The sequence below is a fragment of the Sphingomonas phyllosphaerae FA2 genome (assembly GCF_000427645.1).
Classification (GTDB): domain Bacteria; phylum Pseudomonadota; class Alphaproteobacteria; order Sphingomonadales; family Sphingomonadaceae; genus Sphingomonas; species Sphingomonas phyllosphaerae.
In genome coordinates, this window is sequence record NZ_KE386571.1 from 3267418 (window position 1) to 3322229 (window position 54812).

Annotated in this window: 55 protein-coding genes, 4 tRNA genes and 1 pseudogene (2 of these 60 only partly in view); 44 read left to right on the plus strand and 16 right to left on the minus strand. The window is 69.1% G+C overall.

What is annotated here, in order from left to right; genetic code table 11:
* The 3 genes from SPHPH_RS20565 to SPHPH_RS0115930 form a co-directional block, all read left to right on the plus strand.
* Positions 1–1375, plus strand: the 3' portion of a protein-coding gene (locus SPHPH_RS20565; RefSeq protein WP_051273059.1) for a glycosyl hydrolase. Its footprint begins 1235 nt before the window's first position; 1375 of the gene's 2610 nt are visible here — the last part of the coding sequence; the start codon falls outside the window, past its left edge; the stop codon is at positions 1373–1375.
* A gap of 176 nt (positions 1376–1551) precedes the next feature.
* Positions 1552–2268 carry a PEPxxWA-CTERM sorting domain-containing protein gene (locus tag SPHPH_RS0115925; protein ID WP_028967593.1) on the plus strand — a complete coding sequence of 239 codons (717 nt, stop codon included), beginning with the start codon at positions 1552–1554 and terminating at the stop codon, positions 2266–2268.
* Positions 2269–2564: 296 nt separating this feature from the next.
* Positions 2565–3386, plus strand: coding sequence for a Rossmann-fold NAD(P)-binding domain-containing protein (locus SPHPH_RS0115930; protein ID WP_028967594.1), 822 nt, complete (start codon positions 2565–2567; stop codon positions 3384–3386).
* Here the strand turns inward: SPHPH_RS0115930 and SPHPH_RS0115935 are convergent.
* The 4 genes from SPHPH_RS0115935 to cpdR all read right to left on the minus strand — a co-directional run bounded on the left by SPHPH_RS0115935 (position 3296) and on the right by cpdR (position 5941).
* Positions 3296–4237: a DMT family transporter gene (locus tag SPHPH_RS0115935; RefSeq protein ID WP_028967595.1), complete on the minus strand. Its 942-nt coding sequence runs from the start codon at positions 4235–4237 to the stop codon at positions 3296–3298. The two genes, SPHPH_RS0115930 and SPHPH_RS0115935, sit on opposite strands and share 91 nt — an antisense overlap.
* Positions 4234–5238 carry a threonine aldolase family protein gene (locus SPHPH_RS0115940; protein WP_028967596.1) on the minus strand — a complete coding sequence of 335 codons (1005 nt, stop codon included), beginning with the start codon at positions 5236–5238 and terminating at the stop codon, positions 4234–4236. The genes SPHPH_RS0115935 and SPHPH_RS0115940 overlap by 4 nt, the downstream gene beginning before the upstream one ends.
* 176 nt (positions 5239–5414) lie before the next feature.
* Positions 5415–5489 (minus strand) — tRNA-Val (locus tag SPHPH_RS0115945).
* Between the two features lie 74 nt (positions 5490–5563).
* The gene (gene cpdR / locus SPHPH_RS0115950) at positions 5564–5941 is read right to left on the minus strand and encodes a cell cycle two-component system response regulator CpdR (RefSeq protein WP_028967597.1); all 378 of its coding nucleotides are present in this window, start codon (positions 5939–5941) and stop codon (positions 5564–5566) included.
* Between the two features lie 131 nt (positions 5942–6072).
* Between cpdR and SPHPH_RS0115955 the strand changes: the two genes are divergently transcribed.
* Positions 6073–6924, plus strand: a complete 852-nt coding sequence (locus SPHPH_RS0115955; RefSeq protein WP_028967598.1) for an N-formylglutamate amidohydrolase — start codon at positions 6073–6075, stop codon at positions 6922–6924.
* 289 nt (positions 6925–7213) lie between these two features.
* On the opposite strand, the gene SPHPH_RS0115960 is transcribed toward SPHPH_RS0115955, so the two are convergent.
* The 3 genes from SPHPH_RS0115960 to SPHPH_RS0115970 all read right to left on the minus strand — a co-directional run bounded on the left by SPHPH_RS0115960 (position 7214) and on the right by SPHPH_RS0115970 (position 10090).
* Complete coding sequence (locus tag SPHPH_RS0115960) at positions 7214–7762, minus strand: cytochrome b (RefSeq protein ID WP_028967599.1); 549 nt, start codon at positions 7760–7762, stop codon at positions 7214–7216.
* Between the two features lie 14 nt (positions 7763–7776).
* Positions 7777–8544 (minus strand): SapC family protein, encoded by a 768-nt coding sequence (locus tag SPHPH_RS0115965; protein ID WP_028967600.1) that lies wholly within the window; start codon positions 8542–8544, stop codon positions 7777–7779.
* An 82-nt stretch (positions 8545–8626) separates the two neighbouring features.
* A complete protein-coding gene (locus SPHPH_RS0115970) occupies positions 8627–10090 on the minus strand; it encodes an FAD-binding oxidoreductase (RefSeq protein WP_028967601.1) in 1464 nt (487 codons plus the stop codon).
* Positions 10091–10171: 81 nt separating this feature from the next.
* On the opposite strand from SPHPH_RS0115970, the gene SPHPH_RS0115975 reads away from it, so the two are divergent.
* The 23 genes and pseudogenes from SPHPH_RS0115975 (at position 10172) to SPHPH_RS0116085 (ending at position 27835) form a co-directional block, all read left to right on the plus strand.
* Positions 10172–10645 carry a hypothetical protein gene (locus tag SPHPH_RS0115975; RefSeq protein ID WP_028967602.1) on the plus strand — a complete coding sequence of 158 codons (474 nt, stop codon included), beginning with the start codon at positions 10172–10174 and terminating at the stop codon, positions 10643–10645.
* 112 nt (positions 10646–10757) lie between these two features.
* Positions 10758–12164 carry a DEAD/DEAH box helicase gene (locus SPHPH_RS0115980; protein ID WP_028967603.1) on the plus strand — a complete coding sequence of 469 codons (1407 nt, stop codon included), beginning with the start codon at positions 10758–10760 and terminating at the stop codon, positions 12162–12164.
* A 58-nt stretch (positions 12165–12222) separates the two neighbouring features.
* A tRNA-Gly gene (locus SPHPH_RS0115985) sits at positions 12223–12296 on the plus strand.
* 114 nt (positions 12297–12410) lie between these two features.
* On the plus strand, positions 12411–12824 hold the full coding sequence (locus SPHPH_RS0115990) for a hypothetical protein (RefSeq protein ID WP_028967604.1): 414 nt from the start codon (positions 12411–12413) through the stop codon (positions 12822–12824).
* 135 nt (positions 12825–12959) lie between these two features.
* Positions 12960–13433 (plus strand): hypothetical protein, encoded by a 474-nt coding sequence (locus SPHPH_RS0115995; protein WP_028967605.1) that lies wholly within the window; start codon positions 12960–12962, stop codon positions 13431–13433.
* A gap of 29 nt (positions 13434–13462) precedes the next feature.
* A complete protein-coding gene (locus tag SPHPH_RS0116000; protein ID WP_028967606.1) occupies positions 13463–14746 on the plus strand; it encodes a DNA-packaging protein in 1284 nt (427 codons plus the stop codon).
* Positions 14747–14971: 225 nt separating this feature from the next.
* Positions 14972–16051 carry a phage portal protein gene (locus SPHPH_RS0116005; protein ID WP_028967607.1) on the plus strand — a complete coding sequence of 360 codons (1080 nt, stop codon included), beginning with the start codon at positions 14972–14974 and terminating at the stop codon, positions 16049–16051.
* Complete coding sequence (locus SPHPH_RS0116010; protein ID WP_028967608.1) at positions 16048–16377, plus strand: DUF6127 family protein; 330 nt, start codon at positions 16048–16050, stop codon at positions 16375–16377. The genes SPHPH_RS0116005 and SPHPH_RS0116010 overlap by 4 nt, the downstream gene beginning before the upstream one ends.
* A complete protein-coding gene (locus SPHPH_RS0116015) occupies positions 16374–16742 on the plus strand; it encodes an HK97 family phage prohead protease (RefSeq protein ID WP_028967609.1) in 369 nt (122 codons plus the stop codon). The genes SPHPH_RS0116010 and SPHPH_RS0116015 overlap by 4 nt, the downstream gene beginning before the upstream one ends.
* Before the next feature lie 42 nt (positions 16743–16784).
* Positions 16785–17789 (plus strand): phage major capsid protein, encoded by a 1005-nt coding sequence (locus tag SPHPH_RS0116020; protein WP_238303140.1) that lies wholly within the window; start codon positions 16785–16787, stop codon positions 17787–17789.
* 191 nt (positions 17790–17980) lie between these two features.
* Positions 17981–18493 (plus strand): head-tail connector protein, encoded by a 513-nt coding sequence (locus tag SPHPH_RS0116025; protein WP_051273060.1) that lies wholly within the window; start codon positions 17981–17983, stop codon positions 18491–18493.
* Positions 18490–18654 carry a hypothetical protein gene (locus SPHPH_RS21250; protein WP_156026056.1) on the plus strand — a complete coding sequence of 55 codons (165 nt, stop codon included), beginning with the start codon at positions 18490–18492 and terminating at the stop codon, positions 18652–18654. Before SPHPH_RS0116025 ends, SPHPH_RS21250 begins: the two co-directional genes overlap by 4 nt.
* The gene (gp17, locus tag SPHPH_RS19980; protein WP_156026058.1) at positions 18642–19064 is read left to right on the plus strand and encodes a tail completion protein gp17; all 423 of its coding nucleotides are present in this window, start codon (positions 18642–18644) and stop codon (positions 19062–19064) included. The genes SPHPH_RS21250 and gp17 overlap by 13 nt, the downstream gene beginning before the upstream one ends.
* The gene (locus tag SPHPH_RS0116040) at positions 19031–19438 is read left to right on the plus strand and encodes a phage tail tube protein (protein WP_028967612.1); all 408 of its coding nucleotides are present in this window, start codon (positions 19031–19033) and stop codon (positions 19436–19438) included. Before gp17 ends, SPHPH_RS0116040 begins: the two co-directional genes overlap by 34 nt.
* A pseudogene (locus SPHPH_RS19985) lies at positions 19435–19736 on the plus strand (GTA-gp10 family protein). Before SPHPH_RS0116040 ends, SPHPH_RS19985 begins: the two are co-directional and overlap by 4 nt.
* Positions 19733–19927: a phage tail assembly chaperone gene (locus tag SPHPH_RS0116050; RefSeq protein WP_028967613.1), complete on the plus strand. Its 195-nt coding sequence runs from the start codon at positions 19733–19735 to the stop codon at positions 19925–19927. The pseudogene SPHPH_RS19985 and the gene SPHPH_RS0116050 overlap by 4 nt, the downstream one beginning before the upstream one ends.
* Entirely contained in the window at positions 19920–20474 is a 555-nt protein-coding gene (locus SPHPH_RS0116055; protein WP_028967614.1) for a hypothetical protein, read from the plus strand. The genes SPHPH_RS0116050 and SPHPH_RS0116055 overlap by 8 nt, the downstream gene beginning before the upstream one ends.
* Positions 20474–22714, plus strand: a complete 2241-nt coding sequence (locus tag SPHPH_RS0116060; protein WP_028967615.1) for a DUF2460 domain-containing protein — start codon at positions 20474–20476, stop codon at positions 22712–22714. Before SPHPH_RS0116055 ends, SPHPH_RS0116060 begins: the two co-directional genes overlap by 1 nt.
* Positions 22711–23514, plus strand: a complete 804-nt coding sequence (locus tag SPHPH_RS0116065; RefSeq protein WP_028967616.1) for a DUF2163 domain-containing protein — start codon at positions 22711–22713, stop codon at positions 23512–23514. The genes SPHPH_RS0116060 and SPHPH_RS0116065 overlap by 4 nt, the downstream gene beginning before the upstream one ends.
* A complete protein-coding gene (locus SPHPH_RS0116070; RefSeq protein ID WP_037488722.1) occupies positions 23511–23924 on the plus strand; it encodes an NlpC/P60 family protein in 414 nt (137 codons plus the stop codon). Before SPHPH_RS0116065 ends, SPHPH_RS0116070 begins: the two co-directional genes overlap by 4 nt.
* A gap of 1 nt (position 23925) precedes the next feature.
* A complete protein-coding gene (locus SPHPH_RS0116075) occupies positions 23926–26073 on the plus strand; it encodes a phage tail protein (RefSeq protein WP_028967618.1) in 2148 nt (715 codons plus the stop codon).
* Positions 26074–26075: 2 nt separating this feature from the next.
* A complete protein-coding gene (locus SPHPH_RS0116080; protein WP_028967619.1) occupies positions 26076–26579 on the plus strand; it encodes a DUF2793 domain-containing protein in 504 nt (167 codons plus the stop codon).
* A gap of 131 nt (positions 26580–26710) precedes the next feature.
* The gene (locus SPHPH_RS0116085; protein ID WP_028967620.1) at positions 26711–27835 is read left to right on the plus strand and encodes an OmpA family protein; all 1125 of its coding nucleotides are present in this window, start codon (positions 26711–26713) and stop codon (positions 27833–27835) included.
* 250 nt (positions 27836–28085) lie between these two features.
* Here the strand turns inward: SPHPH_RS0116085 and ygfZ are convergent, their stop codons facing one another.
* On the minus strand, positions 28086–28826 hold the full coding sequence (gene ygfZ, locus SPHPH_RS0116090; RefSeq protein WP_028967621.1) for a CAF17-like 4Fe-4S cluster assembly/insertion protein YgfZ: 741 nt from the start codon (positions 28824–28826) through the stop codon (positions 28086–28088).
* Between the two features lie 54 nt (positions 28827–28880).
* On the opposite strand from ygfZ, the gene SPHPH_RS0116095 reads away from it, so the two are divergent.
* Positions 28881–30215, plus strand: a complete 1335-nt coding sequence (locus tag SPHPH_RS0116095; protein WP_028967622.1) for a dihydroorotase — start codon at positions 28881–28883, stop codon at positions 30213–30215.
* Between the two features lie 21 nt (positions 30216–30236).
* On the opposite strand, the gene SPHPH_RS0116100 is transcribed toward SPHPH_RS0116095, so the two are convergent.
* Positions 30237–31001, minus strand: a complete 765-nt coding sequence (locus SPHPH_RS0116100) for a DUF1134 domain-containing protein (protein WP_037489792.1) — start codon at positions 30999–31001, stop codon at positions 30237–30239.
* Between the two features lie 158 nt (positions 31002–31159).
* On the opposite strand from SPHPH_RS0116100, the gene SPHPH_RS0116105 reads away from it, so the two are divergent.
* Both SPHPH_RS0116105 and SPHPH_RS19990 read left to right on the plus strand, forming a co-directional pair.
* A tRNA-Ser gene (locus tag SPHPH_RS0116105) sits at positions 31160–31249 on the plus strand.
* A gap of 154 nt (positions 31250–31403) precedes the next feature.
* Entirely contained in the window at positions 31404–32390 is a 987-nt protein-coding gene (locus SPHPH_RS19990) for a glycosyltransferase family 2 protein (protein ID WP_037488726.1), read from the plus strand.
* A gap of 16 nt (positions 32391–32406) precedes the next feature.
* On the opposite strand, the gene SPHPH_RS20570 is transcribed toward SPHPH_RS19990, so the two are convergent.
* Positions 32407–34068, minus strand: a complete 1662-nt coding sequence (locus tag SPHPH_RS20570; protein ID WP_156026060.1) for a glucosamine inositolphosphorylceramide transferase family protein — start codon at positions 34066–34068, stop codon at positions 32407–32409.
* A gap of 204 nt (positions 34069–34272) precedes the next feature.
* Here SPHPH_RS20570 and SPHPH_RS0116120 point away from each other — a divergent pair, with 204 nt between their 5' ends.
* Genes SPHPH_RS0116120 through SPHPH_RS20000 form a run of 3 tightly spaced genes read left to right on the plus strand, consistent with a single transcriptional unit; the run spans position 34273 to position 37426 of the window.
* Complete coding sequence (locus tag SPHPH_RS0116120; RefSeq protein ID WP_028967624.1) at positions 34273–35010, plus strand: 3-keto-disaccharide hydrolase; 738 nt, start codon at positions 34273–34275, stop codon at positions 35008–35010.
* Positions 35007–36713 carry a GMC family oxidoreductase gene (locus tag SPHPH_RS0116125; RefSeq protein ID WP_202900672.1) on the plus strand — a complete coding sequence of 569 codons (1707 nt, stop codon included), beginning with the start codon at positions 35007–35009 and terminating at the stop codon, positions 36711–36713. The genes SPHPH_RS0116120 and SPHPH_RS0116125 overlap by 4 nt, the downstream gene beginning before the upstream one ends.
* Positions 36710–37426: a gluconate 2-dehydrogenase subunit 3 family protein gene (locus SPHPH_RS20000; RefSeq protein ID WP_051273065.1), complete on the plus strand. Its 717-nt coding sequence runs from the start codon at positions 36710–36712 to the stop codon at positions 37424–37426. The genes SPHPH_RS0116125 and SPHPH_RS20000 overlap by 4 nt, the downstream gene beginning before the upstream one ends.
* Positions 37427–37505: 79 nt before the next feature.
* Here the strand turns inward: SPHPH_RS20000 and SPHPH_RS0116135 are convergent, their stop codons facing one another.
* The 4 genes from SPHPH_RS0116135 to SPHPH_RS0116150 form a co-directional block, all read right to left on the minus strand.
* Positions 37506–38405 (minus strand): dioxygenase family protein, encoded by a 900-nt coding sequence (locus SPHPH_RS0116135; RefSeq protein WP_028967626.1) that lies wholly within the window; start codon positions 38403–38405, stop codon positions 37506–37508.
* Between the two features lie 137 nt (positions 38406–38542).
* Positions 38543–39880, minus strand: coding sequence for an ATP-binding protein (locus tag SPHPH_RS0116140; RefSeq protein ID WP_051273066.1), 1338 nt, complete (start codon positions 39878–39880; stop codon positions 38543–38545).
* Positions 39864–40634, minus strand: a complete 771-nt coding sequence (locus SPHPH_RS0116145; protein WP_028967628.1) for a response regulator — start codon at positions 40632–40634, stop codon at positions 39864–39866. The genes SPHPH_RS0116140 and SPHPH_RS0116145 overlap by 17 nt, the downstream gene beginning before the upstream one ends.
* 121 nt (positions 40635–40755) lie before the next feature.
* Positions 40756–43605, minus strand: coding sequence for a TonB-dependent receptor (locus SPHPH_RS0116150; RefSeq protein ID WP_028967629.1), 2850 nt, complete (start codon positions 43603–43605; stop codon positions 40756–40758).
* A 119-nt stretch (positions 43606–43724) separates the two neighbouring features.
* Here SPHPH_RS0116150 and SPHPH_RS0116155 point away from each other — a divergent pair, with 119 nt between their 5' ends.
* Entirely contained in the window at positions 43725–45284 is a 1560-nt protein-coding gene (locus SPHPH_RS0116155; RefSeq protein WP_028967630.1) for a tryptophan halogenase family protein, read from the plus strand.
* Complete coding sequence (locus tag SPHPH_RS0116160) at positions 45281–45988, plus strand: SapC family protein (RefSeq protein WP_081668658.1); 708 nt, start codon at positions 45281–45283, stop codon at positions 45986–45988. The genes SPHPH_RS0116155 and SPHPH_RS0116160 overlap by 4 nt, the downstream gene beginning before the upstream one ends.
* Before the next feature lie 19 nt (positions 45989–46007).
* Here SPHPH_RS0116160 and SPHPH_RS0116165 read toward each other — a convergent pair.
* Positions 46008–46082, minus strand: a tRNA-Thr gene (locus SPHPH_RS0116165).
* Positions 46083–46169: 87 nt separating this feature from the next.
* On the opposite strand from SPHPH_RS0116165, the gene SPHPH_RS21705 reads away from it, so the two are divergent.
* Entirely contained in the window at positions 46170–46304 is a 135-nt protein-coding gene (locus SPHPH_RS21705) for a hypothetical protein (RefSeq protein ID WP_272944247.1), read from the plus strand.
* A gap of 10 nt (positions 46305–46314) precedes the next feature.
* Here the strand turns inward: SPHPH_RS21705 and SPHPH_RS0116175 are convergent, their stop codons facing one another.
* Positions 46315–48114 (minus strand): aminopeptidase P family protein, encoded by a 1800-nt coding sequence (locus SPHPH_RS0116175; protein WP_028967632.1) that lies wholly within the window; start codon positions 48112–48114, stop codon positions 46315–46317.
* Positions 48115–48591: 477 nt separating this feature from the next.
* Between SPHPH_RS0116175 and SPHPH_RS0116180 the strand changes: the two genes are divergently transcribed.
* The 8 genes from SPHPH_RS0116180 to SPHPH_RS0116215 all read left to right on the plus strand — a co-directional run.
* Positions 48592–49161, plus strand: coding sequence for an HNH endonuclease (locus SPHPH_RS0116180; RefSeq protein WP_028967633.1), 570 nt, complete (start codon positions 48592–48594; stop codon positions 49159–49161).
* Positions 49162–49177: 16 nt separating this feature from the next.
* Entirely contained in the window at positions 49178–49606 is a 429-nt protein-coding gene (locus SPHPH_RS0116185) for an EF-hand domain-containing protein (protein ID WP_028967634.1), read from the plus strand.
* 72 nt (positions 49607–49678) lie between these two features.
* Positions 49679–52351: a phosphoenolpyruvate carboxylase gene (ppc, locus tag SPHPH_RS0116190; RefSeq protein ID WP_028967635.1), complete on the plus strand. Its 2673-nt coding sequence runs from the start codon at positions 49679–49681 to the stop codon at positions 52349–52351.
* Positions 52352–52354: 3 nt separating this feature from the next.
* Positions 52355–52984 carry a LysE family translocator gene (locus tag SPHPH_RS0116195; RefSeq protein WP_028967636.1) on the plus strand — a complete coding sequence of 210 codons (630 nt, stop codon included), beginning with the start codon at positions 52355–52357 and terminating at the stop codon, positions 52982–52984.
* Positions 52985–53049: 65 nt separating this feature from the next.
* Positions 53050–54012: a glycoside hydrolase family 43 protein gene (locus SPHPH_RS0116200; protein ID WP_037488729.1), complete on the plus strand. Its 963-nt coding sequence runs from the start codon at positions 53050–53052 to the stop codon at positions 54010–54012.
* A gap of 117 nt (positions 54013–54129) precedes the next feature.
* Complete coding sequence (locus SPHPH_RS21465) at positions 54130–54300, plus strand: hypothetical protein (RefSeq protein WP_202900673.1); 171 nt, start codon at positions 54130–54132, stop codon at positions 54298–54300.
* On the plus strand, positions 54297–54557 hold the full coding sequence (locus SPHPH_RS0116210; RefSeq protein ID WP_028967638.1) for a hypothetical protein: 261 nt from the start codon (positions 54297–54299) through the stop codon (positions 54555–54557). The genes SPHPH_RS21465 and SPHPH_RS0116210 overlap by 4 nt, the downstream gene beginning before the upstream one ends.
* 58 nt (positions 54558–54615) lie before the next feature.
* A protein-coding gene (locus tag SPHPH_RS0116215) for a hypothetical protein (RefSeq protein WP_037488731.1) crosses the window boundary here: on the plus strand, positions 54616–54812 show its start. The gene runs 355 nt beyond the window's last position; the window shows 197 of its 552 coding nt (coding positions 1–197); the start codon lies at positions 54616–54618; the stop codon falls past the right edge of the window.

Genomic DNA, 54812 nt, shown 5'->3' on the forward strand with positions numbered 1-54812 from the left:
CGACAACGCGCTGTACGGCACCTCGGCGGGCGACGTGCTGAGCGGGCTGGACGGCAACGACACGCTCAACGGCTATGCCGGTGACGATGCGCTGTTCGGCGGCAACGGCAACGACAAGCTGTTCGGCAACGAGGGCAACGATTATCTCGACGGCGGCGCGGGCGCGGACACGATGGACGGCGGCACCGGCAACGACACCTATGTCGTCGACGATGCCGGGGACGTGGTGCGCGAGAGCATCGCCGGAACCAGCGGCGGGACCGACACCGTCTACAGCTCGATCGACTATACGCTGACCGCCAATGTCGAGCATCTGTACCTGACCGGCAACGCGCGGGTCGGCAACGGCAATGCGCTGAACAACGGGCTGAACGGCACCGCGGGCAACGACATCCTGCATGGCATGGGCGGCGACGATTATCTCTGGGGCAATGCCGGAGACGACCAGTTGTTCGGCGATCAGGGCAACGACTGGCTGTACGGCGGGGCGGGCAACGACCGGCTCGACGGCGGCGCGGGCGCCGACACGATGGACGGCGGCGCGGGCGACGACACCTATATCGTCGATAATGCCGGCGACGTGGTGATCGAGAGCGCGGGCGCGGGCAGCGGCTATGACACCGTCTATGCGCTGGTGAACTACACGCTGAGCGCCAATGTCGAGGCGCTGTACCTGACCAACAATGCGCGGATCGGCACCGGCAACGCGCTGGACAACGCGCTGTACGGCACCAATTTCGCCGACACGCTGTTCGGGCTGGCCGGGAACGACGTGCTGAGGGGCTATGCCGGCGACGACACGTTGCTGGGCGGCGCGGGCGACGACACGCTCTATGGCCATGAGGGCAACGACTATCTCGACGGCGGCACCGGCGCGGACACGATGGAGGGCGGGGTCGGCGACGACACCTATGTCGTCGACAATATCGGCGACCGCGTGATCGAATATTACACCAACGGGCAGGGCGGCGTGGACACCGTGCTGTCGTCGATCGACTATACGCTGGGCGCCAATGTCGAGAATCTGACGCTGACCGGCAATGCGCTGAGCGCCACCGGCAATGCGCTGGACAATGTCATCCGCGGCAACGCCAAGGACAATGTCATTACCGGCGGCGCGGGCAATGACACGCTGTATGGCGGCGGCGGCGCGGATCATTTCGTATTCGCGAAAGGGTCGGGGAAGGACGTGATTGCCGATTTCGGCAAGGGCGATCACATCGATCTCGGCGCCTACGACCTGTCGGCGGCACCGACCGTCAGCAACGTCCAGGGCGGTACGTTGATCGACCTGGGCGGCGGCGACACGATCCTGGTGTCAGGAGTGACTGCTAACCATCTGGTGTTCAATGACGGAAGCTTCGGCTTCATCTGAGCGACGAATCATTCGTGCGGGCGCAACAACCGTCGTCCGCACGGGTGGTTCCCATCGTGATACACATTGTCGAAAAGCGTCCCGATGTCGGGCAACGTTAACAATAAGCGTTTCTTGTCTATGATATAGCGCCTCTCCATTCTGTTCGCACAGGTAGCGTAACAGGGATGTAATGTATGAAGAGGGTCTGGGTGGGCGCCGTCGCGGCGCTGACGATGGCGGTGCCGGCCGCGGCGGCGCCGACGACGGTGACGGTCACCGGCTCGGTGATGAGCGGCATCGATGCGGGCGGCCAGTTCGGGGTTGCGGGTGCCAGCCTGGCGGGACGGCCGTTCAGTGCGATCTTCACGATCGACCAGGCGGCGGGCAGCTCGCTGAACGAGACGGCGACGTCGTCGTACCTGGCGGGCATGGGCGCGGCATCGCCGATCAGCGCGGTGCTGACGATCGGTTCGGCGAGCTATCGCTTCGCGGGTTCCCAGAACGGTCTGGTGCGCGTCACCGATGCGGCCGGTAACGGCGGCACGGATTCGGCAATGTTCTTCGTCGACGATACGGATCTGTCGCAGCAGCCCAACGACAATACACTGCTGAGCCTCGGCTTCGACACGCTGCGCAACGTGCTGTCCAGCCCCGGCTTTACTGCGGTGGCGGTGAGCGATTTGAACCTGTCCGACAATGCCAAGGGCGTGGTCAAGATCGCCAACCGCGACGCGACGACGGGGGCCTTCGGCACGCCGACGGTAGCCGATCTATCGATCGAGACGATCCGCGCGACCGTCACCTCGCCGGTGCCGGAGCCCGCGACCTGGGCGATGATGGTTGCCGGGTTCGCGATGGCGGGCGTCGCGCTGCGCCGCCGCCGCGTGGACGCACGGGTGCGCTTCGCCTAGGGTCTGTACTCAACCGCAACAAGGATCGTGATCGCCCGTGGAAGGCCGCCCACGAGGAGTGCAGCGCAGTCGGGTAGCAGAGCTACCCGCAAGCAAGCGACGACGCTGGGCGGCCTTCCACGGGCGACCGCTACGCGGCGGGCGGCTTTTGGCGCCATGCGGCGTCGCGCGTCGGTCACGATGCGAGAGCATCGCTCCCTCCTTGCTCCTAGCCTGGCGCCAAAATCCGCTCCGTCACGACCTTGTTGCGATTGAGTACAGACCCTAAGCCCTCCGGAGCTTAGGAAAGGTCGTCGGTGCGGTTGTTCGTCTTCGGGCTGGGGTATGCGGCGCGCGCGGTCGTGGACGCGGCAGGCGCGCCGTTCCTCGCCACGACGCGCGATGGCCGTGATGCCACGATCCGCTTCGACGACGAAGACGCGGTGCTGGCGGGGTTGGCGGCAAGTACGCATGTGCTGTCGTCGGTGCCGCCCGACGACACTGGCGACCCGGTGCTGCGTCGATACGAGGCGGCAATCGCCGGACGCTGGCTCGGCTATCTCTCCTCCACCGGGGTGTACGGCGATACCGGCGGCGCGTGGGTCGACGAGAGCGCCGCAGCCGATCGCGGGCGTCGCCCGCTGCGCAACGTCGCCGATGCGGCGTGGTGTTCGCTGGGCGCGCGGGTGTTCCGGCTGCCGGGCATTTACGGGCCGGGCCGATCGCCGCTGAACCGCGTTGCGGGCGGCGAGGCGCATCGGACCGGGATCGCCGGGCAGGTGTTCAGCCGCGTGCATGTCGACGATCTGGCGCGGGGGGTGATTGGCGGGTTCGATGCGCCGGCGGGTGCCTATAATCTTTCCGACGACGAGCCGGCGGCGCAGGACGCGGTCGTCGGCTATGCCGCGCAGTTGCTGGGTGTCGCGCCGCCGCCGATCGTGCCGCTGGAGCAGTTGTCACCAGCGGCGCGCGGCTTCCATGCCGAGAACCGACGGGTGGCGAACGGCAAGGCGAAGCGGGTGCTGCACTGGCGGCCGCGCTACCTCGATTATCGCGCCGGTCTGCGCGCCCTGAGCGCCACCACCAGCCCGACCGCGGCCAGCGCGGCACCGGCCGCGGCGAGCGTCGTCCAGCGATAACCCTCGAACACCGTCGACAGCAGCATCGCGATCACCGGCACGATCACCCCGTTATAGGCGGCCTTTGCGGGGCCGATCGTACGGATAATGCGGAAGTACAGCGTGAAGGCGAGCGCCGAGGCGATGATTCCGAGGTAGAGCACGCCCGCGATATAGCCGGGTCGCCAGTCGAACACCGGCGCGCCGGTGGTGAGCCACGCCCAGCCGGCGTCGATCGCGGCACCGATCAGCATCGCGGTCGCGAGCGTCGGGATCATTGGATAGCGCGTCGCGGTCTTCGTCGCCTGCATGACGTTGGCGGTCGAGGCCGACAGGATCGCGCAGAGCGTGAAGGCGATGCCGATCAGCGATTCGGTTGGGCCGCCGGGATCGCTGCGCGCTTCCTTGATGAACAGCAGCGCCACCCCGCTCATCGCTATGCCCGACCCGACCAGCAACTGCCGCCCGAGCCGCTGCCCGAGAAAAACGCGCGCGAACAACGCGTTGGGGACGAGCAGCAGCGCGAAGATCACCGCCACCAGCCCGGAGGTGATATGCTCCTCCGCGCGGTAGACGAAGTTGAAGTTGAGCACGAACTGGAACACGCCGAGCAAGCCGGCGAAGCGCAAGAAGCCGGGTTGCGCGAACAAAGCGCGGGTGCCGGGCGCGCGCTGCCACGCCGCAACCGTCGCCAGCGTCACACCGGCGACGAGGAAGCGATAGCTGACCGACCAGCTGGCGGGCACCGCAATCGCGCCGCCGTGGAGCTGATCGCGGATCACGATCCAGGTCGAGCCCCAAATCAGCACGACTAGCGCGAACGGCACCAGCACCGCGGCGCGCGTGCTGTTGGGGGGATCGGCGGGGCTCATCCGAGCGCGGCGATCGCGTCGGCGAGCGGGCGGATGTCGTCGGCGCGCTGGTTCCAGCTGACCACCAGCCGCGCCTCGCCGACGCCCCAGTCGTAGAAGTCGAACCCGGCGGCGCGCAGGCGGGCGGCCTCCCCGGCGGTGACGCGCAGGAACACTTCGTTCGCCTCGACCGGGTGGAGCAGCCGCGCGCCCGCCGCCTGCGCGAGCAGCGCCGCACCGGCATTGGCGCCGCGCGCGCAATCGAGCCATACGTCGTCGTCGAGCATCGCGAGCAATTGCGCGGCGAGATAGCGGCCCTTCGACAGCAGATGTCCGGCGCGCTTGCGGCGGTAGAGCGTCGCGTCGGCGAGGTCGTGGTCGAAGAACACCAGCGCCTCGGCGTTCATCCCGCCGTTCTTGACGAAGCCGAAGCTGAGCGCATCCGCACCGCCGCGCCACGTCAGATCGGCGGGCGACGCGCCGGTCGACACCACCGCATTGGCGAAGCGCGCGCCGTCGATATGGAAGCCGAGCTTGCGCTCCTTGGCCAGCGCGCCGAGCGCGGCGACCTCGGCGGGTGTGTAGACGCGGCCATATTCGGTGGCGTTGGTGATCGACAGCGCGTGCGGGCGCTGTTGGTGGACATCGTAGCGCTGGCGATCGAGCACCGCCGCTGCGCTGGCGGGGGTTAGCTTCGCGCCATCGCCCTCGGCGAGCAGCAATTTGGCGCCGTGGGTGTAGAATTCGGGCGCGCCGCATTCGTCGTTCTGGATGTGCGCCTCGCGGTGGCAGACGACCGAGCCGTGCGGCGGGCACAGGGCGGCGAGCGCGAGGCAATTGGCGGCGGTGCCGCTGGGCACCCACAGCACGCGCACCGCGGTTTCGAACAGCGCCGAGAAGCGTTCGTCGAGCGCCTTCGACCAGCGATCGCCGTCATACGCGGTGTCGAGCGTGTCGGCCGCGGCGATCGCGCGCAGCACGGCGGGGTGGACCGGGGCGGCATTGTCGGAAAAGAAGCGCATGGTCCGTGCCTTCGGTCAGCGACGCGGGCGGGTCAATATGCTGCGGGGTCTTACCGACGGTGGCTGATTGGCGGGGATTGCCGGCCGGTATGCGTGTCTGTGCTCGGCCCATAAGCGGCGCGACGGGCCAAGCAACAAAAACCCCACCGATCCGGGAAGGATGGTGGGGTTTTAGATGGTGGGCGTGGCAAGGATTGAACTTGCGACCCCTGCGATGTCAACACAGTGCTCTACCACTGAGCTACACGCCCTCCGTAGGGGTGCGCCTCTAACGACTGGGTCGGGGGGGCGCAAGCGGCTTTTTACGCTTTTGTTGCCGCGACGGTCAGATCAGCTCGTTCGCGGTGCCGGTATCGAACAGCCGGTCGACCTCCAGCACCAGATCGCGCAGGTGGAACGGCTTCGACAGGACGCGCGCCTGCGGCATCGCGTTGCCCGCCTTCAGCGTGACCGCCGCAAAGCCGGTGATGAACATCACGCGCATTCCCGGTGCCAGCTCCTGCGCCTTTTGCGCCAGTTCGATCCCGTCCATCTCCGGCATCACGATGTCGGTCAGCAACAGGTCGAACCGCTCGCTTTCCAGCAGCGGCAGCGCGGCGGTGCCGCGATCGACCGATGTGACGTGATAGCCGGAACGCTCGAGCGCACGCCCGAGGTATTCGCGCATTACCGCATCATCTTCGGCCAGCAGAATCCGTATCATCGCAACCACAACTCCCAATCGCGGGATAATATGCCCGACGGACGTTGATTTTTCCACCAGCGGAGATGGTGAACGCCTGACCCACGACGACACGTTGCGGTGGCGCGATGGCTTCCATAGGGTAGGCGGGAATGACGCGCTCCTTCCGCATGTTCGGCGAAATGCTGCCCGAGAGTCCGGTGGTGCTGTCGGTGCCGCATGCCGGGCGCGACTATCCCGCGACGCTGCGGATGGCGTTGCGCGCGCCGCTGGCCAGTCTGGCGGCGCTGGAGGACCGGCATGTCGATGCGATCGCGCTGGCGGCGCGCGCGCGTGAGACGCTGTTGCTCCAGACGCTGCCACGCGCGTGGATCGACCTCAACCGCGCCGAGCATGAGCGCGATCCGTTGCTCGATGAGGGCGCGTGCAGGGGCGCCGGGGCATCTGCCAAGGTGCGCGCTGGAATCGGCCTGGTGCCGCGGCGAACCGCGGCGGCGGGCGAACTGTGGCGATGCCGGCTGAGCGCTGCCGAAGTGGAGGCGCGGATCGCCACCGATCACCGACCGTATCACGAGACGCTGTCGCAGGTGCTGGCGGCGGCGCGCGCGCGCTTCGGGTGCGCGGTGCTGCTCGATGTCCATTCGATGCCGCCGATCGCGGGCGGGCGCGCGCGGGTGGTGATCGGCGACCGGTTCGGGCGCGCCGCGGGCGCACGGTTCGTGGCGCGGGTCGAGGAGGCGCTGGGACGTGAGGGGCTGCACCACATGCTCAACACGCCGTACGCGGGCGGGCATATCCTGGAGCGGCATGCCGCGCCGCAGATCGGCGTGCATGCGATCCAGCTGGAGATCGATCGCGCGCTCTATCTCGACCGGCGGCTCGACCAGCCGGGGGCGGGCGCGGCGACGACGGCGCGGATGCTGCGCGCGGTGATCGATGCGTTGACGGAGCAGGCGCTGAGCGAGGGCGCGGAGGCGCCGCCGATCGCGGACGCCGCCGAGTAGGGGCGGCACATAAAAAAACCACCGGATGCACGCACCCGGTGGCCAAGGTTCAGGGAGGAGACACGCCGAAGCGTGTCATACGGGCTCGCGAAAGGGGGGACACGAGCGCCGTACATGCTTAACTTAGGCAGTCCGCTTTTGGTTGCAAGGGGCGGGCTGTAAAAGGTTGGTGGGGCGCGGTGAATTGACGCGCGGTGCGGCGCTGGACTCAGCGGCGGCTGCATGGAGGCCGCCGTGCCGCCGTAATCGGCAGACATGGGCCCCTGCCTGCGCAGGGGCGACGGTGACTTCAGCGCGCGCCGCGGGGTAACATGCGGAGCAGCACCGAATCGCGCAGGATCAGGTGGTGGCGCAGCGCGGCGGCGATGTGGAGCACGACCAGAGCGAGCATCAGCCAGCCAAGAATCTCATGCACTTCATGGCCCGCACTCGCCCCGGTGGCGTCGATGGGCAGATAGGGCAGATCGGCGATTCCGAACCAGCTGAGCGGGCGGCGTCCTTCCGGACCCGACACCATCACCCAGCCCGACAGCGGCATCAGCAGCAGCAGTGCATAGAGCGTCCAGTGCGTTGCGTGCGCGACCCCCCGCTCCCAGGCCGGCGTGAAGGCGGGCAACGGCGGCGGGCGGTGCAGCAGTCGCCACCCGACCCGCAACACGGTGAGCCCGAGCACGGTGATGCCGATCGCCTTGTGCCCGGGCATCCACGCGCGCAGCGCCGGGATCGCATCGTGCCCGATCCCGACGATCAGGTTGACGATCACGAGCAAGGCGATCGTCCAATGGAGGACGATGGCCACCGCGGAATACCGGTCGTTCACGGGCAATCGGGTGGCCATCGCGGAGCCTTTCGTCAGGCGTTGAGCTGCGGCTGCGGCATCTTGCCCAGCTTGACCTGCCGCGCGAAGATCTCGCGCATCAGCGCCAGCGAGAACAGGTGCGCGTAGAGCAGCGGGAGCATCCCGGACTGCGAGATCTTGCGCATTTGATCGCCGCGCAGTTCCGACAGCTTCTTCTCGTCGATCATCTGGAAGCCACGGTAAACGAACGGCTGCTCGATCCCGTCCTGCTGGATGGTGACCTCACCCTCCATGAGCAGATCGAGTTCCTTGATCTCCTTCATGAACTGGCCGGTGCGCGCCGCGGCCTGCTCGAAGTTCTCGTTGAACTTGAGGATGTTCTGGGTCAGCTCCGACGGCTGGCCATCGGTGAACAGCGCATCGCCCTCATCGAAGGCGCCGATCGTCGGCGACGACGGGTCGAAGCACAGCGACAGCTCGTCGGCGTCCGGGCGCAGGCGCGCCAGCATGTACGGATAGCGGCGGATGTAGGCGGGAACGTAGATCGTCTCGTCGATCAGCCGGCCTTCTTCCGAGATGAAGACGTTGACGCCTTCGTTCAGGCCCATCAGCGCGATTGGGATCGCATCCTCGCCCGACGAGAAGACGATTGGCATATGCCGCTGAATCAGCGGGAATTCCTCGACCGTGACGGGGATCGCATGCTGGTTGACCAGGAACGGCGCGGTGTCGGACGGCTTCACCTTGTAATTGGCGTGAACCTCGCTCGAAAGCGGTTCGAGGCCGTTGTAGAAGAGCGGAAGTTGCGGCGCGCTGGCCATGGGAATCTCCAGAACGGACGGTATCGTGTGCATTCGCGCAAGGGGACGTCACGTCCTGCCGTCCCCCCGGACCGCGCCGGTGCTATTGAATGGGCGCGTCGGGCGCAAGCGTGACGAGCTTTCCGGGGTTGAACAGCTCGTCGGGATCGAAGGCGCGCTTGATTGCGCGCAACGCCGCCAGCCGCGCGGGCGGGCCGAGCCGTTCCAGTTCGCGGCGCTTCATCTGCCCGATGCCATGCTCCGCCGAGATCGATCCGCCGGCCGCGACGACGAGGTCGTGGACGAAGGCGGAGACGACCGGCACCTGCTCGGCATACCAATGACCCGGATCGGTGCCGGGGGCGGCACGGACGTGGAAATGGACGTTGCCGTCGCCGAGGTGGCCGAACCCCGAGGCGCGCGTGCCGGGAAAGCGCGCGTCGCACGCCGCCGCCGCCTCGACCATGAAGCGCGGCATCGCCTCGACCGGGACCGAGATGTCGTGCTGCGCGGCGGGGCCGGTCGCGCGCTCGGCATCGGAGATCGATTCGCGGATCCGCCAGAACGCCTCGGCCTGCGCCTCGCTCGCCGCGAGCGTCGCGTCGGCGGCGAGGCCGTCCGCCAGCGCGGTGGAGAGGACGCGTTCGACCAGCGCCGCGGGGGCGTCGTCGGGGGTGTCGGCGGTGACCTCGAGCAGGACGTGCCACGGCTGGTCGCCGGACAGCGGTGCGCGGGTGCCGGGGATGTGCGTGAGCACCGCGCCGAGCGACTCGGCGGGAAGCAGCTCGAAACTCTCCAGCGCGGGCGTGGCGCGCTGGAAGCGGCGGAGCAGCGTCAGCGCCGCCGCGGGCGAGGCGAGGCCGACCCATGCGACACAGCGCGCCGTAACCGCCGGCACCAGCCGCAGCGTCGCGGCGGTGACGATGCCGAGCGTGCCCTCCGCGCCGATCAGCAGCTGGTCGATGTCGTAGCCGCGATTGTCCTTCTTCAGCGCGGACAGGCCATCGTACAGCGATCCATCGGGCAGTACGGCCTCGACCCCGGCGACCAGCGCGCGCATCGTGCCGAACCGCAGCACCTGCGTGCCGCCGGCATTGGTCGACACCAATCCGCCGATCGTCGCGACGCCCTTCGCGCCCAGCGACAACGGGAAACGGCGGCTCTGCGCCAGTGCGGCGGCGTGGAGGTCCGACAGGATCACTCCGGCCTCGGCGATCGCCAGCCCGGCGTCGGGATCGAGCGCGCGGACACGGTTGAGGCGACGCAGCGACAGGATCGCGGCGCGGCCGTCGCCAGGCGGGGTCGCGCCGCCGACCATCGAGCTGTTGCCGCCCTGCGGCACGAGCGGCACCCCTTCCTCGCGCGCGGCGACGACGATCGCCTGCACCTCGGCCACCGACGCGGGGGCGAGCAGCAGGGACGCATGGCCGTGGAAGCGCCGGCGCCAGTCGGTGAGCAGCGGTGCGATCGTGTCGGGATCGGTGACGATCGTGCGCGCCTCGACTTGTCCGGCGAGGCGGTCGGCGAGGCGGCGAAGCGCGGAGGTGGGGTCGATGGTGAGGGTCATGCGATTTCTCTTGGCTGCCGCGCGATGTGCGTCCAATTCATCACGCGTTCAACCGTCGATGGTCAGTGCTGCTGCCCCAAGATGACCTTGCGTAATCCGTCTGTCCTGCTGCTCGTATCGGCGGCGCCGTTCGTGCTGTCGGCGAGCCCGCCGCAGCTCGACGGCATCGAGTATGCGCAGCTGACGATCCACGAACGCCTGATCATCCGCGTGCCGCGCGTCTCGCCTGCGCCAATGCGCGCACGCGGCGCGCCGCCGGTCCCGCAGGTGCGCTGGGACGAGAAGAAGGGGCCGGAATGCGTGGCGATGAGTGCGCTGACCGGCGCGGCGGTGGAGCGCGAGGGGGAGGTCGATCTGGTGGTGGGCGGCGCGCGGCGCATTCGGGCCAAGCTGGACGACGATTGCCCGACGCTTGATTTCTATCGCGGTTTCTACCTGAAGCCGACCGCCGATGGGCAATTGTGCGCGCGGCGCGACGGCATCCGTTCAAGATCGGGAGCGTATTGCGCGGTGACGCGCTTTCGCGCGCTGGTCCCGCGCAAGGCGAAGAAATAGCCCGTTCGAGGGCCGCGAAGGCGCAAATTCCTTGACTTTGCGCCGTGGATCGGGAAGCGCGGGAACCGATGGGAACCGCCACGCCGCGCCACCCGACAGCCCGGACATCCGCATGAGCTTTGCCGACCTCGGCCTTTCCGACGAACTCCTTCGCGCCGTCGGCGACACCGGCTATACCGAGCCGACGCCGATCCAGGCGAGCGCGATCCCGCCGGTGTTGATGATGCGCGACATCATCGGCATTGCGCAGACCGGCACGGGCAAGACCGCCAGCTTCGTGCTGCCGATGATCGACATCCTGGCGCACGGCCGCAGCCGCGCGCGGATGCCGCGCAGCCTGATCCTGGAGCCGACGCGTGAACTGGCCGCGCAGGTCGCCGAGAATTTCGAGACGTACGGCAAGTACCACAAGCTGAGCATGGCGCTGCTGATCGGCGGCGTGCAGATGGGCGATCAGGTGAAGGCGCTGGAAAAGGGCGTCGACGTGCTGATCGCCACCCCCGGCCGCCTGATGGACCTGTTCGGGCGCGGCAAGATCCTGCTGACCGGCTGTTCGATGCTGGTGATCGACGAGGCCGACCGGATGCTCGACATGGGGTTCATCCCCGATATCGAGGAAATCTGCACCAAGCTGCCCGCACAGCGCCAGACGTTGCTGTTCAGCGCGACGATGCCCGCGCCGATCAAGAAGCTGGCCGACCGCTTCCTCAACAATCCCAAGACGATCGAGGTGGCGCGCCCGGCGTCGACCAACATCAACATTACCCAATGGGTGGTGCCGGTGAAGGGCCCGTCGTTCGAGAAGCGCAAGGCGCTGCGCGCGCTGCTGGGACAGGAGGAGGTGCGCACCGCGATCATCTTCTGCAACCGCAAGACGACGGTGCGCGAGCTGAACAAGAGCCTGCGCGAACACGGTTTTTCCAGTGGCGAGATCCATGGCGACATGGACCAGCCGGCGCGCGTCGCCGAGCTGGAGCGGTTCAAGAAGGGCGACGTCAACATCCTGGTCGCCAGCGACGTCGCGGCGCGCGGGCTGGACGTGAAGGGCGTGAGCCACGTCTTCAACTATGACGCGCCGTGGCATCCCGACGATTACGTCCATCGCATCGGGCGCACCGGGCGCGGCGGCGCGACCGGGGTCGCCTATACGTTCGTCGGGCCGGACGACGTCGAGAATATCGACAATATCGAGAAGCTGACCGGGCAGAAGATCGCGCGGGTCGCCGATGTGCCCGAGGCACCGGCCGAGGAAGCGCCGCGGCGCGAGCGTAGCGGTCGGCGGCGCGAGCGGGTGGCCGACGCGTCGCCCCGGACCGAGCCGCGCGCCGAAGCGCCGCAGGTCGACGCGGTTCGCGACGAAGCGCCGCGGCGCGAGCGGACGCGGCGTGATCGTGACGAGCGCCCGCGTGGCGGACGCGAGCGTGAACGCGAGCGCGCGCCGGTGGTGGCCGAGGCGAGTGACGACGGCGGCTGGAACGGGCCGGTGCCGGACTTCCTGAACGTCGGTCTGCGTTACTGACGAGCACCGTTCGTCGGGTTGACCGGCGGCGGTGGTTCGTGGCAGGGGCACCCCTGTTGCGGGTATAGTACAATGGTAGTACAGCAGCCTTCCAAGCTGAATACACGGGTTCGATTCCCGTTACCCGCTCCAATTTCTCGCTTCTTTGCTACCGCGTCGTTCGAACAGGGCGATGCGGGTCATGCCATCCTTCGATAGCGGTCACGCGACGGCAGGCGTCGTGCGGCATCGCAGGAGGATGACGCAATGAACAAGCAACGGACGGACGAACTGCTGGCGCTCTTGCAGGTAGAGGCGCAGCATCGGCAGCGGATCGACGGCATCTGGACGCAGTTCAAGGACGCTATGCTGGCGACCCATGCCTTCGTCTTCGCCGTGCTCGGCGCATTGATCGCTGGCCCGGAGCTGAGCGCGGATCAACGCAAGATCGTGGTGTTCGTCACCATCCTGGTGGAATTCCTGGTCCTGTTCCTCGCTCGCCTCGACGTCGAGAAATCGGCGGCCGAGGTGCAGGCAGATTATAACGCCGATTATCGTGCGATAACCGGGACCCATCCCCCGCGTCCGCTTTACAGCCGAGCCCTCAAGATGCGGAGGGTGCCGCGGCGTACGGCGGGCGACACGCTGCTTCCGATCGAAGCCGAGGTGGAAAGCGCTTGACAGCGTCACGCTGATTGAGTACAAAAAGAGAACATCGAGATGGTGTGAACGGGCCGGGCGGCTCGGGGTCGTGGGCCCCGGTCGCGCCGGCCCGTTTGCGTTGCGATGCGCGTGACAACGGGCGGGAGGGTGCAGATGGGTGAGGTGGCGGGAGCCGATGGCGCGTCGGTGGCCAGTGCAGCGGTTGCAGGCGCGGCGAAGCCGTCGCAGCGGTGGTCGCGCGAGGATCGGCTGACCTTCTTCGATCATTTCGCGATCAGCGGCGATGTTGCGAAGGCGGCGGCCGCCGCGGGGAAGACGGCGCGATCGGCCTATGCGCTGCGCCGTCGCAGCACGAGCTTCGGCGAGCAATGGCGGCTGGCGCTGGACGACGCCTATGAGCGGATGGAGGCGGCATTGGTGCGGCAGGTGCTGGGCGATACCGACACCAAGCTGGACGTGTCGGCCGCGCTGCTGCTGCTGGGGCGGCGGCCGCCGGCGGTGATCGACGTCGCCACGACGCCGCGCAAGGTCGCCGATCGCAACAGCCCGCGCGCGAAGGCGGAGCGCGAGTTGCTGCAGCGGTTGCAGGCGATGTCGAAGCGACCGCGCACGAAGGTTGCGGAGTGAGCGGCGCGGATCATGGCGGTATCCGCGGGATACGCTGGCTGCGGGAACTTGGTAAGGCCGAGCAACAGCGGGTGCTGTCGTCGCTGAGCCCCGAGGCGATGCTGGAGCTGAAACAGCATTGGCCATTGTGGGCGCATGAGGGACAATTGCCGCCGCCGGGCGATTGGCGCGTGTGGTTGATGCAGGCCGGGCGCGGCTTCGGGAAGACGCGGGCCGGCGCGCAATGGGTCGGCTCGATGGCGCGGGCGGTGCCCGGCGCACGGATCGCGCTGGTCGGCGCGACGATCGAGGATGCGCGCAAGGTGATGGTCGCCGGGCCGAGCGGCGTGGTCGCGGTGGCGCGCGACGACGATGCGGTGGTGTGGCGACCGTCCAGCGGCGAGGTGCGGTTCGGCAATGGTGCGGTCGCGACGTTGTATTCGGCGGCGGCGCCGGAGAAATTGCGCGGGCCCGAGCATCATTTCGCCTGGGCCGACGAACTGGCGAAATGGAGCCATGCCTCCGCGTGGGACAATCTGACGATGGGGTTGCGGCTGGGCGCGCTGCCGCGCGTGCTGGTGACGACGACGCCGCGATCGACCACGTTGATGCGGCAGGTCCGCGTGGGCACGGGGACGGTGGTGACGCGCGGGAGCACGCGCGACAACGTCCACCTGCCCGACGCCTTCGTCGCGGCGATGGAGGCGAGCTATGGCGGGACGCGACTGGGACGGCAGGAGCTGGACGGCGAGCTGATCGACGATGTCGCTGGGGCGCTGTGGCCGCGCGCGCTGATCGAGCGGCAGCGCGTGCGCTCGGTGCCCGAGCTGGCGCGGGTGGTGGTCGGGGTCGATCCGCCCGCGGGGATCGGGGGCGATGCGTGCGGGATCGTTGCCGCGGGGCTGGGGCGCGACGGGCATGGCTATGTGCTGGAGGATGCCAGCGTGACGGGCGCGAGCCCCGAGCGCTGGGCCAGTGCGGTCGCGGCGTGTGCGGCGCGGGTGTCGGCGGAGCGTGTGGTCGCGGAGGCAAATCAGGGCGGGGCGATGGTCGAGCAGGTGCTGCGCGCGGCGCAGGCGTCGCTGCCGATCCGGCTGGTCCATGCGACGCGCGGCAAGGCGGCGCGCGCCGAGCCGGTGGCGGCGCTCTATGAGCGCGGGCGGGTGTGGCATGCGCGGGCGTTCCCGGCGCTGGAGGATGAGCTGGCCGGATTGGTCGCCGGCGGCGGGTATGAGGGGCCGGGGCGGTCGCCGGATCGCGCGGATGCGTGCGTCTGGGCGCTGACCGCGCTGATGCTCGACCGGCAGGGTGAGGTGCGGGTGCGGTCGGTTTAGCTGGGGGCTTCTCGTCATTGCGAGCGTAGCGCGGCAATCCAGGGCGTCCTGATCCGGCACTGGATTGCCGCGCTACGCTCGCAATGACGGCGGACTGGCGGGCGACTGTTGCGCTTCATCAGGTGCTTCGAGATGGCCTCTCGACTTCGCTCGATGCCTCCTCAGCACGAACGGGGGAGGGTGGGCGACGGCTCGGTGCAGCGCCCGCGTTTTTGGAGAATTCACATGGCTTGGTTCGGATGGAAATCCGGGCGCGCGGTGGCGCGGCCGGCGTTGGGGCGTGTCGGGGCGGTGGCGCGGCCAATCGGGGAGTGGCCGCAGGGCTATGAGGCGCAGGTGCGCGCCGGTTATTGCGCGAACGCGATCGCACAACGTGCGGTGAAACTGGTGGCGGAGGGCGTCGAGGGCGCGCCGCTCGATGCCGACGATGCGCGGTTGCGCGCGCTGGCGGGCGGGCGCGGGGTGTTGGAAGCGATCGCGGCGCAATTGCTGCTGCATGGCAATGCCTTCGTGCAGGTGCTGCGCGACGGCGAGGGGCAGGTGGTGGAGCTGTTCGCGCTGCGCCCCGAGCGGGTGAGCGTCGAGCTGGGCGCGGATGGCTGGCCCGGGGCGTATCTGTACAGGGTGGGTGTGCGGACGACGCGGCTCGATCCGGCGAGCGTCATTCACATCCGGCGCTTCAATCCGGTCGACGATCATTACGGGCTGGGGTGCCTCGGCGCGGCGTCGGCGGCGATCGCGATCCACAATGTCGCGGGGGCGTGGAGCAAGTCGTTGCTCGACAATGCCGCGCGGCCGTCGGGGGCTTTGGTCTATGACGCCGGGGACGGATCGGTGCTGAGCCCCGACCAGTTCCGGCGGTTGCGCGAGGAAATGGAACAGGGCTTTGCGGGCGCGGCCAATGCCGGGCGGCCGATGCTGCTGGAAGGCGGGCTGAAGTGGCAGGCGATGAGCCTGACCCCGGCCGACATGGACTTTGCGGGGACCAAGGCGGCGGCGGCGCGCGAGATCGCGCTGGCGTTCGGCGTGCCGCCGATGCTGCTCGGGCTGCCGGGCGACAGCACGCACGCGAATTACAAGGAAGCGAACCGCGCCTTGTGGCGGTTGACGGTGCTGCCGCTGGCGGGCGCGATCCTGTCGGCGGTGCGCGACGGGCTGGCGGCGGACTTCCCGGACGCGCGGTTGCAGGTCGATCTCGACCGGGTGCCGGCGCTGGTCGAGGATCGCGCGCAATTGTGGCGGATGGTCGCGGAGGCCGACTTCCTGTCGGCCGACGAGAAGCGGCAGATGGTGGACTGGTCGTGAGCGCCGCCGCGGGGAGCGTGCTGGCGCAATTGCTGGCGCAGGGCTGTGACGAGGGGGCGGAGATCGCGACCTTGCGCGGGATCGTCGAGGAGGCCGGCGAGCTGGGCGCGGTGCGGGCGTTGCAGCGGCTGGGGCTCGCGGACGACGGCGCGGCGGGGGACGTCGCCGAATTGCGCGAGCTGTTGCGGGCGTGGCGCGATGCGAAACGCTCGGCGTGGCGCGCGCTGGCGGCATGGGTGATGCGCGTGGTGTTCGCGCTGCTGCTCGCGGGGATTGCGATGCGGCTGGGGCTGGATGGCTTGCTGAAGCCGGGGCCGCTCAAGTGAGGATCCCGGGCTATGCCGCGGTGTTCGATGCGGTCGATCGGGCCGGGGACGTGATCCGCCGCGGGGCCTTTGCGGGCGCGGGGCCGGTGCCGCTGCTGATGCAGCATCGCGGGGCGCCGGTGGGCACGTTGCTGTCGATCGGCGAGGATGCGCGTGGCCTGCGGGTCGAGGCGGAGGTCGATGACAGCGAGGTGGCGCGGCTGGTGCGCGCGCGGGCGTTGCCGGGGCTGTCGGTCGGGTATCGCGCGCGGGTGGTGCAGCAGGGCGCGTGGCGCGCGATCGTGCGCGCCGATCTGGTCGAGGTGAGCCTGGTGGCGGTGCCGATGCAGCCCGCCGCGCGGGTCGAGACGATTTCCGACCTTTGAGTTTTGCGGGGCCCGCGGGGGGCCTCTTTCATGGAGAAGAGCATGAGCGATACGGTGGTGGCACGCCCGGTGCTGGATGGCGCGCGTGTGCGTGGTGGCGCGGCGTTCGACGGCTTCGTGCGGTCGGGGATCGTGGTCGAGCAGAAGGCGTTCACCGGCACGACCGGCGATCAGGGCGGCTATGCGATCCCCAGGGAGATCGATGCGCAGATCGATGCGGTGCTGAAGAGCGCCAGCCCGATCCGCAGCATCGCGAACGTCGTGCAGGTCGGTACGGCGGGGTATCGCAAGCTGGTGACGACCGGCGGCACGCCGTCGGGCTGGGCGGCGGAAACCGACGGGCGGCCGGTGACGGCCACGCCGACCTTCGTCGAGATCGCGCCGCCGATGGGCGAGCTGTACGCCAATCCGTCGGCGAGCCAGGCGATGCTCGACGATGCGCTGTTCGACGTCGAGGGCTGGCTTGCGGGCGAGATCGCGGCGGAGTTCGCCAAGGCGGAGGGCGCGGCGTTCGTCGGCGGGAATGGCGTCAACCGCCCGCGTGGGTTCCTGGCGGCGCCGACCGCGGCGACGGGGGATGCGACGCGCGCGTTCGGGACGTTGCAATATGTGCCGACCGGCACCGCCGGCGACTTCGGCGCGAACGGGGCGGAGCGGCTGATCGATCTGGTGCAGGCGCTGCGCGCGCCGTACCGGCAGGGTGCGACCTTCGTGATGAACGCGGCGACCGCGGCGCGCATCCGCAAGTTCAAGACCAGCGACGGGCAGTTCCTGTGGCAGCCCGGCATGGCGGCGGGGCAGCCGGCGAGCCTGCTCGGCTATCCGGTGGTCGAGGCCGAGGACATGCCCGACATCGCGGCGGGCGCGCATGCGGTGGCGTTCGGGAATTTCCAGCGCGGCTATCTGATCGCGGAGCGCAGCGAGACCAACGTGTTGCGCGATCCGTACAGCAACAAGCCGTTTGTTACCTTCTACGCGACCAAGCGCGTCGGCGGGTGTGTGTCGAACAGCGAGGCGATCAAGCTGCTGCGGTTCGCCGCAGCCTAGCCGGCGCTTCGTGACGGGTCGTTGGTTGCGACCCGACGATTCTTTCTTTCGTCGCCCGGACTTGATCCGGGGCCCCGCTTTCTTGGCCGAGCGAAGAAGAAGCGGGATCCCGGATCAAGTCCGGGATGACGAAGGGGGCTGTGCGTGGCGAGATGGACCCGGGCCGGCGCCGGGGTGATGGGAGCTTTAACATGACATTGGTGGCGGGAGCGCCCGGCGTGGTGACGCTGGGGGCGGGGGATCGTGCGCTCGCGCTGGCGGCGGTGCGCGCGGAATTGCGGGCGGCGACGATCGACGACGATGCGCTGGCGCTGGCGTTCGTCGAGGCGGCGCTGGGGCTGGCGGAGCAATTCACCGGGCGCGTGCTGATCGTGCGCGAGCTGGTGGCGGAGCTGGGTGCGGCATCCGGATGGCAGGCGCTGCCCGCCGCGCCGGTGCGCGCGATCGTCGCGGACGGCGTCGCGGTCGACATCGATGCGCAGGGCGTCGGATGGGTGAAGGGGGAGGGCGCGTTGCGCGTCACCTTTACCGCCGGGCTGGCGAGCGGCTGGCCGGGGTTGCCCGCGCCGCTGCGGCAGGGGGTGGCGATGCTTGCCGCGCATCTGTTCAGCGACCGTGCGGGGAGCGCGCCGGTTCCGGCGGCGGTCAGCGCCTTGTGGCGACCGTTCCGCAGCGTCGCGCTGGCGCAGCCGGTGCACGCATGAAGCGCGCGGTCGAGCGGGTGCGCGCGCGGGTGGTGGCGCGGTTGCGGGACGTGCTGCCCGAGGCGGAGATCGTCGCGCGGGACGATGGCGTGGAGGTCGGCGCGCGGGGGCTGAAGCGGCGCTGGGTCGAGGATCCATCGCTGGCGTGGTGGCGACACTGATGCGCGCGGCGGTGCTGGCGCGGCTGCGCGAGAAGGTGGCGGTGACGCGGGTGTTCGAAAGCGCTGCGGAGAAAGGGACGGTGCCGTTCCTGACGCTGCGCGAATGGAGCGAGATCGACTGGGGGACGAAGGACCGCGCCGGGCGCGAACTGCGCATCGGCGTAGCGGTGCGCGATGCGGGCGAGAGCGGTGCGCGCGCGGTGGCGCTGGCGGCGGACGCGCAGGCGGCGCTGCTGTCGCTGCCCGGCGTCTTGGGGTGGCGGGTGGTGACGGCGGTGCCGCTGCGCAACGTGCTGGTGAGCGAGAGCGCGGGGCGCTGGTCGGCGCTGGTCGGCGCTGGTCGACGTGCGGGTGCGGATCATGGCGGAGGATTGAGATGGCGGCGGAAAAGGGCAGTGCGTTCCTGCTGAAGGTCGGCGATGGCGCGACCCCGGTGACGTATCGAACGGTGGCGGGGCTGCGCACGACGCAGCTGAGCGTCAACGGCGAGGCGGTGGCGATCACCAGCAAGGATTCGGGCGGGTGGCGCGACCTGCTGTCGGGCGCGGGGGTGCGCTCGGTCAGCGTCGCCGCAGCGGGGGTGTTCACCGGATCGGCGGCGGAACAGCGCGTGAAGGCGAGCGCGCTGGCAGGGACGCTCGACGATTACCGGCTGACCTTCGAGAGCGGCGAGACGATGACCGGGCGGTTCCTGGTCACGCGGCTCGACTATGCCGGGGATTACAGCGGCGAGCGCAGCTACACGCTGGCGCTGGAAAGCTCCGGCGCGGTGGTGAGCGCATGAACCCCGTTCGCGGAGAAGCCGCCGTGCGGGTGGCGGGGGAGATGCTGGTGCTGCGACCGACGTTCGCGGCGCTGGTGGCGGCGGAGCAGGAACTGGGGCCGTTGTTCGCGCTGGTCCAGCGGGCGGCGGAGGGGCTGCTGCGGCTTGAGGAGCTGGTGAGCCTGTTCTGGCATTGCCGGCATGAGGCACCCCGGCCTTGACGCGCGAGGCGCTGGGCGAAGCGGTGGTGGCGGCGGGGGTCAGTGCGGCGACCCCGGCGCTCAAGGTGCTTCTGACGCAGATCCTCGCGGGGCGATGAGGAGTTTCGCCGAAGCGGCGGGGCGGCTGGCCGGGCTGGCGGGGGTGGTGTTCGGATGGCGGCCGGACGATTTCTGGCGGGCGACACCCGCGGAACTGGCGGCGCTGGTGCAAGCGTGCGCCCCCGACGCGGCGACGCCCCCCGATGCCGCGACGATCGCGGCGATGCAGGAGGCTTTTCCCGATGGATGACGAGATCGAGCGGCTGGTGATCGGCGTGCGCGCCGACACCGGCGGATTCGCGCGCGACGTGGCGGCGATGCGTGCGACGCTGGAGGGCGGATTGGGTAGCGGTGCGGAGCGCGCGGGGCGGGCGGTCGAAACTGCGCTGGCGCGTGCGGTACGGACCGGTAAATTGGGGTTCGACGATCTGAAGTCCGTGGCGCTGCACGCGCTGGGGGAGATCGCGACGGCGGCGCTGAAGAGGGGGATCACCAGCGTGCTGGGCAGTGGCGGCGGCGGGCTGGTGAGCGTGCTGACCGGGCTGCTTGGGTTGCCCGGGCGCGCGACCGGCGGCCCGGTGAGCCCGGGGCGCGCCTATCTGGTCGGCGAGCGTGGGCCGGAGGTGTTCGTACCGACGAGCAGCGGACAGGTGGCGGTGACCGGCAGCGGCGGCGCCCGCGACGTGCGGGTGGCGATCACGATCAATGCCGGTGGTGCGGCGGCGCCCGAGGCGATGGCGCGATCGAGCCGGCAGGTGGCGCGCGCGGTGCGCGCGGCGCTGATGGAGGCGGAGTGATGGGGCATTGGCTGACCGACGCGCGCGCCGGACAGGCGACGGGCGTGATGACGCGCTTCGACCCCGTATACTGGACGGTCGATTTCCCGCGGCCGATGATGGCGGCGGTGACGACGATTGCGGCCGATGCGCTGCGCGTCGATGCGGTGTTCTATAACTGCGACGATCTGGCCGGGCTAATCTGGGAGAGCGCGGACCGCCACGATCATCCGCTGCTGCGCTATGACACGGCGCGTGATTATCGCGCGTGCCGGTTGTCGTTCCGGTGGCGGTCGGCGGGGGTGCTGGCGCTGGACGCAGTCAACGGCCCGGTGCTGACGATCGAGGGGCGCGATGCGGCGGGGCAGGCGCGGGCGTGGTACGTGCGGCTGTGGAACTATGCGACCGGGACGCCGCAGGATGCGCGAATCTCGATCGACTTTGCCGCGGTGGACGGCGGGTTCCTGTTGCCCGGCGAGCGCGATCCGGTGTGGGCGGGCGACATCGACCGGATGTTCGTGTCGCTGGTCGCGCCGGGCTATGATGTCGCGGGCGGGGCGTTGGCGGAGCCGGCCGAGGCGTGGGTCGAGCTGAGCGAGATCGCGTGCGACGGCGCGGGGGCGGTGATCGACATCGGCGACGTGGTGCTGCCCGACCATGATCTGCGGATCGCGAACGGGTATGACGACAGCTATCACCTGACCCCGGCGCGATTGCTGCGCAACATGCTGCAGCTCGGCTATCGCGGCGGGATCGTCCACTACGTTGGCATGAGCCACTATTTCCGGCTGCGCGGCGGACTGGTGGAGGGCGGGCTGAACGTCGCGTGTGCGGCGTGGCACCGCGACTTTGCGGCGCGGGCGAAGGCGGTTGGTTACGACGTCATCTGGTCGCTGTCCTACGAAGTGTTCGATGCGCATTGCCCCGCGGCATGGAAGCAGCGCGCGATGGATGGCTCGCCCGCGCTGACCGGGTGGGTGCCGCCCTCGACCTTGCTGTCGCCGAGCAATGCGGCGGCGATGGCGTATCTGCGCGGGATCGCACTGGCGTTCGTGGGGATCGGCGCGGCGGCCGGGCTGGCGCCGCATTTCCAGATCGGCGAGCCGTGGTGGTGGGTGATGCCGGATGGGCGGCCGTGCCTCTATGACGACAGCGCGAAAGCGGCGTTCGCGCCAACGGCGATCGCGAGCGTGCGCGGCGCCTTGAGCGAGGCGCAGCGCGCGACGCTGGATCGTGCGGGCGTGGCGCTGGCGGCGTCGACCAGCGCGTTAGCGGCGGCGGTGAAGGCGGCGGCACCGGGGTGCACGACCTATCTGCTCGCGTACCTGCCGACTGTGCTGGATGCCGCCGCGCCCGAGATGGTGCGGATGAACCTGCCGACCGGCTGGGCGGCCCCGGCGTTCGATGTGCTCCAGCTCGAGGATTACGACTGGGTGACCGCGGGCGACACTGCGGCGAGCGCGCGGGGGACAGCGGTGGCGGGGGCGCGGCTCGGCTATCCTATGACGGCGCAGGATTATCTTTCCGGCTTCGTGCTGCGCGGTGCGGATCGCGCGCAATGGGCCGCAATCGTGGCGGGGGCGGCGCAGGCGCGCGGGGTGGCGCGGGTCTATTTGTGGGCGCTGCCGCAGGTGCTGCGCGACGGGCTGGTCTATTGGCAGGAGGAGGGCGCGGTGGAGGCGTTCGACGATGTGATGTTCCCGCTGGCGCTGGGGCGCGAGGCGGAGGTGACGCCGACCTTCTCGACCGGCGTGACGACCAGTGCGGGCGGGCGCGAGACGCGCAGCGCCGGCTGGGCGGAGGCGCGCACGCGCTATGACGTCGGGCCGGGGGTGCGCAGCGAGGCGGATGTCGCGGCGCTGCTGGCGTTCTTCCGCGCGCGGATGGGCGCGGCGCGCGGGTTCCGGTTGCGCGATCCGTTCGACTGGCGCGCGGCCGGGGAGACGATCGGGACGGGCGACGGGGTGACCCGGCAGTTCGCGCTGGTGCGGCGATATGGCGCGGCGACGCGGCGGATCACGCGGCCGGTGGCGGGGAGCGTGCGCGTCTACGTCGACGGTGTGGCGACGACCGGCTTCACTCTGGCGGCGGGTGGCGTGGTGACGCTGGATGCGGCAGCGGCGCAGGGGGCGGTGGTGGCGGCTTCGTATGAGTTCGATGTGCCGGTGCGCTTTGCCGAGGATCATCTGAGCGTGACGCGTGCGACCTATCTGGCCGGGGCTGCGCCCTCCGTGCCGCTGATCGAGGTGCGCGAGGCATGAGCGATCAACTGCTGACGCAGGCCTTGTGCTGGCGGGTCGAGCGGCGCGACGGGGTGATGCTGGCGCTGACTGACCACGACCGCGATCTGGTGGTGGACGGCGTTGCCTATCGCGCCGCGCCGGGGATGGTGCCGTCGGCGATCGTGCGAAGCGAGGGGCTCGACGCGGATACGATGGAGGTGAGCGGCGCGCTGGGCACGGGTGCGTTCCGGCGCGACGACCTGCTCGCCGGCCGCTGGGACGGGGCGCGGGTGGTGATCTGCGCGGTCGACTGGAGCGATCCGGCGCGCGCGGCGATCCCGCTGGGCGAAGGCCGGATCGGCGAGGTCGAACTGGACGAGCATGGCTTCACCGCCGAGTTGCGCGGGGGGCAGGCGCAACTGGAGCGGCCGGCGAACGAGACGACGTCGCCGGCGTGTCGCGCCACGCTGGGCGATGCGCGGTGCCGGGTGGCGATGGCACCGCGCCGCCGCGTCGCGCGGGTGGTCGCGTGCGCGGGGGTCGCGGTGACGCTGGATGCGGGCGAGCCGGTCGCCGATGCCTATGGCGAAGGGGTGCTGCGCTGGTTCGGGGGCGCGAATGCGGGACTGACCAGCGCGATCGAGCGGTCGGCGGGGGCGGTGCTGACGCTGCGGGCGACGCCGGTGTTGGCGGTCGCGCCTGGTGCGCTGGTCGAGGTAACGGAGGGGTGCGACCGGCGGCTGGCGACGTGCGCGGCGCGCTTCGCGAACGTCGTCAACTTTCGTGGCGAACCGCACCTGCCCGGGATCGACCTGCTGACGCGCTATCCCGGCGGATGACGGGGCCGGCGTGCGAGGGCGGCGAGCGGGTGCTTGCCGCCGCACAGGGGTTGGTGGGGGTGCGCTTCCGGATGCAGGGGCGCGATCCGGCGCGGGGGCTGGATTGCGTCGGGCTGGTTGGTGTCGCGTTGCGGCGGGCGGGCGCCGATCTGGCGGTGCCGCGCGATTACGCTGCGTCGCGTGGGCGGGTTTCGTTGGGGGCGGTGCCGCCGGGCCTTACCGCGTGTGACGGCGCGGCGGCGGGGGATGTGCTGTTGTGCCGGGTCGCCGCGACCCAGCTGCATCTGGCGGTGCGCGCGCACGACGGGATCATCCACGCCGATGCGCTGGCGCGGCGTGTGGTCGCGCGGCCGGGGCCGGTGCCGTGGCCGATCGAGGGAGCGTGGCGCTGGACGCCGCAGGGAGGGTGATATGGCGACATTGGTGCTGACCGCGGTCGGCAGCGCGGTCGGCGGGCCGGTGGGCGGCGCCGTCGGCGCGTTGCTGGGGAATGCGATTGATCGCCGCGTGCTGGGGCCGGTGCTGACGCGGACGCGTGCGGGGCCGCGGCTGACCGACCTGAAGGTACAGACGTCCTCGTATGGCACGCCGATCGCGAAGGTCTTCGGGACGATGCGCGTGGCGGGGTGCGTGATCTGGGCGACCGACCTGATCGAGACGCGCAGCGTGATGCGCGGGGCGAAGGGGCGTCCCGGCGTCGAGGGCTATCGATACGCCGCCTCGTTCGCGGTGGCGCTGTCGGGACGGACGATCGCCGGGATCGGGCGCTTCTGGGCGGACGGCAAGCTGTTGCGCGGGGCGGCGGGCGACTGGAAATCGCCGGTCACGATGAGGCTGTATCGAGGCGACGAGGCGCAGGCGCCCGATCCGCTGATCGCCGCGCTGGAGGATCACGCGCCGGCGTATCGGGGAACGGCCTATGCGGTGTTCGAGAACCTGCCGCTGGAGCCGTTCGGAAACCGCATTCCGTCGCTGAGCTTCGAGGTGATCGGCGACGCCGCCACGCCGACGATCGGTGCGATCGCGGGGGCGCTGGGCACGGGTGCGATCGTGGGGGCGGGGCCGCAGGTGACGCTGCCGGGCTATGCGACCGGGGGGGAGAGCGTTGCGGGTGCGCTGGAGATGCTGGCGACCATTGCGGGCGGCTGGTTCGTGCCCGCGGGCGGCGCGCTGCGCTTTGCGGATACGACCGACGCGCCCGTAACGGTGGCGGCGGATGCGGCGACGAGCGAGCGACGGCAACCGATCGAGACGGTGCCGCAGCGGGTGCGTGTCTCCTGCTACGATCCGGCGCGCGATTACCAGATCGGGGTGCAGCAGGCCGGACGGCCCGGTGGCGGCTGGCGCGAGGAGGCGCAGGAGCTGCCCGCCGCTTTGGCGGCGACGCAGGCGCGCGGTCTGGCGCAGGCGCTGATGAAGCGCGCCGAGCGGGCGCGTGTGACCCGGCGGGTGACGCTGGACGCGACCGCGATCGGCATTGCGCCGGGCGATGCGCTGCGCTTTTCCGGCGAGCGTGCGACATGGCGGGTGACGCGCGTCGAGGTGAGCGGGCGGGGGGTGGTGTTGTCGCTGACGCCGCCGGGGAGCGCGTCGGAGCCGGGCGCAGCGACGGTGCCGGCCGATGCGGGGCGCGTGCTGGCGGCGCCGGATCGCCCGGTCGCGGCGACGATGCTGGTCGCCGTCGAACTGCCGCCGCTCGACGAAGGACGGGGCGAGACGCTGCGGCTGGCGGTGCTGGCGAACGGCGACGCGCCGGGGTGGCGCGGGGCGGCGTTACTGACCAGCGGCGACGATGGCGCGTCCTGGGAAGAGGCGGGCAGCACGGCTGCGCCCGCGATCGTCGGGCAATTGGCGGCGGCGCTGGCGTCGGGAACGGAGTGGCTAGTCGACCACCACGCGACGATCGAGGTGGTGCTGGCGCATGATGCGCTCACTTTGTTGTCGATCGACGACGCCGCGCTCGACCGCGGCGGCAACCTTGCGGTGCTGGGCGAGGAGTTGTTCCAGTTTCGCGATGCCGAGCAGATCGGGCCGCGCCGCTGGCGATTGTCGACGCTGTTGCGCGCCCGGCGCGGGAGCGTGGCGCAGGCGCACGCGGCGGGGACGGCGTTCGCGCTGATCGAGCGCGGGTGCGTGGCGACGATCGCGCTGCCGCGGGCGCAGGTCGGCGACACGATCCGGCTGCTTGCCAGCGGGGTTGGCGATGCCGAGCCGGTGGCGGTGTCGATCGCGGTGACGGGTGCGTCGATCGCGCCGCCGTCGCCGGTGCGGCTGCGCGCGCTTCGGCGCGGCGACGGCGACGTGGATGTGCGCTGGGTACGCCGTAGCCGGCTCGGATGGCGGTGGGGCGACGATGGCGACGCACCGCTCGGTGAGGAACGCGAGCGTTACCGCGTGACGATCGGCGATGCCGGGGACGTGCGGGTGATCGAGAGCGATGCGGCGGGCGTCACAGTGCCCGCGACGATGGTGTCGGGGGCCGCCGCGCAGGTGACGGTGCGGCAGCTCGGCACGCTGGCGGCCTCGGCCGCGGTCGGCGGCTTGATAGAGGGAGAGTGACGATGAGCGACGAGGATAGCGCGCGGCTCGGCCTGCCGCTGCTGGCGCCGGGGCAGGCGCAGAAGGAGATGTGGCATAACGAGGCGTTGGCGCTGCTCGACATTGCGGTGCAGGCCGGCGTCGAGGAGATCGACCGCAATACGCCGCCGGCCACACCGCAGCCCGGGCAATGCTGGATCGTGGGCGCTGCCCCAACCGGCGTCTGGAGCGGGCATGCGGGGGCGATCGCCGGATGGACGTCAGGCGGATGGCGGTTCGTCGCGCCGCGCCCCGGCCTGGCCGTACGCCATCTGCCGAGTGGCCACACCGCGATCCGGGAGGCAAACGGCTGGAAAACCGGGGACGTGCGCGGCGCGCGGGTGCTGATCGATGGCCTGCAGGTGGTTGGCGCGCAGGGTGCGGCGATCATCGTGCCGACTGGTGGTGCGACGATTGACGGCGAACTTCGTGCCTGCGTCGAAACGATCCTGATTATGCTTCGGAAGCATGGACTTATCGCGGCCTGACACCGGTATGCGCGTCGATTTCCGTGTGGCAATTGCGCCACAGTGGGCGGTATTTGTCAGCTTGTGACGAAACCATCCTTCCGATAGTGAGTTTGCGCTGTCCGTAGTGACACCAAGGAAAGGGGATTATGATGCGTAAGCTTGCCATGATCATGGCGCTTGCCTCCACCGCCCTCGCCACGCCCGCGCTCGCGCGCGACAAGGCGTGGTATGTAGGCGTTGAAGGCGGTGCGATGATCGTCGAGGACATCGACTGGAGCGTCGTTGGTACCGCGACGAGCCGCAGCGGCACCGCCACTGTCGATCACGACTATGGTTGGGACGTCGACGGCGTCGTCGGTTACGATTTCGGCGCGTTCCGCCTCGAAACCGAAGCCGGCTACCGCCGCGCGAGCGTCGACAGCCTCCGCACCACCGCGGGCGTTCCGACCAGCGGCGCGACCCAGGCGAACCCGGGCACCTATGATGGCGTCGGCGGCCGTACCACGGCCCTGAGCTTCATGGTCAACGGTTTGCTGGACTTCGGCGAAGACGACGGCCTGCAGGGCTTCGTTGGTGGCGGTGCGGGTGTTGCCCGCGTCCAGGCCCGCATGTCGGCGCCGAACGCCTATCGCTTCCTCGACGACTCGGACACCGTCTTCGCCTGGCAGGCGCTGGCCGGTATCCGTGCGCCGCTGAGCGAGAACGTCGACGTTTCGCTGAAGTATCGCTTCTTCAACGCCGACAACGTCAAGCTGTTCGATGCGCGTGGCAGCTCGTACGACGGTCGTTTCCGTTCGCACAGCCTGCTGGGTGGCGTGACGTACAACTTCGGTGCTCCGGAAGAAGCGGCTCCGCCGCCGCCGCCGCCGCCGCCGCCGCCGCCTCCGCCCCCGCCGCCGCCGCCTCCGCCGCCGGAAGTGGTCTGCTCGCCGGGTCCGTTCATCGTGTTCTTCGAGTGGAACAAGTCGGACGTCACCCCGGAAGCGGCGTCGATCCTCGACAACGCGGTTACCCAGTACCAGAGCTGCAACAACGCGCAGGTCATGCTGGCGGGCTACACCGACACCTCGGGTTCGGCGAAGTACAACGTGGGCCTTTCGCAGCGTCGTGCAGACGGCGTGAAGGCGTACCTCGCGTCGAAGGGTATCCCGGACGGCGTGATGACGACCGAAGCGTTCGGCGAGACCAAGCTGCGCGTCGAGACCGCCGATGGCGTCCGCGAAGTGCAGAACCGTCGCGTCGAGATCACCTACGGCCCGGGTTCGGGTCAGTAAGGTCGATCACTTCGGTGACCGAAAAGAGGGAGGTCGGCGCAAGCCGGCCTCCTTTTTTTGTTGGGTGGCGGGTCGCGTGCGAGCTTGGAGGGCCGGCGGCTTTGATCCGGACAATCCTCCGGATCGTCGCCGAGGATAGGTACCCCTTCGTCCCGGCAATCGCCGTCATTGCGAGCGTAGCGAAGCAATTCAGAGCCGGACCAGGACGCCCTGGATTGCTTCGCTACGCTCGCAATGACGGAGTAGGGGCTTAGCTCAGGGCGCCACCGGCGTCGGTTCCGATCGCCGTCGCCAGCCACTCCGGCACGCGCGCTTCGCCGAGCGTTTCGACGCGGCGCAACGTCACCATCAGGCCCAGTGGCCGATAGACCGAGCGCTTACGCGTATCGCTCTCGTCGATTGGGGCGACGACAAGCCGTCGCCGGACCTTGTCGCGGTGATGCATCCGCGCGGTGTTTTCCTGTCCGACGTAACAGCCCTTGGTGAAGCTAACCCCGTTCAGCTCGCGCGCATTCGCCTCCAGCCACAGCGTCTCGCCCGATCCGAGGTCCGCGACGCCCTCGGCGACGCCGAGCGACAATCGATGTGCATCCCAGTCCGTCGCGGTCGCCGAGGGCGGCGCGATCCAGCGCGCGCCGAGCGCCGCCAGTCGCGGGTCGGGTGAGCGGTCGGAAGCGTCGCGTGTCCAATGCACCGCCAGCGCATCCTCGCGCGCGATCGTGATCGCCCGGCGCAGGCGGTACATCGTCAGCCGGCGCGCGATCGCCTCACGCTGCTCCCGCTCGACGTCGAGCAGGATATCGTCGCCGTCCGCCCAGACGATCATGTCGAACAGCGCCTTGCCCTGCGGGGTCAGCAGCCCCGCCCAGACCGGGAGCGCGCCCGCGACATCGTTGGTCAGCAAACCCTGAAGGAAGCCGCGTACATCCTCGCCGGACAGCCGCAGCAGCGCGCGGTCGGCCAGCATCGTCGCCGGGGTGGTATCGTCCATGACGCCAAGGTAGGGAGAGCGGCGACCCCGCGAAAGAGCCGGAAAGGGCTGACGATGGCGACCTACGATCTCCTGTTGACCGGTGGCACGGTGCATACGCCGGGCGGCCCCGTCGCCGCCGATGTCGGCGTGCGCGACGGGCGGATCGTCGCGATCGGCGCGCGCGGCGATGCGGGGCGGACGATCGACTGCACCGGGCTCGACATCCTGCCGGGCGTGATCGACACGCAGGTGCATTTCCGTGAGCCGGGGCTGGTCCACAAGGAAGACCTCGCCACCGGCAGCGAGGCTGCGGTGATGGGCGGTGTGGTCGCGGTTTTCGAAATGCCGAATACCAAGCCGAACACCGATTCGGCCGAGGCGATTGAGGACAAGCTGACCCGCGCCAAGGGGCGGATGTGGTGCGACCATGCCTTCTACGTCGGCGCGACCAACCACAATGCGCGCGATCTGGCGGAGCTGGAGCGGCTGCCGGGCACCGCGGGGGTGAAAATCTTCATGGGCGCGTCGACCGGCGACCTGCTGGTCAGCGAGGACGCGCGGCTCGCCGAGGTGCTGGCGAGCGGGCACCGGCGCGTCGCGATCCATGCCGAGGACGAAGACCGCATGAACGCGCGCGCCGGCGAGCGCATCGAGGGCGATCCGTCGTCGCATCCGGTGTGGCGCGACGACGAGAGCGCATTGCTCGCGACGACGCGTATCCTGCGGCTGGCGCGCGCGGCGCGGCGGCGCATCCACGTCCTGCACGTCACCACGCCTGCCGAGCTGGAACTGCTCGGGCAGAACAAGGACATCGCGACCTGCGAGGTGACGCCACAGCATCTGACGCTGGCCGGCGAAGAGGCCTATCCGCGGATCGGGACGCTGGCGCAGATGAACCCGCCGATCCGTTCGGGCGCGCATCGCGACGGCCTGTGGCATTGGCTCAACCAGGGCGTGCCCGACGTGATCGGCTCCGACCACGCGCCGCACACGCTTGAGGAGAAGAACAAGCCTTATCCGGCGAGCCCGAGCGGGATGCCGGGCGTCCAGACGCTGCTGCCGCTGCTGCTCGACCATGCCGCGCACGGCCGGCTGACGCTCCAGCGGGTCATCGAGCTGACCAGTGCGGGGGCGCAGCGGATTTTCGGATTGACCGGCAAGGGGCGGATCGCGGCGGGATATGATGCCGACTTCACGATCGTCGACCTCAAGAAGCGCTGGACGATCGAAGAGCGCTGGCTGCGCTCGCGCGCGGGCTGGTCGCCGTTTACCGGCATGGAGCTGACCGGCAAGCCGATCGGAACGATCGTGCGCGGTCAGGTGGCGATGTGGGAGGATCAGCTCGGCGACGCGCCGCAGGGCGCGCCGATGCGGTTCGAGACGACCGGCTTCCCCGGCGGGCGCTAACGCCCGCCGGTCAGGCGCGCGTCAGAAGGGAAGCCACTTCGAGGTTTCGGTGAACTTCATATAGCCGACGTTCACCCCCGCGCGCCATCCGACGCCCAGCCGGACGGGGATCAGCACGACATTGCCCTTGCGCAGATAGGTCGCGGCGAACCCACCGACGAAGTACAATCGGCCCTCGGCGCCCGGAAAGCGCGTGAACAGATCGTGCGAATCGTAGAGGTTGTAGACGAGCACGAACACCTTGTTGGCATCACCGCCGACGTCGAAGCCGACCGACGGCCCTGTCCAATAGACGGGGCGCTGTCCCTCGACCTTGTGGGTCATGATCCCCGAGCCATAGCGGACGCCGAGGATGAACGCGCCCGACGCCTCACGCCCGGCGATATAGGCGTTGGGCTCGCCCTGATCCTTCAGGATGTTTTCGATGATCTGCGCAAAGCCTTCCGCACCCTTGCCGAACACGCCCTCGCCCGCGGCGATCAGATCGTCGCGCTTGTAGGTGGAGGCAGCGGTGGTGGTCGCGTCGGCCCGCACCTCCGATCCAGTGGTGGGTTGGGCCTGTGGCGCGGGCGCGGGCTCCTGCGGCGGCGTTGCGGGAAGCGGCCGGGCCGGCGCGGGCGCCGTCGGCGTGCGCACGGTGCGCGACGGCGGGGCGGTGGAGACATCGCCGTCGATTGCCGCATTGGGATCGATCGTCCGTACCTGCGCCGCAGCGCCAAGCGGCGCGCCAACGAGCGCGGCGATCAGCATCGCCGCCCTGATGCTCCGTTGTGCAATCCGCTTCATGCCTGCCCCCTCGATCATCGTGTTGTTATAGGCCGAGCGGGGCTGTCGCGGCAATGAACGGCTCGACGACCGGAGTCGCCGGTGCGATATGCGGAAATGTTGCGCACCCGGTTGATCGCGGCGATCCCCCTCGCTATAGCCGCGCCTCACGCCGACCCGGAGACGTGGGTGAGTGGCTGAAACCAACGCTTTGCTAAAGCGTCGTACGGGAAACCGTACCGAGGGTTCGAATCCCTCCGTCTCCGCCATACTCCCGCACGCCGCGAGATCTTCTATCTGTTGATGTGGCTGCCGAACGCGGGTGGAGTCTCGGCTGTGCAATGTCCAGTGATGGTTTGAGCAAACGCAAATCGCCGGTCGAGCGCCTAGGCAGGATCGGAATTCTCGCTATACGATCGCCGAGTGCCGGAGCATCGCCTAGCCATCGTCGTCATCGGCAGAAACGAAGGCCCTCGCCTTGCGGAGTGTCTCGCTTCGGCGACGGCGGGTGTCACTGTGGTCTACGCCGACTCCGCGTCGACCGACGACAGCATCGCGGTGGCGCGCGCTCACGGCGCCGACGTGGTCGCATTGCGCCCAAACATGCCGCTGACCGCCGCTCGCGGGCGCAATGCGGGAGCGCATAAGGCGCTCGAGCTTATGCCCGATCTCGAGTTCATCCAGTTCGTCGACGGCGATTGCACGATCATGCCGGAATGGTTGCCAGCCGCGCTCGATTTTCTCACGACACGTCCGGATGTGGCGGTCGTGTGCGGGCGTCGGCTCGAGCGTCATCCCGAGCGTTCGCTCTATAATGCGATGTGCGACCGGGAATGGAACACACCGGTCGGAAAGGCGGACTCCAGTGGCGGCGACGCATTGGTCCGCGCGCGGGCGTTCGTCGAGATCGGCGGGTTCGCCGATGATCAGGTCGCGCACGAGGAACCAGAGATGTGCGGCCGGTTGCGCGCCGCCGGTTGGGAAATCTGGCGGCTGGACGCGCCGATGACCGCGCATGACGCCAATATCACGCGGCTGGGGCAATTCTATCGGCGCAGCCGTCGCGCCGGACTGGGCATCAGTCAGTGCCTCGACCGGGGCGGGGCCGGACGCGACCCGCAGGGGACGGCGATCGTCCGGCGCGCGCTGATCTGGGGCGTCGGGCTGCCGTTGGCGATCGTCGCGTCGTTGGCGGTCGATGCGCGGTTGGCGGCGGTCGTGGCGGCTGTCTATCCCGCGCAACTGCTGCGTCAGGCCGCGAAGAACCGGCGACAGGGGTGGGGCACGCGAGAAGCCGTGCGCGTCGCCGCGCTCGGCATCGTGTCCAAATTCGCCGAAGCGCACGGCGTGCTGGAATATTGGGCGGCCCGGCTAACCAACCGACGCCACCGCCCGGTCACCTACAAGTAAGGCTCGACCGCGGGGGTTACGACGACCCCCATTGCTTGCGGGCGCCGTCGATCAGCGTCATGTCGCCGACCTGCGAGATCGTGTGCAGGCCATAGCGGTAGCCGCCGTCCACCCGCGGCTCGACCCGCGCCACGACGCGTTCCTCGAAGCCGGTCTCGCTCAGCGTCAGCACTTCGTTGATCGATACGGCGCTGCCATAATGGGTCGAGCAATCCTGCGCCGGGCGATACAATCGGCCCTCGACCACAAACGGCGTGCCGGCCGGACGCGCGCTTCTGACGTCAGTCTTTACCGGATTGAGCGGATGCGCCTGCCACGGCCCGGCGAGGCTGTCGGCATGGAAGACGAACAGATCGGTGTTGTGGGTGGCGGTGTCCTTGGTCGCAAACGCCCACTTTTTCCCGCCCCAGTCGACGAAGCTCGTGTCGATCAGCGGCGCATCGGGCAGCATCGTCGTCTTGGTGGTCACCTCGCCCGCCGGGCTGGTCGCGTAATGCGCGACGTCGCGGGCCGCGGCATGCTCCGGGACGAACCCGGCCACGCCATCAAGCTCCAATGTGAACGGGTAGGAGAGATGCGTTCCCGTCTCCAGCACCGTCCGGGCATCACCGAAGCTACCGTCGGCGTACGTGGCGGTGGCGATTTCGCCACGGTTCTTTCGCCAGTCGAGTCGCTCGAAGAACAGGCGGATGGTGCCGCCAGGTCCGATCCGCTGGCCGAACGGGTCGGCGTAGAATTCACCGCGCGGCGGCTGCATCCACCGGACGCTGCGCAGCGCCTGCGCCTGCCGCTCCGCGCCCGCCAGGCCCGCCACGTCCGCGATCGGCGCGGCGATTACGCCGCAGGTCCAATCCTGCCGGAAAAAGCGATAGGTCACTTGCGTCGCGACGAACGCGCGGAGCGTCTTCCAGAGGAAGCGCAGCATCGCCGTGTTGTTCGGCTGACGATAGATTTTGCCCTTGCCGTGACCGGCCGGCGCAGTGGGGAGACGCCCGGTGGCGAGAACGGCGGCGCAGGTCGTCCGCACCCACGACGCGCTGCCGAGATAGAGAGTGTCGCGCGTCTTGACGTAGGAGGAGCGGTTGGTCTGGAACATGCCCCGCCAAAGAATCCTGCCGCCATCCAGTTCGTCGCTGAGCACCTGCAGAATGCTTCCGGCGACCGGCGATCCCTCCGCCAGCTCCCAGAAGCCGGGCGGCTGGCCGCGATACCGTGTCGGATCGCCATGATGAAACGACCAGACGCCGTAGGTGGGCAGCGTGAGGATCTCGCCGCGCACGATGCCGTAGCTGAACCGGAGCACGAAATCGGGCGCCAGCGCGCGGACGAAATCGAGCGTGGTGTCGCTCAAGGCTTCGCCGAACTTGCCCTGCTTGACCGGGGTATCGCGACATTGCGGGACGTCGGCGAACACGTCCGACAGATCGACGCGCGCGATCGCGCGGCTGCGGCGGCGTGTGTAGAAGCGGTCGAAGACGCGCCAGATCGCCAGATGACGCGCCTGCCAGCGCCGAGCCCAGCGGCGGCTGTTGTCCGGCGGCGCGTCAGCCGCGCGGATCACCACCCCGACGGGCACGGCGACGCCCGCATCGACGGCTTCGGTAATGCTGCGTGCCTGCCATTGTTCGAAGTCGAGACCGTCGCACAGGACGACGAAACGAAGAGGTGGCGGCTGCATGCCCGGTTCATGGTCTGAAACGGTCGCATAGTCGATGTCGAAATTGGCCATCGGCAAGCGCGCCGGGCGAAGCGATGCAGGCCGCGCGCGGCGGTTGAAGGGCTTCCGCGCAAACGTCCGACCTTCCTTGTAAACAGGGGCGAAGCCGTTAAGCCTTTGGGGCAAAGGCGGCCTTCGGCGCGCGGACATGGTGGGAGAGTGAAGATGCGACTGGGTATCGGCATCGCGGCGGCGCTGGTGATGATGGCGCCGGGCGTTGCGCTGGCGAAGGACAACAGCCTGACCGCCGCGGAACGTGCGCAGGGCTGGAAGCTGTTGTTCAACGGGCGTGACCTGTCGGGTTGGGGCGCGTTCGGGGGTGGCCCGGCGCCCTCGACCTGGACGGTGCGCAACGGGACGCTGCTGCTGACCAAGGCCGACGGCAAGATGAGCGGGACCGATCTGGTCACCACCGATCCCTATGGCGCGTTCGAACTGACGCTCGACTGGAAGGTCGAGAAGGGCGGCAACAGCGGGGTGCTGTATCTGGCGCGCGCCGTCGATGGCGCGCCGCTGCTCTACCAGACCGGGCTGGAGATGCAGGTGCTTGACGACGCAGGGCATTCCGATGGCAAGATCCCGACGCATCGCGCCGGATCGCTGTACGACATGACGGTGCCGCCGGCCGGCGTCTCCAAGCCGGCGGGCACGTGGAACCATGCGCGGCTGCTCGTCCAGAACGGCCGGATTCGCCAATGGCTTAACGGTACGCCCACCGCCGACGTCTCGTACGGCGACGACGCGTGGCGGCAGCGGGTGGCGGGGTCGAAGTTTGCGAAGATGCCGCACTTCGGCACCTTCGACAGCGGGGTGATCGGGTTGCAGGATCACGGCGAGCCGGTGGCGTTCCGCAACATTAAGTTGCGCCGCATCGGAGCCTCGGCAACCGGGGGCGGCGAGTGACAAAAGCAGCGCCGAAGTTTGCGGACACCCCCGTCGATGTGATCATCGTTGGCTCCGGCGCGGCGGGCGGGATGGCGGCCTATACGCTGACCAAGGCCGGCGTGCGCTGCCTGATCCTCGAGGCCGGGCGCGATTACGATCCGCAGGCCGAGGTCAACATGTTCGCGCCCGAGAGCGACGCGCCGTTGCGCGGGACCGGCACCGCCGACAAGCCCTTCGGCTATTTCGACGCCACGGTCGACGGCGGCTGGCAGGTCGAGGGCGAGCCCTATACGATGACCGAGGGCAGCGATTTCCGCTGGTGGCGTCCGCGGATGCTGGGCGGGCGCACCAACCATTGGGGGCGGCATGTCCCGCGGTTCGGCGCGTATGACTTCAAACCGTTTTCGCGTGACGGGCTCGGCGTCGACTGGCCGATCGGTTATGACGACGTCGCGCCTTTCTACGATCGCGTCGAGCGGATGATCGGCGTCAACGGCGGGCCGATCGGGCTGGAGAACCACCCGGACTCGCCCGCCGGCTGCCTGATGCCGCCGCCCAAGCCGCGCGTGCCCGAACTGCTCATCACCGCCGCCGCCGAAAGCCTCGGCATCCCGGTGCGCGCGGCACACACCGCGGTGCTGACGCGCGACATGCCCGACAAGGTCGCGCCGCGCAGCGCCTGCTTCAACGCGACACCGTGCACGCGCGGCTGCACGATCGGCGCGATGTTCCAGACCACCACCTCGCTGCTGCCGATGGCCAAGGCGACCGGCAAGTTACGCGTCGTCACCGACGCGATGGTCTCACGCGTCGTGACGGGCGCGCGCGGTCGGGCGACGGGGGTCGAATATGTCGACCGCAAGACCGGGCAGCGGCATCAGGTGACGGCGCGTGCGGTGGTGCTTGCGGCGGGCACCGGCGAGACGACGCGGCTGTTGCTCAATTCGGGCGAAGCGGGGCGCGGGCTCGCCAATTCGTCGGGCCAGCTGGGGCGCAACCTGACCGATTCGACCGGCGCGTCGTTCCGCGCCTTCATCCCCGGCCTCGCCGGCCGGCCGCGCTACAATGAGGACGGGATCGGGGGGCAGCATATCTACATCCCGTTCTGGCTGTACGAGCAGCAGAAGCGCGGCGAGCTGGATTTCGCGCGCGGTTATCATTTCGAGATCGGCGGGCGGTTCGGCATTCCGGCGGAGGCGGCGCTGCCGCGCGTCTGGGGCAAGGGGCTGAAACAGGCGGTGCGCAACGCCTCGGGCGCGACGATCAACCTGACGCTGCGCGGCGAGATGATCCCCAACAAGGACACGTTCTGCGAGATCGATCCGACTGTGAAGGACAAGTTCGGCATCCCGGTGCTGCGCTTCGCGTTCCGCTGGTCCAAACACGAGGTCAATCAGGTCGCGCACGGCCGCCGCGCCGCGCATTCGGTGTTCAAGCGGCTGAACGGCACGATCCTCGATCCCGACCTGCCGCCCGAGCAGATCATGACCGCGGGCGGCGAGATCATCCACGAACTTGGCACGGCGCGGATGGGCGCCGACCCGAAATCGTCGGTGGTCGACAGCTATGGCCAGACGTGGGACGTCGACAATGTCGTGCTGATGGATGGCGCGACCTTCGCCTCCGGGCCGCACAAGAATCCGACCCTGACGATCCTTGCGCTGGCGCTGCGCGCGTCGGAGCGGCTCGCCACCCGTCTGTCGTCAGGAGCGCTGGCATGACCTTCACCCGCCGCACGACGCTGCAATGGTTCGCCACCGCGACCGCGTTGTCGCTCGCCAACCGCGGTGTCGCCGCTGCCGCCGTGTCGCAGGCGGCCGGCGCGGCACCGCCGTTCAAGGTGGTCGACTGGCCGGCGAGCGTCGCGCCGATGCTGGCGGCCAAGGGCTATGGGCGCGATCCCGATCTGACCGCGCCCAAGGTGCCGTGGCCGCTGACGCTGACCAAGCCGCAGCGCGCGACGATCGACATGCTGGGCGACATGATCCTGCCCGCCGATGGCGCTTCGCCGGGGGCAGGGACGCTGGGGGTGGGGGCGTTCATCGACGAGTGGATCAGCGCGCCGTATTCGCAGCAGCAGGAGGATCGCGTCAAGATCCTCGCCGGGCTGGCGTGGTTGGATGCGCAGAGCCGCGTGCTGCATGGCGGCGACTTCGCGGCGGGGACGGCGGCGCAGCGCGCGACGTTGCTCGATGCGTTGACGGTCGAGACACCGAGCGCGGCGATGGCGCAGCCGGTCGCGTTCATGGATCGGTTGCGCAACCTGTTCGTGCTGGGCTTCTACAGCCTGCCCGAAGGCAAGGCGGATATGGGCTATATCGGCGACCAACCGACCGAGGGGCCGTATCCGGGGCCGACGCCCGAAGCGCAGGCGCATTTCGCGGCGTTGCTGGCATCGTTGAAGTTGTCGATGCCTTCGTCATCCCGGGCCTGACCCGGGATCCCGCTTCGTACCTCCGGGTCGAAGGAGAAGCGGGGCCCCGGATCAAGTCCGGGGCGACGAGAGCAATAACCTACCGCGCGACGCCGATCACCGCGGTCGCGGTGAAGCCGGTAGACGGGCTGCCGGTGATCGTGGGCGTCATCTGCGCGAGTTGCGCGGTGGTGTTGTCACCGAAGACGTTGTCGCTCGACAAGGCGACGCGCGCGAAGTTCGACTGGCTCGACGGATAGGTCGTCGTATCCGCATAGGCGGTGGTGCAGCTGCCGGCCGGCATCGCGAACTGGCTGGTCAGGATCGCGTAGCGGCCGCCCAGCGCGTTCGAGAGTGTCGAGAACACCTCGAAATGCATGTGCGGCCAGCGCCCGTCATAGCAACCGGGGAAGATCGTGGTGAAGGTGACCTGTCCATTGGCATCGGTGACCTGAACGCCGCGCAAATAGCTTTCGCCCGGTGCGCTGTAGAGCGAGTAATTGCCGCTGCGGTCGCAATGCCACAGATACACCGCATAGCCGGCGAGCGGTGCGCAGGTGGCGTTCACGTTCACGACGGTGATGGTGAACGTCATCGCGATCCCGGTCGCGACGGTGGTGGTCGTCAGGAAGCTGGCACGGATGTCCGAGCGGACGATGCCGGTGCTGGTCAGCACGTTGCTGGTCGACCCCGATGCGGTGTTGGTGCCGTCCGCGGGATAGGGGCCACCGGTTTCTTGCGGATCGGCGATGCAGGTGCCGGTCGCGGTGGTGCTGGTCGGCGTGGGGGTGGGTGTCGCGGTCGGCGTGGGCGTCGGCGTCGCGGTGGTCGGCGTCGTGGTGTCGGTGCTGGCGGCGTCGCTGCCGCCGCAGCCGGTGAGGAAGGCGACGGTGCCCGCGCCCGCGAACCATTTGAGTGCACGGCGGCGCGCCATCAGCGCGTCGATCCGCTGCAGGTCTTCGGCCAAGCTGTGGCCGTGTGAATGGTCGTGATCGGTCATGGTCGAGTGGCTCCCGCTTTGCTGCGGAGCCGTTTGCCGGCACTTGTTCACGTCGATATGTCGGGGCGCTGCAACCTTGTTGCAGGGTGTTGCAAAGCGGCAGGGTTTTGGCGGACGTTGCGATTTTTACCGGGCAATTACGCCGACAATGGTAGCACCACGCGCGCCTGCGCCCCCGTTTCGCCGTTGCCGAGCGTCACCGCGCCGCCGTGCGCGGTGGCGATCGTGCGGACGATCGCGAGGCCGAGCCCGGTGCCGCCGGTCATGCGGTTGCGCGACGGATCGCCGCGCACGAACGGCTGGAACAAGCGTTCGGCGAGCGCCGGATCGATCCCCGGCCCGATGTCGTCGATCGTGATCGTCACGCGTCCGTCGTCGACCGTCCAGCCAACCGTCGCGCGCTCACCGTAGCGCATCGCATTCTCGACCAGATTGGCGAACAGCCGGCGCAGCGCGCCGCTGTCGCCGCGCACGATCGCACGCGGGCCGCCAGCGGACTCGACCGGCGCGCCGATGTCCTTGAGGTCGTAGACGAGGCTGTCGATCAGGCTGGCGAGATCGAGCCGCACCATCATCGTGGCGGCGGCATCGTCGCGCGCAAAGACGAGGGTCGCGCCGATCATCGCGCGCATCTCCTCGATATCGGCGGCGGCCTTCGCGCGCGCTGCCTCGGGCAGCCCCTCGACGCGAAACGCGAGGCGGGCGAGCGGGGTGCCGAGATCGTGCGCGATCCCGGCGAGCATCGCGGTGCGCGCCTCGGCATGGCTGGCCAGCCGGGCGTGCATCGTCGACACCGCGCGCGCGAGGTCGCGGATTTCGCGCGAGCCGCCGGGCAGTTCGGGGAGCGGGGCACCGGTGCCGGCGCGATCGGCGGCGGCGGCGAGCTGTCGCAACGGCCGGGTGATCGCGCGCGCCAGCCACCAGCCGGGGATCGACAGCAGCAGGATGGCGGCGAGCAGCGCCAGCAACGTGCGGACGTGCCAGCGCGTCAGCCACGGCGGCTGCTGGCTGCGGACCACCCACCAGCTGCCGTCCTGCCGCCAGCCGAACGTCCAGTCGCCCGAGAACGCCTCGCCCTCGCTGCGGCCGGGCTGGGTGAAGGCGCGCACGTCGGCGACGGGGACGCGCAGCGTGGCGGCGAGCCGCGTCGTGGCATCAGGGTCGGGGCGTTCGTCCGGGCGCGGGCCGGGCGGCGTGGCAAGCCGCTGACGGTGGAGCGGGACGGGGCCGTGGCGAAAGGCGCCCGACGTCATCCCGCGATCACCCGCGCCGGGCGGCATTCCGCCGAAGCCGAACGGCGGCCGTTCGCCCTTTAGCGCGCGCGCGACCCCGGTCAGGCTGCGCGGCGGCTCGAACGGCGGCGGGCCCGAGAAGGTAACCGTGAACGAGATGACGGCGGTGACCAGCACCGACACGACCACCAGCACGAAGATCGGCCGGGCGAGCGGCCGGCTGCGGTCAGCGCTGCGCGACATCGGCGGCGAACATATAGCCTTCGTTGCGGACGGTGCGGATCAGCTCGTCGCCGCCGCGCCCGTCGCTGCGCGCCAGCTTGCGCCGCAGCCGGCTGACCTGCACGTCGATCGCACGGTCGAAATGTTCGGCGGTGGGGCCGCGTGCGTGGTCGAGCAGGAAATCGCGCGTCAGCACGCGGCGCGGATGATCGACGAAGGTCATCAGCAGCCGGAACTCGCCATCCGACAGGTTGATGACCACCTCGTCGGGATCGAGCAATTGCCGCCCGATCGGGTCGAGCCGCCAGCCCTGGAAATGCTGCCACGGGCGGATCATCGCCGACTGGCGGACATTGGCGTCCGGCGTGATGGCTGCAGCCCGGCGGAGCACCGAGCGGATCCGGGCAAGCAATTCGCGCGGGTTGGCGGGCTTGGCGATATAATCGTCGGCGCCCATCTCCAGCCCGACGATCCGGTCGACCTCCTCGCCGATCACCGACATGATGATGACCGCGGGCGGCCTGGAACGGTCGAGCCCGCGCAACAGCGTCAGGCCATCCTCGCCGGGCATCATCACGTCGAGAACGATCAGCGCATAATCCTGCGTCGACATCGCGCGGCGCATCTCCGCGCCGTCCTGCGCGACGTCGACGGTATAGCCGTGGCGGACGAGGAAGTCGGCGGTCAGTTCGCGGATGTCGGGATCGTCGTCGACGATCAACAATCGCGCGGCGCGGTCCATCAGGTCACCGGCATCGAGGCAGGACTGGAGCATGACGCGCACATCGCCTGCCGACGTATCGCGCGCGTTTCACGGTTGCAACAAAGCGAAGTATGGCGCGCCCAGGGCGCCAAAAAGAAAGCGGGTGGCGGCATGTGCTGCCACCCGCAGGCGATCAGAACGAGAAGCGGACGCCCGCGTCGTAGCGGGGGCCGAAGTTCTGGTACGTCAGCAGCTGGTTGTCGAAGCGGCCGGTGGTGAAATACTTGGCGTTGAACAGATTGGTGCCTTCGACGAACACCTGCACCGCCGGCGTGACATTGACCGCGACGCTGCCGTCGAACTGCCCGTAATCGCGCACGAAGATCGGCTCGTTGCCCGAACCGCCCGCCAGCTGGCGCAGGAAGCGTTCGCGACGGTTGTAGGCGACGCGGGCCGAGATGCCGTACTTTTCGTAGAACACCGTGCCGTTCTGCGAATTGCCGATCCCTTCGGCGGCGAACGACTGACCGATTTGGTTGACGTCGAAATCGCGGTTGGTGCTGACGAAGGTCGCGTTGGCTTGAACGCCGAGGCCACTCAGGACGCCCGGCAACCAGTCAAACGTATGCACCAGGTTCAGCTCGAGGCCCTTGATCTCCAGCGACTGCGCGTTGCGCGGACGCCGCACGCTGAATTCGCCGAAGAACTGCCCGCCGACCTGCGAGATCAGACCGCCCGCCGGGAGCCGCACGCCCTGCGCGTTACCCGCGTTGAGGATCGGAAGGCGTTCGATCGCGAAGCTCTGGACGATGAAGTCGCTGATCTTCTTGTAGAAGACTGCGGCCGACAGCGTCGTCGTACGGGTGGGATACCATTCGACCGACAGATCGGCGTTATTGGCCCGATATGGCTTCAGCTCGGTATTGCCGCCGCTGGCGCTCAGCGTCGCCGGGCGCAGCGTCTCCGTGTTGAAGGTGGGCGCGAGATCGCCGATCGCCGGGCGGGTCAGCGTCTGATAGGCCGCCACGCGCGCCTGCAGCTTCGGCGTCAGGTTCAGGCGGACGTTCGCGTTGGGCAGGAAGTTGCTGTACGACGACTGACGCGACACCGGCAGACCGGACGTGCTGTTGAACACCCCGACATAGATCGTCGGATCGGTCGGCGGGTTACCGCCGGTCGGCGTCAGATCGACCAGCTGCCGCTGCTGCCCGAACGAGCTGAGCTCGGTATATTCGTAGCGGGCGCCTACGTTAACGAACAACGGCATGCTGCCAATGTTCGATTCGAGATCGATGTCGGCATAGCTGGCGTAGACCGTCTCCTTGACGCGTGCCGACGGCTGCGGCGTCGCCGCATAGCCATTGGCCCGCGCATAGCGTGCGGCGGTCGTGCCGGGCGCGAGCTTCTGCGCCGTATCGAGCGCAGAGGTAGCGGCCGCGCTGGTCAGGAAGTTCAGATAGGCGCGCGGATCGAACGTCAGGAAGGTGAGCGGCACCGATCCGCTCTTCGCGCCGAGCGAGTTCATCGTGAACGACGACAGCAACGACGGATCGGCCAGCGTCGGATAACCGCAATAGACGCAGCCGACGTCGTCCGCCGAGGTGATCGGCACGTTGTTCTTGTCACGCGTGGTGCGCGCCAGGCCGAAGCGGAACGCCTTGAGGACACCATCCACCGGCTTGAACTCGTTGTTCCAGCGATATTCCGTCACCTTCTCGGTGATGTCGTTCCCGTTAACGCCGGCGATGTGCGTGCGGCCGAGCGCCGGGTTGGTCAGCACGCCCGTCCCGTAACCGGAGGTCGAGCCGATCCCGCCGTTTTCCGCCTGCTGAAAACTGTAGGTCGACGGCGAACCGATCACTGCGAAATACGACTTGCCGCCACCGGCGTTCTTCGCGCGCGACCAGGTGGCGTCCAGCGTCATCTTGAATTGATCGGTGGGCTTCCACTCGACATTGCCGCCGGCTTCCCACGTCGTCGTTTCGCGGACTGCGCCCGACGAGATGAAGTCGGCATTGCCGTTGGTGGTCAGCGAGGTGATCGTGCGGTTCGAGTCGATCGTTGCCGCGGTGTAGCTCGACGGCTCGAACCAGCTGCCCAGCGCGCGCGTCGTCGAGTCACTCTTGAACTTGTTGTAAAGGCCGTCCACCGTGAAGGTCAGCGTGTCGCTGGCCTCATATTGCGCGACCAGCGTTGCGCCCAGGCGGGTGCGGACGTCGCGCGCATTGCCGACATCCTGGTTCCGCGGCGCGTAGACGTTGGTGAACAGCGGCTTGCTGTTCGGACCAACGGTCGTATTCGGCAGATAGCCACCGTTGCTGACCGAATCGACCGAGGCGATACGCTTCTGGTACGAGATCGAGCCGAGCAGGCCGAGGCGCCCGTCGGCAAACGTGTCGCTCAACAGCCCGAACAGCTGCGGGGTGAACTTCTCGCTGTTCTTCTCGTACAGCGCCTTGGCGGTGACGATGCCCTTGAAACCCTTCAGGTCGAGCGGGCGCGGGGTCTGGATGTTGATCGTCGCGCCGATTCCGCCGCTCTGCAACGGCGCCTGCGCACTCTTGTAGACCTGCGCACCGCTGATCAGCTCCGCCGGGATCAGGTCGAACGAGAACGAACGGTTGAAATTGTCCGAGGCGAAGCTGCGGCCGTTGAACAACACGGTGTTGAACTGCGGACCCAGGCCGCGAACAGTGACCGATTGGCCTTCGCCGTTGTTGCGGTCGATCGCGACGCCCGGGATGCGCTGCAGCGATTCAGCGACGTTGGCGTCGGGGAACTTGCCGAGATCCTCCGAGGAGATCGCGTCGAGGATGCCCGAGGAGTCACGCTTCTGCGCGGCTGAGGTGGCGATGCTGGCGCGGATGCCGGTGACCACGATGTCGTCGGCGGCGGTCTCGCTGGACGTCGCGATGCCGGTGCCCTGCGGCGGCGCGCTTTCCTGCGCGAGTGCCGGGGTGGCGACGATCAATGCGCCGATGGCGCAGCCCATACCCGCCGTGATATGGCGAAAGCCACGGGCATGCCGGTACCGAGACGTCATCCTTATCCTCCCATATGCCCGCCTTGGATCTGCGGGTTCGTAGCCACCTCTAGTAATATTATCAGACACCGGCAATATGGCCGTCAAACGTTTGCGGGTTTAGCCGCGGGGAGAGGGAAATGAGCAACACTGCCGAAGGCTGCGACCGTCCGGTGCGACGGGTCGTGGTAGTCGGGGGCGGTTCTGCGGGGTGGATTTCGGCCTGCCGGCTTGCCGCCGCCGCGCGACGCGGTGGCAGCGACGTGGCGGTGACGCTGGTCGAATCCGCGACGGTGCCGACGGTCGGGGTCGGCGAGGGCACCTGGCCGACGATGCGCAACACGCTCGCCAAGATCGGCATTTCCGAGACGCACTTCGTGCGCGGCTGCGACGCGGCATTCAAGCAGGGCGCGCGCTTCGTCGGCTGGGCGGACGGAACGCCGGGCGACGGCTATTATCATCCGCTGAATCCGCCCGCGGGGGCGACCGACGTCGATCTGGCGCCATATTGGCAGCAAACCCCCGGTGGCGCCGACTTCGCCGAATGGGTCGATTTCCAGGCGTCACTCTGTGACGCGGGGCTGGCGCCCAAGGCGATTACGATGCCCGAATATGCGGGCCAAGCGAATTACGCCTATCACCTCGACGCCGGGAAGTTCGCCGCGCTGCTCCAGGAACATGCCACGCAGGCGCTGGGGGTGGAGCATGTCGTCGGCGACATCGTGCGTGCCGGCATGGCGGATAACGGAGATATCGCAGGCGTGGTGCTGGCCGACGGGCGCACGATCGAAGGTGACCTGTTCATCGATTGTTCGGGCTTTGCGGCGCTGCTGATCGGCGGCGTGTACGACGTGCCGTTCCGGTCGTGCGCGGATGTCATGTTCGCCGACCGGGCGATCGCGATGCAGGTGCCCTATGATGATCCCGACGATCCGGTGACGTGCCACACGGTCGCCACCGCGCAAGGGTCGGGGTGGATCTGGGACATCGGGCTGTGGACGCGGCGCGGGATCGGCCATGTCTATAGCAGCGCGCACCAGAGCGACGACGACGCCGAGGCGACGCTGCGCCGCTATATCGGGCCGGCGGCGGAGAAGCTGTCGGCGCGCAAGTTGCGCATCGAGGCCGGGCATCGCGAGCGCTTTTGGCAGAACAATTGCGTCGCGGTGGGGCTGTCGGCGGGGTTCGTCGAGCCGCTCGAGGCGTCGGCGCTGATGCTGATCGAGGCGTCTATGGACGCGATCGCCGATCGCCTGCCGCGCACGCGCGGCGCGATCGACACCGCCGCGCGCCAGTTCAATGCCGCCTTCACGCATCACTGGGCGCGAATCATCGAGTTCCTGAAGCTGCATTATGCGATCACGCGGCGCACCGACACCGCGTTCTGGCGCGACCATGCCGATCCGAAGACCTGGCCCGACGGGCTGGCGGAGCGGCTGGCGCTGTGGCGCGACCATCCGCCCGCCGCGGTCGATTTCGATCATGCGCGTGAGGTGTTCGGCTGGCCGAGCTATCAATATGTGCTGAACGGCATGAACTATCCGACCACTTACGCGCGCCCCGCGGCCTCGCCTGAGGCCGCCTTGGCGCAGCGCTGGCTGGCGCGCAACGAGCGGATGCGCGCCGATGCGATGCAGCGGCTGCCGAAACATCGCGACCTGCTGCGCGCGGTGCGCGAGCACGGGCTGCAGGCGGTATGACGCGGTTGCGGGCGCTCGACCCGGCGCGGCACGGCGCGTTGCGGCTCGACAAGGCGCGCGGCGCGGCGGAGCGGCGGCTGGTGCCGGTCGGCCGGGGCGAGATCGCGCTGGCGGCGGCGGACATGCCGGTGCTGCTGGCGAAGGATGGGCAGACCGGGCACTTCGAACTGGTCGCTCTGGTGGGGTTGGTGGAGCCGGTGAACCTCTTCGTCTCGCCAGCCGGCTATCACGCCACGAGCCAGCCGCAGGCCGCCGGGCTGACCGCGCTGCGGCTCGACCCGGAGGGCGCGGACGGGTTGGCGGTGGACGAGGCGGATGCGTCGCTGGGCACAGCGGGGGAGGCGTTGTTCGAGGGCGGACGCGCCAAGCGGTGGCGGCGTGCGCTGGAGGCGGCATTGGCCGACGTCACCGCCGGGCGCGCGCTGGCCGACAGCTATGCGCGGCGCGGGGTGCTGCGGCCGCTGTCGGTGACGCTGACGATGGCCGACGGGCAGGAGCAGGTGCTCGACGGGCTGTACGGGGTTGCCGAAGCCGCGCTGGCCGAACTGGCGGATGCGGATGTCGTGGCGATGCACCGCGCCGACGAACTCGCCCCCGCAGCGGTGCTGACGGCGTCGCTGGCGCAGGTCGAGCGATTGCGACAGCTGCATAACGCGCGGTTTTCACGGCAGATTGCGGCGATCGGGCTGGGGATCGCCGACTGACGGGACGGTCAGGAGAAAATGGTGCTGCCGGTGAGGATTGAACTCACGACCTCAGCCTTACCAAGGATGCGCTCTACCACTGAGCTACGGCAGCACTTCCCACGTCGTCCGCGGGAGCGGGCCTAAGAGCCGAGACGGGCGGCGTTGTCAAGCGCGTTCGGTGGCGGTAGCGATATTTGCGATGAGCGATCAGGACGAACGCGCCGCGCGGCTGGCCGCGCAACTCAGGGCCAATCTGCGGCGGCGCAAGGAGCAGGCGCGGGGGCAGCCCGAGCCGGTTTCGGACGCAAGTGGCGGGGAAAAGGAGCGGCCCTGAGCGCGCCCGGTCACGCCGGGAGCGGCAAGCAGCGCGATTCGAGCCACTTGCGGTCCGCTTCGTCGAGCAACGGTGCCAGTTCGCGGGCCACAATAGCATGGTAATCGTCGACCCAGTGCCGCTCCGACGCCGATAATAGCCCCGTATCGATCAGGTCGGTATCAAGCGGTGCCAGAGTCAGCGTTTCGAACGCCAGCATCTCCGCCTCGCCACCCGCGATCATGCGCGGGACGACCAGCAGCAAATTCTCGATGCGGATCCCGTATTCGCCGGCCTTGTAATAGCCGGGCTCGTTGGAGAGGATCATGCCCGCCCGCAGCGGCTCGGACGGGCCGGCGCCGGGATAGCCGGGCTTGGCGATCCGCGCCGGGCCTTCGTGGACCGACAGGAAGCTGCCGACACCGTGGCCGGTGCCGTGCGCATAATCGAGCCCGGCCTGCCACAAGGGGCCGCGGGCGAGTGCGTCGAGCTGCGCGCCGGTGGTGCCGTGCGGAAAGACCGCGGTGGCGAGCGCGATATGCCCCTTCAGCACGCGCGTGTAGCGGTCGCGCATCTCGGGCGTCGGCGGGCCGACGGGCACGACGCGGGTCAGGTCGGTGGTGCCGTCGTCATACTGGCCGCCGGAGTCGATCAGGTAGAGCTGGCCGGGTTCGATCGCGCGGTTCGATTCCTCGGTGACGTGATAATGCGGCAACGCGCCGTTCGGGCCGGTGGCGCTGATCGTGTCGAACGACAGGTCGCGCAGCACGCCGGTGTCCTCGCGGAAGCGGAGCAGCTGCGCCGCCGCGGACAATTCGGTCTGCCCGCCGCGCGGCGCGGCGTCGGCGATCCAGCGCAGGAAGCGCGTGACCGCTGCGCCGTCGCGGAGCGAGGCGGCGCGGTGGCCGGCGATCTCGACCGGGTTCTTGCACGCGCGCGGCACGACGGTCGGGTCGCGGCGCGCCAGCGTCCTCCCGCCACCGGCCTCGACCGCGTCGAAGATCGCCGCGACGGTCAGCGCCGGGTCGATCGCAACCGTCTTGCCAGCGAAGTCGCGGAGCGCCGCGGCGAACGCGGCGCGATCGTGGAGCCGCACGGCATTGCCGAGATGCTCGCGCACCGCGGCGCCGACCTTTTCGGGCGCGACGAACAGATCGGCGGTGCCGTCGGCATGGACGATCGCATAGGAGAGCGCGACGGGCGTGCGATCGACGTCGGCGCCGCGGACGTTGAACAGCCAGGCGATCGAATCGAGCGCGGCGACGACGAACGCATCGGCGTGTTCGGCGGAGAGCCAATCGGCGACCTCGGCGCGCTTGGTCGCGGAGGAGACGCCGGCCAGCGCCTCGGGCTGGACGATCAGCGGCGCGGGCGAGGGGGCGGGGCGGTCGTGCCAGATCGCATCGACCGGATTGGCGTCGACCGCGACCAGCGTCACGTTCCGGTCGGCCAGCGCGGTGCGCCATTCGTCGATCGCGCCGCGCGGATGGAGCCACGGGTCGTAGCCGATCCGCGCGCCGGCGGGGGCGTGGTCGGCGAGCCAGCCGGCGATGCTTTCCTCGGGCACGCCGACATAGTCCCAGTCGGCGGGATCGACCTGTTCGCGGACCTGGATCGTGTAGCGCCCGTCGGTGAAGATCGCGGCGCGCTCCGCGAGCACGACCGCGCTGCCCGCCGAGCCGCCGAAGCCGGTGAGCCAGGCAAGGCGCTGCGCATAGCTGCCGACATATTCGCTCATATGCTCGTCGGTCAGCGGCACGATGAAGCCGTCGAGGGCGGCGGCGGCAAGCTGCGCGCGCAGCGCGGCGAGGCGGTCGGTGTGGGTCGTCATGGGGGGACAGGTGGCATAGCATTGGGGTGTAGTCACGCCTGCGATCATTCCGTCATTCCCGCGAAGGCGGGAATCCAGACGCCCAGGTGCTCGCAAGGGGCGAGACGTCAGGGGTTCTGGATGCCCGCCTTCGCGGGAATGACGGAGAGGGGAGGGAAGCGTTGGAACATTCGTCGCCCCTGCGGAGGCAGGGGCCTATTTCTGTGTCGTGCGTCGGGCTGTTTGACACAGGCGCGTCGGGCCTTGTGTCGGGTCCTTCGCGGTACGCCACAGACATGGGCCCCTGCCTTCGCAGGGGCGACGGCTCTTTCTTCGTCATCCCGGACTTGAGGTGGGGTGACAGAGGGGTGCGGACGCCCCGCAAACGCCTCCATCCCGCTGACTCTTGAAGCGGCTCGCGCGTGCTGTCATCATGGCGTCATGCCCGGGCGCGAAAGCACGCGGCACGACCAAGCGAGGTAAGGGGGACGTTCTGACGTGTTCCATCCCGACCTGATGCGGCACCCGGACTCCTGTCCGACCCTGGTGCTCAATGCCGATTACACGCCGCTGTCCTATTATCCGCTGAGCATCTGGCCGTGGCAGACCGCGGTGAAGGCGGTGTTCCTCGAGCGCGTCGATATCGTCGCGCATTACGAACGCGAGGTGCACAGCCCCAATCTGACGATGCGGCTGCCCTCGGTCATCGCGTTGCGGCAGTTCGTGAAGCAGTCGCAGTTTCCGGCGTTCACGCGGTTCAACCTGTTCCTGCGCGATACCTTCGCCTGCCAATATTGCGGCAGCCACGTCCGCGACCTGACGTTCGATCACGTCGTGCCGCGCGCGCAGGGCGGGCGGACGACATGGGAGAATGTCGTCACCGCCTGCGCCCCCTGCAATCTGAAGAAGGGCGGGCGGACGCCGAAACAGGCGGGGATGCCGCTGCCGATCGAGCCGATCCGCCCGACCAGCTGGCAATTGCAGGAACATGGCCGTCGCTTTCCGCCCAATTATCTGCATGAGACGTGGCACGACTGGCTCTATTGGGATGTTGAGCTGGACGCTTGAGGGAGACGTGACGGACATGCGGGTGATGGTGGTGGTCGCAGGCGCGCTGGCGCTTGCCGCATGTTCGAAGCCCAAGGAACCCTCGCCCGAGGAACAGGCGGCGCTGTCCAATTACGTGCCGCCGTTCGTGATGTCGCGGCTCGACTTCGGTGGCGTGGTGGAGCGGCGGTTCCGCCGGCTGGACGTCAACAACGACGACAAGCTGACGCGCAACGAAGTGTCCAAGCGGCTGTCGTCGCGCTTCGACGAGATCGACCGCAACAAGGACGGGGCGATCTCGAACGAGGAATGGAGCGCGTGGATGATGACGCGGTTCGACGGGCAGGACATCAACCACGACGGCACCGTGACCAGCGACGAGCGCGAGCGCGCGCGCGAGCTGAAGGAGGCCGATCTGCCAACCCCGGCGGAAGAGCCCGCCAACACGACCGCTCCGCGCAACTAAATATCGTCTACGAAGGTGTCCGGGCAGCAAACAATCGTTGACCCGGCTCTTGCGGCAGCGCAGCAAGGCCGCATGAGCACGCTGCCCCCGATCACGAACAATCCCGATGTCCGCTATCTCGGCCGCGTGCTGGGCGATGTGATCCGCGCCTATGGCGGCGAGACATTGTACGAGCGGACCGAGGCAATCCGGTCGGCGTCGGTCGAGCGGCATCGCGGCAATCATCAAGCATCGGCGGATGCCGAGCTGGGTGCGCTCGATCTGGACGAGACGCTCGATTTCGTGCGCGGGTTCATGCTGTTCTCGATGCTCGCCAATCTTGCCGAGGACCGGCAGGGGATCGCGGCGGAAGAGGGCGCGGACGTCGCGGCGGCGCTGGCGCGGTTGAAGGATGCCGGGGTCGGCGTCGATCGCGTCCGCGCGCTGCTCGAACAGGCGCTGGTCGCGCCGGTGCTGACCGCGCACCCGACCGAGGTGCGGCGCAAGAGCATGATCGACCACCGCAATCGCATCGCGCAATTGATGGCGCTGCGCGATCGCGGACTGGAGACGACCCCGGACGGCGATCTGGTCGACGAGGCGATCGTGCGGCAGGTGGCGCTGCTGTGGCAGACGCGCGTGCTGCGGCGCGAGCGGCTGTACGTGGTCGACGAGGTCGAAACCGCGCTGAGCTATCTGCGCGACGTGTTCCTGCCGGTGCTGCCGGCGCTCTACCAGCGCTGGGACCGCGCGCTGGGCGGGCGGGTGCCGTCGTTCCTGCGCCCCGGAAGCTGGATCGGCGGCGACCGCGATGGCAATCCATTCGTCACCGCCGATTCGCTGCGCACCGCGCTGGCCAAGGCGGCGCAGGCGGTGCTGGGCTTCTATCTCGAACAGCTGCACGCGATGGGCGCGGAGCTATCGATCTCGGCGCATCATGCGACGGTCGATGCGGGGGTGCAGGCACTGGCCGATGCGAGCGGCGATGCGTCGGAGACGCGCAGCGACGAGCCGTATCGGCGTGCCCTGTCGGGGATCTATGCGCGGACGGCGGCGACCTATGCGAAGCTGACCGGGCACGCGGCGCCGCGGCCGGGGCCGTTGAAGGGGGAGCCTTATCCCGATCCCAAGGCGTTGCGCGCCGACCTGATCGCGATCGCCAAGCCGCTGTCGGCGGGCGGCGACGGGCTGCTGGGCAGCGGCGGTGCGATCGGGCGGCTGATCCGCGCGGTCGACGTTTTCGGCTTCCACCTCGCGACGCTCGACCTGCGCCAGAACAGCGCGGTGCATGAGCGCGTCGTCGCGGAGATGCTCAGGGTCGCGGGCGTGTGCGACGATTATGCCGCGCTCGACGAGGATGCGCGGGTGATGCTGCTGCGGCAGGAGCTGGCGACGCCGCGCCCGCTGACGACGCGCTTCGCCGATTATTCGGAGGAGACCGCGGGCGAGCTGGCGATCGTGCAGGCCGCCGCCGACGCGCATGCCACCTACGGCGCGGCGGCGATCCGGCAATATATCGTGTCGATGACCAAGTCGGTGTCCGACCTGCTCGAAGTGCATCTGCTGCTCAAGGAAGTCGGGCTGTACCGGCCGGGGCCGCCGGCCAGCGCGGCGATCATGGCGGTGCCGCTGTTCGAGACGATCGAGGATCTCGAGGCCGCGCCGGCGATCATGAGCGAATGGTTCGCGATCCCCGAGGTGCGCGCGATCGCCACGGCGCGCGGGCATCAGGAAGTGATGATCGGCTATTCCGACAGCAACAAGGACGGCGGGTATTTGACCTCGACCTGGCAATTGTCGAAGGCGTCGACCGCGTTGAAGCCGGTGTTCGACAAGGTCGGTGTGGGGATGCAGCTGTTCCACGGGCGCGGCGGCGCGGTGGGGCGCGGCGGCGGGAGCAGCTTCGCGGCGATCCGCGCGCAGCCGCCGGGGACGGTGCAGGGGCGCATCCGCATCACCGAACAGGGTGAGGTGATCGCGGGCAAATATGGCACGCGCGAGAGTGCGGCGACCAATCTGGAGGCGATGGCGTCCGCGACGCTGATCGCGAGCCTCGAGCCCGAGGCGTTGTCGAACGGCGATAACGAGACCTTTGCGGCGGCGATGGACCGGCTGTCGGGCGATGCGTTCCGTGCCTATCGCGGGCTGGTCTATGAGACCGAGGGGTTCCGCACCTTCTTCCGCCAGATGACGCCGATTGCCGAGATCGCGGGGCTCAAGATCGGCAGCCGGCCGGCGAGCCGCAAGCAATCCGACGCGATCGAGGATCTGCGCGCGATCCCATGGGTGTTCAGCTGGGCGCAGGCGCGCGTGATGCTGCCGGGCTGGTACGGCGTCGGGCAGGCGATCGCCGCCTTCGAGGACCGCGCGTTGCTGCGCGACATGGCGCAGGGCTGGCCGCTGTTCGCCGCGACGCTGGCGAATATGGAGATGGTGCTCGCCAAGTCCGACATGGGGCTGGCCGAGCGCTATGCCGGGCTGGTCGAGGACAAGGCGTTGCGCGACCATGTGTTCGGGCGCATCCGCGACGGCTGGCAGCAGACGCATGACGGGTTGCTCGACGTGACCGGGCAGGCGCACCTGCTCGAAAAGCATCCGGCGCTCGACGCGTCGATCCGGCTGCGGCTTCCCTATATCGAGCCACTCAACCTGTTGCAGATCGAGCTGATGAAGCGGCACCGGTCCGGCGAGGAGGACGAGCGCGTGCGGCAGGGCATCCTGTTGTCGATCAACGCGATCGCGACCGCGTTGCGCAATTCGGGGTAAAAGATGGACTGGCACGCGTGGCTGGTATTTGCGGGCGCGTCGGTGGTGATGGCGATCATCCCGGGGCCGGGGGTCGCGAGCATCATCGGCTTCGCGTTCAGCTCGGGGCGGCGCACCGCGCTCGCCTCGGTGGCGGGGATGGCGGTCGGCAATGTGATCGCGATGACCGTCTCGCTGGCGGGTGCGGGGGCGGTGCTGGCGTCGTCGGCGCTGGCGTTCACGATCCTCAAGTGGATCGGCGCGGCGTATCTGATCGCGATCGGCGCGCTGGCGATCGTGCGCAGCGGGGCGGCGGCGGGCGCGGACGACGCGCCGCGACGGGCGGTGAGCCCGCGCGCGGCGTTTGCGACCAATGTCGCTGTCGGCACCTTCCACCCCAAGACGATCCTGTTCTTCGTCGCTTTCGCCGCGCCATTCATCCGCGCGGATGCGGCGTTCGTGCCGCAGGCGGCGGCGCTGATCGCGACCTTCACGCTGATCGCGGGGGTTAGCGACAGTATGTACGCGCTCGCCGGATCGCGGGCGTCGGGGTGGCTGCGGCACCCGCGCGCGCGCGTCTGGACGCAACGCGCGGGCGGTGGCGCGGTGCTGGGCGCCGGCCTCGCAATGGCGGCGATGCGCGGCCCTCGCTGACCGGTTGCGGTCGGCGTCGATCTGTCGCATTGGTCGGCGCGAATAATAAGATTATAGGTGCGCTGATGCTGTTCGATCGCCGTATTATCCTTGGTGCGCTCGGGGCAGCGCCGTTCGCCACGGCGGCATTGGCGGCGAAGGACGACGATCCGCTGCTCTTTGCCTATTTCGGCACCGGCAAGGACGAGGCGACGGGCCTGCGCTTCGCGACGAGCGACGACGGGCTAGCGTTCCGCAATCTCGGCGATGGGGCGAGCTATCTGCGCCCCGAGGTCGGCGAGGCCAAGCTGATGCGCGACCCCTTCCTGTTCCGCGATGCGACGCAGGACGGGCTGTGGCATATGGTCTGGACGACGGCGTGGGAGGGGGTGACGATCGGTCACGCCACCAGCCGCGACCTGCGCCACTGGTCGCCGCAGCGCGCGCTGCCGGTGATGGCGGCGGTGCCGGGGACACGCAACTGCTGGGCACCCGAGGCGATCTGGGACGCGAAGGCACGGCATTATGTCGTGTTCTGGTCGAGCACGGTGAAGGGGCGCTTCCCGGAGACCGAAGGGACGTCGGAGACCGGGTACAACCATCGCCTGTGGTATGTGACGACGCGCGACTTCGCGACGTTCAGCGCGCCGCAGGTGCTGTACGATCCCGGCTTCAGCGTGATCGACGGGACCTTCGCGCAGGGGCCGGGCGGCGCGCTGCACCTGATCGTCAAGGACGAGACGCTGCACCCGCCGCGCAAGCATCTGCGCAGCGTCGCGGCGGCGTCGCCGACCGGGCCGTTCGAAACGCTCTCCGCGCCGTTCACCAAATCGTGGGTCGAGGGGCCGATGACCGCGGCGGTGCGCGGCGAGACACTGTGTTACTGGGACGTCTATTTGGAAGGTCGCTGGGGCGCGGCGGCGACGCGCGACTTCGTGACATGGCGCGACGTCAGCGCGGAACTGTCGATGCCAAAGGGCGCCCGGCACGGATCGCTGGCGCGCGTGCCGCGCCGGTTGATCGACGGGCTGGCGAAGGGCCCGGCCTGAACGCCGATTAGGTTAAGCTGCCGATCCGTGTTAAGGTTCGCTATCGTCGGTAGATTGCCCACAAGCACCGACGGCTGAGAGACGCCGCGCTCCCGCTTGTCACTCGGGAGCCAGCGCATGGACCTCAATTACCTTTTCCATCGGCATCAGGTGTCGATGATGATGGCCGCGGCCGCACGCGGCAGCGAGGCGCGGATGGCACATGTGCAGCTTGCCGGCCGCTACGCGACGAAGATCGCCAATGTGCAGGCGCAGATGGGCGCCGACCGGACCTTCGTCGCCGCATGAGCGACGAACAGCCGCGCGCGACGCGCACATTCCGCGCCGCGCGCGTCCGCTACGATCCCGACCGGGCCGAGCGGCAGAGCAAGGTGACGCGGCTGGCGATCGAGCGGCTGGGCGCGTCGGCGGCGCTGCCGTTCCTCAACGCCGATCACGAAGGGCTGGGCGCGACCCCGCTTCACCTGGCCGGCGACAGCGTCGAATCGTGCGCGCGGGTCGAGGCGCTGATCCGTACGCTGGGCCCCGGCACGGAGGTGGCGTGATGCCGCGCTGGCGCCGCTGGCTGCGCGACTGGACGCGTCGTCGTCGGGCGCGGCGCGCATGGCGGTGAGCGCGGCGGCGCGCGACCAGGCCGCGCTGACGCTGGCGCGCGCGACCGCGTTCCTGCGCACGCAGATCGGCCAGCCGTGGCTGGACCAATGCTGGGACGAGCGCGACCGTGTGGTGCGCTCGCGCGTGATCGGCAACTGGATCGGCGAACTCGACCGGTTGCTGCACGTCCTGCTCGACGCCGCGGC

What these genes read in the sequence shown, in the direction of transcription:
- SPHPH_RS0116005 (WP_028967607.1), top strand. Translation starts at nt 14,972, where the DNA reads ATGGCTTGGTTCGGATGGAAATCCGGGCGCGCGGTGGCGCGGCCGGCG.
- SPHPH_RS0116150 (WP_028967629.1), bottom strand. Translation starts at nt 43,605, where the DNA reads ATGACGTCTCGGTACCGGCATGCCCGTGGCTTTCGCCATATCACGGCG.
- cpdR (WP_028967597.1), bottom strand. Translation starts at nt 5,941, where the DNA reads ATGATACGGATTCTGCTGGCCGAAGATGATGCGGTAATGCGCGAATAC.
- SPHPH_RS0115990 (WP_028967604.1), top strand. Translation starts at nt 12,411, where the DNA reads ATGAACAAGCAACGGACGGACGAACTGCTGGCGCTCTTGCAGGTAGAG.
- SPHPH_RS0116100 (WP_037489792.1), bottom strand. Translation starts at nt 31,001, where the DNA reads ATGAAGCGGATTGCACAACGGAGCATCAGGGCGGCGATGCTGATCGCC.
- SPHPH_RS21465 (WP_202900673.1), top strand. Translation starts at nt 54,130, where the DNA reads ATGGACCTCAATTACCTTTTCCATCGGCATCAGGTGTCGATGATGATG.
- SPHPH_RS0116085 (WP_028967620.1), top strand. Translation starts at nt 26,711, where the DNA reads ATGCGTAAGCTTGCCATGATCATGGCGCTTGCCTCCACCGCCCTCGCC.
- SPHPH_RS0115940 (WP_028967596.1), bottom strand. Translation starts at nt 5,238, where the DNA reads ATGCGCTTCTTTTCCGACAATGCCGCCCCGGTCCACCCCGCCGTGCTG.
- SPHPH_RS0115935 (WP_028967595.1), bottom strand. Translation starts at nt 4,237, where the DNA reads ATGAGCCCCGCCGATCCCCCCAACAGCACGCGCGCCGCGGTGCTGGTG.
- SPHPH_RS0116050 (WP_028967613.1), top strand. Translation starts at nt 19,733, where the DNA reads ATGAGGAGTTTCGCCGAAGCGGCGGGGCGGCTGGCCGGGCTGGCGGGG.
- SPHPH_RS0116195 (WP_028967636.1), top strand. Translation starts at nt 52,355, where the DNA reads ATGGACTGGCACGCGTGGCTGGTATTTGCGGGCGCGTCGGTGGTGATG.
- SPHPH_RS0116055 (WP_028967614.1), top strand. Translation starts at nt 19,920, where the DNA reads ATGGATGACGAGATCGAGCGGCTGGTGATCGGCGTGCGCGCCGACACC.
- SPHPH_RS0115980 (WP_028967603.1), top strand. Translation starts at nt 10,758, where the DNA reads ATGAGCTTTGCCGACCTCGGCCTTTCCGACGAACTCCTTCGCGCCGTC.
- SPHPH_RS0116175 (WP_028967632.1), bottom strand. Translation starts at nt 48,114, where the DNA reads ATGACGACCCACACCGACCGCCTCGCCGCGCTGCGCGCGCAGCTTGCC.
- SPHPH_RS0115965 (WP_028967600.1), bottom strand. Translation starts at nt 8,544, where the DNA reads ATGGCCAGCGCGCCGCAACTTCCGCTCTTCTACAACGGCCTCGAACCG.
- SPHPH_RS0116060 (WP_028967615.1), top strand. Translation starts at nt 20,474, where the DNA reads ATGGGGCATTGGCTGACCGACGCGCGCGCCGGACAGGCGACGGGCGTG.
- SPHPH_RS0116210 (WP_028967638.1), top strand. Translation starts at nt 54,297, where the DNA reads ATGAGCGACGAACAGCCGCGCGCGACGCGCACATTCCGCGCCGCGCGC.
- SPHPH_RS0116135 (WP_028967626.1), bottom strand. Translation starts at nt 38,405, where the DNA reads ATGACCGATCACGACCATTCACACGGCCACAGCTTGGCCGAAGACCTG.
- SPHPH_RS0116040 (WP_028967612.1), top strand. Translation starts at nt 19,031, where the DNA reads ATGGCGGCGGAAAAGGGCAGTGCGTTCCTGCTGAAGGTCGGCGATGGC.
- SPHPH_RS0115975 (WP_028967602.1), top strand. Translation starts at nt 10,172, where the DNA reads ATGACCTTGCGTAATCCGTCTGTCCTGCTGCTCGTATCGGCGGCGCCG.
- SPHPH_RS0116155 (WP_028967630.1), top strand. Translation starts at nt 43,725, where the DNA reads ATGAGCAACACTGCCGAAGGCTGCGACCGTCCGGTGCGACGGGTCGTG.
- SPHPH_RS0116065 (WP_028967616.1), top strand. Translation starts at nt 22,711, where the DNA reads ATGAGCGATCAACTGCTGACGCAGGCCTTGTGCTGGCGGGTCGAGCGG.
- ppc (WP_028967635.1), top strand. Translation starts at nt 49,679, where the DNA reads ATGAGCACGCTGCCCCCGATCACGAACAATCCCGATGTCCGCTATCTC.
- SPHPH_RS0115970 (WP_028967601.1), bottom strand. Translation starts at nt 10,090, where the DNA reads ATGACCCTCACCATCGACCCCACCTCCGCGCTTCGCCGCCTCGCCGAC.
- ygfZ (WP_028967621.1), bottom strand. Translation starts at nt 28,826, where the DNA reads ATGGACGATACCACCCCGGCGACGATGCTGGCCGACCGCGCGCTGCTG.
- SPHPH_RS0115960 (WP_028967599.1), bottom strand. Translation starts at nt 7,762, where the DNA reads ATGGCCACCCGATTGCCCGTGAACGACCGGTATTCCGCGGTGGCCATC.
- SPHPH_RS0116025 (WP_051273060.1), top strand. Translation starts at nt 17,981, where the DNA reads ATGACATTGGTGGCGGGAGCGCCCGGCGTGGTGACGCTGGGGGCGGGG.
- SPHPH_RS0116160 (WP_081668658.1), top strand. Translation starts at nt 45,281, where the DNA reads ATGACGCGGTTGCGGGCGCTCGACCCGGCGCGGCACGGCGCGTTGCGG.
- SPHPH_RS0116140 (WP_051273066.1), bottom strand. Translation starts at nt 39,880, where the DNA reads ATGTCGCGCAGCGCTGACCGCAGCCGGCCGCTCGCCCGGCCGATCTTC.
- SPHPH_RS0116095 (WP_028967622.1), top strand. Translation starts at nt 28,881, where the DNA reads ATGGCGACCTACGATCTCCTGTTGACCGGTGGCACGGTGCATACGCCG.
- SPHPH_RS0116200 (WP_037488729.1), top strand. Translation starts at nt 53,050, where the DNA reads ATGCTGTTCGATCGCCGTATTATCCTTGGTGCGCTCGGGGCAGCGCCG.
- SPHPH_RS0116120 (WP_028967624.1), top strand. Translation starts at nt 34,273, where the DNA reads ATGCGACTGGGTATCGGCATCGCGGCGGCGCTGGTGATGATGGCGCCG.
- SPHPH_RS20000 (WP_051273065.1), top strand. Translation starts at nt 36,710, where the DNA reads ATGACCTTCACCCGCCGCACGACGCTGCAATGGTTCGCCACCGCGACC.
- SPHPH_RS21250 (WP_156026056.1), top strand. Translation starts at nt 18,490, where the DNA reads ATGAAGCGCGCGGTCGAGCGGGTGCGCGCGCGGGTGGTGGCGCGGTTG.
- SPHPH_RS0116080 (WP_028967619.1), top strand. Translation starts at nt 26,076, where the DNA reads ATGAGCGACGAGGATAGCGCGCGGCTCGGCCTGCCGCTGCTGGCGCCG.
- SPHPH_RS0115955 (WP_028967598.1), top strand. Translation starts at nt 6,073, where the DNA reads ATGACGCGCTCCTTCCGCATGTTCGGCGAAATGCTGCCCGAGAGTCCG.
- SPHPH_RS21705 (WP_272944247.1), top strand. Translation starts at nt 46,170, where the DNA reads ATGAGCGATCAGGACGAACGCGCCGCGCGGCTGGCCGCGCAACTCAGG.
- SPHPH_RS20570 (WP_156026060.1), bottom strand. Translation starts at nt 34,068, where the DNA reads ATGCAGCCGCCACCTCTTCGTTTCGTCGTCCTGTGCGACGGTCTCGAC.
- SPHPH_RS0116075 (WP_028967618.1), top strand. Translation starts at nt 23,926, where the DNA reads ATGGCGACATTGGTGCTGACCGCGGTCGGCAGCGCGGTCGGCGGGCCG.
- SPHPH_RS0116145 (WP_028967628.1), bottom strand. Translation starts at nt 40,634, where the DNA reads ATGCTCCAGTCCTGCCTCGATGCCGGTGACCTGATGGACCGCGCCGCG.
- SPHPH_RS0115995 (WP_028967605.1), top strand. Translation starts at nt 12,960, where the DNA reads ATGGGTGAGGTGGCGGGAGCCGATGGCGCGTCGGTGGCCAGTGCAGCG.
- SPHPH_RS0116070 (WP_037488722.1), top strand. Translation starts at nt 23,511, where the DNA reads ATGACGGGGCCGGCGTGCGAGGGCGGCGAGCGGGTGCTTGCCGCCGCA.
- SPHPH_RS0115925 (WP_028967593.1), top strand. Translation starts at nt 1,552, where the DNA reads ATGAAGAGGGTCTGGGTGGGCGCCGTCGCGGCGCTGACGATGGCGGTG.
- SPHPH_RS0116020 (WP_238303140.1), top strand. Translation starts at nt 16,785, where the DNA reads ATGAGCGATACGGTGGTGGCACGCCCGGTGCTGGATGGCGCGCGTGTG.
- SPHPH_RS0116185 (WP_028967634.1), top strand. Translation starts at nt 49,178, where the DNA reads ATGCGGGTGATGGTGGTGGTCGCAGGCGCGCTGGCGCTTGCCGCATGT.